This is a genomic window from Streptomyces sp. NPDC002057 (genome assembly GCF_040296665.1).
In the GTDB taxonomy this organism is placed as follows: Bacteria; Actinomycetota; Actinomycetes; order Streptomycetales; family Streptomycetaceae; genus Streptomyces.
This window is the reverse complement of record NZ_JBEOXR010000025.1, coordinates 55,911-105,650: the sequence shown is the minus strand read 5'-3', so window position 1 is coordinate 105,650 and position 49,740 is coordinate 55,911. Positions and strand designations below refer to the sequence as shown.

Here is a 49,740-nt window from a genome sequence, read left to right as displayed (position 1 = left end):
GTCGTTGCTCACGTCGCCGTGGTCGTCGTCATCCACGTCGCCGTCGTCGTGCCGTGCCCGCCCCGGCCGGGGGGGGGCGGCCCGGCGGCGGCGGCGGACGGGTCGACCCGGGGCGCCACCTGGGGCACCACCTGGGTCGGCGCGTGCGAGGGGGGCGCGGCGCCGGTGTCCTCCTCGCCGCCGGGAGTCCGGGGTGTCTCGGGTTTCCGGGGAGCCTCGCGCTCCTCGTCGTTCTCTTTGTGCTCCTGGGGTTCCTGGGGCTTCGGGGGTTCCTCGGAGGGCTCGGAGTCCTTGACCTCGTCGAGGTCCTCGACCTCCGCGAGGGCCGGCGCGGACCCGACAGCCGGTGAGGGGCCGCCCGGGGAAGGGGCGGCGGCGACCGACGGCGCCGAGGACGCCGCGTACGTACTCAGTCCCACGCCGTCGCAGTACACCCACCGCTCGTGCTCCGCGTCGTACAGCCAGACCGACTCGCCGTCGACGACCATGCCCACCCGCAGGCCGCGCGTCCGCAGCCGGAAGTTCTCACCGTCGACGCGGCCCGCCCCCAGTGCCTCCGCCGCCCGCCGGTAGCGGCCGAGCGCGTCCTCGGCGCGGGCGATCAGGGGCCGTGGATCGGCGGTCCTGGTGAGGGGCTGTCCCGCCGCCGGGGGATCGTCCGGGACGGTGACGAGGAGCCGTGCGTCGACCCACGCCGTCCAGCCGTTGGAGCACAGGATCCGCCCCCAGTCACCGGCCCGCTCCTCCAGGCGCACCGGCAGGAACGCGTCGAGCGACGTCGTCTCCAGCCCCGGATCCGGCGCCTCCCAGGCGGAGAGGCCGGCGCGGGGCACGACATGGGTGGGCCGGAAGTCCGGCACGTACTCGGGTACGGGGACGCTCACGGGCCTACCTCCGCATGACGACCGGTTCGTGCCGGCGCAGCAGCCGGGCCACGACCAGGCCGAGGACGAGACAGAGCACCACCATCATGCCCATGTCGAACAGCCAGGCCTCCGCCGTGTGCCGCATCAGCGGATCCGTCGTCTTGTCCGTGGGCGCGACCTTCCCGATGTCGATCGTCGCGCCCATCGCCGCGAACGCCCACCGCGAGGGCACCAGCCAGGCCAGCTGCTCCAGGACGAGCGTGCCCCGCACGGTCAGGAGCGCCCCGCAGAACACCACCTGCACGATGGCGAGGAGGACGAGCAGCGGCATCGTCACCTCCTCCTTGCGGACCAGCGCCGAGACGAGCAGGCCGAGCATCATCGCCGTGAAGGACAGGAGCGCGACGGCGAGGGTGATCTCCACGAGCGGAGGCATCAGGACGCCCTTCCCGCCGGGCACGTTCAGCGGCACGCCGATCAGGGCCACCAGGGTCAGGACGACCGCCTGCACGACCGTGATGAGGCCGAGGACCACCACCTTGGAGGCGAGGTACGCGGAGCGGGAGAGGCCCACGGCTCTCTCGCGCCGGTAGATCGTGCGCTCCTTGACCAGCTCGCGCACGGCGTTCGCCGCGCCGGTGAGGACACCGCCCACACACAGGATGAGCAGCACGTTCAGCGAGGACTCGGCGTTGAGACTGCCCTCGGACAGGGCCCGGGCCATCGCCCCCATCACGAACGGCAGGGCGATCATGATGGCGAGGAAGGTGCGGTCGGCGGAGAGCGCCGCCGCGTAACGCCGTACGAGCGTCCGCAGCTGGGAGCCCCAGCTCTGCGCCTTCGGCGGCGGCGCCGGCTCCGCGACGGCCGGGGCGGAGCCGTCCACGGGGACGGGGACGTTCGGGCGGGCCGAGGCGTCGGTGATGTACCGGCGCTGGAAGGTGGACGACCGGTACTGACCGGCCCAGTCGCGGTCCCGGTCGTTCTCGAAGGCCTCGAAGGCCTCCGGCCACTGCGTGTACCCGAAGAAGCCGAGGCTGTCCCCGGGCGGTCCGTAGTAGGCGACCCGGCCGCCCGGCGCGAGCACGAGCAGCCGGTCGCACACGTCGAGGCTGAGCACGCTGTGCGTGACCACGACCACCGTCCGCCCGTCGTCCGCGAGTCCGCGCAGCATGTGCATCACGGACCGGTCCATGCCCGGGTCGAGGCCGGAGGTCGGCTCGTCGAGGAAGAGGAGCGACGGCTTGGTGAGCAGTTCGAGAGCGACGCTCACCCGCTTGCGCTGGCCGCCGGAGAGGCTGTGGATCGGCTGCTCGGCGCGCTCGACGAGGCCCAGCTCGCGGATCACCTCGTCCACCCGGGCCCGCCGCTCGGCGGGCACGGTGTCCTCGGGGAACCGCAGCTCGGCCGCGTAGCCGAGGGCCCGGCGCACGGTGAGCTGGAGGTGCAGGATGTCGTCCTGCGGGACGAGCCCGATGCGCTGCCGCAGCTCGGCGTAGTCCCGGTACAGGTCACGGCCGTCGTAGAGCACCGTGCCCCGGTCGGCGGGCCGCTGCCCGGTGAGCGCGCCCAGGAGCGTCGACTTGCCCGCACCGGACGGCCCGACGACCCCGAGCAGACACTTCTGGCCCACCGGGAACGACACCTCGTCGAGCAGCGTCTTGCGCCCGTGGTCGACGGTGACCGCGAGCGACTGGACGTCGAGGGACACCTCGCCGGTGTCGGTGAACTCGACGAGCTGCCCGCCGATCAGACAGAACGCGCAGTGGCCGATGCCGATGATGTCGTCCGGTGTCACGCGGGCGTCGACGACGGGGCTGCCGTTGAGGAAGGTGCCGTTGTGACTGCCGAGGTCGTGGATCCGGTACGTGCCGTCGGGCTGGGCCAGCAGTTCGGCGTGGCGCCGGGAGACGACGAGATCGGACACGACCACGTCGTTGTCGGGAGCGCGGCCGATCCTGATGCTGTGGGTGGGCAGCGGCCGCACGGAGGTGGGCCGCCGGAAGGCACCGGTGGCGGCCGGGTACGAGACGGAGGGCGGCCGGGGCGGCCCGGACTCGCGGCTCGCCGGCGGTGGCGCCGGCGGCGACTCCCGTACGACGGAGGGCTCTGCGACGACGGGCGGCTCGGTGACGTGGGAGGGCTCGGCGACGACGGGCGGCTCGGCTGCGGCGGAGAAGGACGGCTCTGCCACGGCCTTGTTCGAGGGCTTCGCGACGCGCGGCGGCTCGGCTTCGATCGGTTGCCCGGCGACGTCCGACGGCCCGGCCGCACCGGCCGGCGGCTCGCCCTCGCCGGTCCGCGTCCCCGTCGAGAGCACCGCGCGCGGGCCCTCCTCCGGATGCCCGAACCGTACGACCGTCCCGGCGCCCACCTCCCGTACCCCGGCCACGCGCAGGCCGTCGGTGAAGGTGCCGTTCGTGCTGCCCTCGTCGGTCAGGATCCAGTGACCGTCGGCGGCGCTCAGTACCGCGTGGTGCCAGGAGGCCCGCGCGTCCGACAGCACGATCTCGCCGGCCGGGTCCCGCCCGACGCGGTAGACGCGGCCCGGCTTCAGGCGGGTCGCGTCCCCGTCGATCTCGAGGACCAGATCAGGCGCCGCGGGCGCGACGGGTCGCTCTCCCATGCGTGAATTTTATCCGCCGCCGCCCGTCCCTGCCCGAGTTGCGGGCGCCGGTATCGTGGGCGTCCGCCGCAGGGCGCGGCCCGTACGAAGGAGGGACCACCCGTGCCGAAAGGTGTCACCAGGCGGCGGCCCCGTACCCGCGCGGCGCTTCTCAAGGCCGCCCTGGAGACCTTCGCCGAGCACGGCTTCCACGCGACGACGATCGAGCAGATCTGCGAGCGCGCCGGTTACACACGGGGCGCGTACTACTCGAACTTCGCCAGCAAGGAAGAACTCTTCCTCGCCCTCTTCGACGAGCACAGCGACCGGACCGTGCGGCGGCTCGCCGAGGCGATCGACGCGCTGACCGCCGAGGAGTACACCCTGACCCGGCTCGCGGAGCTCGCCGCCCGCGTCGAACCGGACGAGCGGGACTGGTACCTGGTCACCACCGAGTTCACCCTGCACGCCATCCGCGACCCGCAGACCGCCTGGGTCCTGGCCCGCCACGACGAGCGGCTGCGGGCCGAGATCGCCCGCGGCCTCACCCTCGTCCTGCGCCGTGCGGGGCGCGAACTGACCGTCGACGCCGACCGCTTCGCGCGGCTCCTCATCGCCCTGCGCGAGGGCGGTCTCGCGCAGAGCTACGTCGAACCGGCGGAGCTGCCGCCGGGCAGTCTGGAGCGGGAGTTCCTGGCCCCGCTCCTGGAGGTGTCGACGAGGGAGCTGCCCGGGCGGCCTCAGTCGAAGAGGTCCGGGTCGGACGCGGTGATCTGATCCCACAGCGGGCGCGCCTGGAACCATCCGGCCAGGTGTCCGCCGACCTGCCCGCGGGTCAGCAGGGCCGTCTCGCGGTCGATGAGCTGCGGGGTGCCCGCGGCCATCGCGAGGAGCTGCGCCTGGCAGGAGCGCTCCATGGTGACGAACCACCAGACGGCCTCGGCGACGGAGTGGCCTACGGTGAGGAGTCCGTGGTTCTTGAGGATGACCGCCTTGTACGCGCCCAGGGCCTTGGCGACCCGCTCACCCTCCTCGGTCTCGTTCACCACGCCCCGGTAGTCGTCGTAGATCCCGTGGTCCTCGAAGAACGCGCAGGCGTCCTGGGTGATCGGGTCGAGCGGGATGCCGAGGCTGGAGAAGGCCTTGCCGTGCAGGGAGTGGGAGTGCGCGGCGGCGATCGCGTCGGGCCGGGCGGCGTGGACCCGCGAATGGATGACGAACGCGGCCCGGTTCACGGGCCTGCGCCCCTCCAGCACGGTCCCCTCGTGGTCCACCAGGATCAGGTCGGAGGCCTTGATCTGGCCGAAGCTCATGCCGAAGGGGTTGACCCAGAAGGCGTTCGGGTCGCCGGGATCGCGGACGGTGATGTGCCCGGCGACCCCCTCCGAGAAGCCGAACCGGCCGAAGATCCGGAACCCGGCGGCGAGTTGCTCCTTGCGGTAGCGGCGCTCCTCCTCGACGGAGTCGAAGGTGGGCGGCAGCGGCAGGACGACCCCGTCGGGCAGCGGCCCGACGGCGGCGGCGAGCGCGGGCGGCACGGTGCTCATGGCGGCTCCTCGTGAGCGGGTGAGCGGGTGAGAGGGAAAGTGAGTGAGCGGGTGGGTCCGGGGCGGTGGGCTCGCGCTCGGGCGGGCGCGGCGCGCCAAAAGATACAGAGATGTATCCGATACGACAACGGACCGGCGGGGGTTGCGGCCCCGGTTTCCCGTTGGCTACGGTCGACGCTGGTCAGTAAGCGCTTTCTCTCTCCCCTGGAGCCCCCCGCGTGCCCACCGCCGACGTCCTCATCTACACCCGCACGGCGGGCTACCGCCACGAGTCGATCCCCGACGGCGCCGCCGCTCTCACGGAGCTGGCCCGCGATCTCGGGCGGACGGCCGAGGTCACCGAGGACCCGGGCGCCCTCACCCCCGGACGCCTGGCCGGGTGCGCCGTCGTCGTACTGCTGTCCACGACCGGCACCGTCCTGACACCCGAGGGGCGCGCCGCCTTCGAGGCGTACCTGAGGGGCGGCGGCGCCCTCCTCGCCGTCCACGCGGCGGCCAACGCCGAACCTGACTGGCCCTTCTACGGAGAACTGCTCGGCACCCGCTTCGACGGCCACCCCGAGGTCCAGCCCGGCGCCGTCCTCGTCGACGCCCACGACCACCCGGCGACCGCCCCGCTCCCGGACCGCTGGGAGTGGACCGACGAGTGGTACAACTTCACGTCCGACCCGCGCGGGAACGGGGGCTCCGGCGTACGGGTCCTCGCGCGCGCCGACGAGACCACCTACCTCGGCGGCACCCACGGAGCCGACCACCCGCTGGTCTGGTGCCGCGAGGTGGACCGGGGGCGCGTCCTCTTCACCGCGCTCGGTCACGCCCCGGAGACGTACCGCGACCCGGTCTTCCGCGCGCACCTCTCCGGCGCGCTCACCTGGCTCACCGCCTGAGACGGTCGCGTCACCCCACCGCCCCGTCCCTGTTGCGCCGGACCGCGCTTGGCGGAAACGTCGGACGGGGGCCGATGGCAGGAGGAGACAGGTCATGGGCATCGCCACCGTGAACCCCGCGACCGGCGAGACGCTGCGCACCTACGAGGCCCACGGGCCCGAGGAGGTCGAGCGGCGGATCGCCGCAGCGCACGAGGCGTTCCGCCAGTACCGCACCACGTCCTTCTCCGAACGCGCCCGTCTCATGCGCGCCGCCGCGGCCCTCCTCGACGAGGACAACGAGGACATCGCCCGCACGATGACCGTCGAGATGGGCAAGCCGATCGCCGCCGCCCGCGCGGAGGCCGCCAAGTGCGCCAAGACCATGCGCTGGTACGCCCGTACGGCCGAGGCGCTGCTCGCCGACGAGCACCCGGCCGAGAGCGACGTCCAGGACTCCGGCGCGGACGTGGCCCGGGTCCACTACCGGCCCCTCGGCCCGATCCTCGCCGTGATGCCGTGGAACTTCCCGCTCTGGCAGGTGATCCGCTTCGCCGCGCCGGCGCTCATGGCGGGCAACACCGGCCTCCTCAAGCACGCCTCCAACGTGCCGAGGACCGCGCTCTACCTCGGGGACCTCTTCCGCCGCGCCGGATACCCCGAAGGCTGCTTCCAGGCTCTCCTCATCGGCTCCGGCGACGTCGAGCGCGTCCTCCGGGACCCCAGGGTCGTCGCCGCCACCCTCACCGGCAGCGAACCGGCCGGCCGGGCCGTCGCCGCCGTCGCGGGCGACGAGGTGAAGAAGACGGTCCTGGAGCTCGGCGGCAGCGACCCGTTCATCGTGATGCCCTCCGCCGACATCGTCGCGGCCGTGAAGACGGCCGTCACCGCGCGGGTCCAGAACAACGGACAGTCCTGCATCGCCGCCAAGCGGTTCATCGTCCACCGGGACGTGTACGACGACTTCTCCGAGCGGTTCACGGCCGCGATGAACGCCCTCACGGTCGGCGACCCCCTCGACGGGTCCACCGATGTCGGCCCCCTCGCCACGGAGCAGGGCAGGACCGACCTGGAGGAACTCGTCGACGACGCGGTACGGCGGGGCGCCACCGCCCTGTGCGGCGGTCGGCGGCCGGACGAGCCCGAGCTCAGGAACGGCTGGTACTACCGGCCCACCGTCCTCACCGGCATCACCCCGCAGATGCGGATCCACCACGAGGAGGCCTTCGGGCCGGTCGCCACGGTCTACCCGGTCAGCGACATCGAGGAGGCCGTGGCCGTCGCCAACGACTCCCCGTTCGGCCTCAGCTCCAACGTCTGGACGCGCTCCCCGCAGGACGTCGACTTCTTCGTCCGTGACCTGGAGGCCGGCGGCGTCTTCGTCAACGGCATGACGGCCTCGCACCCCGCCCTCCCCTTCGGCGGGATCAAGCGCTCGGGGTACGGCCGGGAGCTCTCCGGCCACGGCATCCGCGAGTTCTGCAACGCGACCACGGTCTGGCAGCGAGCCTGACACTGGCCCGGCTGCCCGGCTGCCCGGCTGCCCGGCTGCCCGGATGGCCCGGCGGCCCTGGCCGGCTCCGCGAGGGCCGGTCGGGGCCGGGCCCGGAAGCCAGCCGCGTGTTCCGGCCCCGAGGCCCACTCCCGCTGCCCTGCTCCGGCGGCCCACTCCCGTGGCCCGGCACCCGTGGCCCCTACTCCCGTGTCCACTCCAGCAGGCGCTCCGCCGACCAGGTGTTGATCACCCGCTCCTCAGGCACTCCGCACTCCTCCGCCCGCGCGCAGCCGAGGATCTGCCACTCCAGCTGGCCCGGCGCGTGCGCGTCCGTGTCCACGGCGAAGTACGTCCCCGCCGCCACCGCGAGCCGCAGCAGCCGCCGCGGCGGATCGAGCCGTTCCGGGCGGCTGTTGATCTCGACGGCCGTCCCGGACTCGGCGCACGCGGCGAACACCCGTTCCGCGTCGAACTCGGACTCCGGCCGCAGCCGCCCACCCGCCACCAGCCGGCCCGTGCAGTGCCCGAGGACGTCCATCAGCGGGTCGCGGACCGCCCGTTCGAGGCGGCGGGTCATCGCCCCGGCCTCCATCCGGAGCTTCGAGTGCACCGAACCGACCACCAGGTCGAGACGGTCGAGCAGTTCGGGCTCCTGGTCGAGCGAGCCGTCCTCCAGGATGTCGCACTCGATCCCGGTGAGCAGGCGGAACGGCGCCCACTCCTCGTTCAGCCGCGCCACCACGTCCAGTTGCTCCCGCAGCCGCTCCGGCGACAGGCCGCGCGCCACCGTGAGCCGGGGCGAATGGTCGGTGAGGACCGCCCACTCGTGGCCGAGAGCCGCCGCCGCACGGCCCATGTCCTCGATCGTGGCACCGCCGTCGGACCAGTCCGAGTGGAGGTGACAGTCACCGCGCAGGGCGGCCCGCAGCGCCTCGCCGCCGCTCCCCGGCTCCGCCGTCCGCAGGGACTCCTCCAGTTCCGCCTCCAGCCGCGCCAAGTACTCCGGCACCTGCCCCGCCAGCGCCTCGCGCACCACCGCCGCCGTCTTGGGCCCGAGCCCCTTCACGGACTCCAGGGAGTCCGCCGTCGCGCGCCGCTCCGCCTCGCCCTCCGGGAGCGCGGCGACGGCGGTGGCCGCCGTGCGGAAGGCCTGCGCCCGGTACCTCGGCGCCTGCGCCCGTTCCAGCAGGAACGCGATCCGGTTCAGAGCGGCCACGGGGTCCATGACGTCCGCCTCAGGCGCCGTGCGCCGTGGAGTCCGCCGGCACCGTGATCGGGCCGATCTCGCACCAGACCGCCTTCCCCTCGCCGCGCGGCTCGACCCCCCACCGGGAGGCCAGCGCGTCGAGCAGCAGCAGTCCCCGTCCCGAGGTGGCGGCCTCGCCGGGGGTGCGCCGCCGGGGCCAGGCGCTCGACCGGTCCTGCACCGTGAGCCGTACCCGTCGCACCGGTTCGGGCAGCACCTCCAGGGTCAGCACCGCACCGCCCTCGGTGTGCAGCAGCACGTTGACGAGCAGCTCGCCGGTCAACAGCTCGGCGTCGTCGGCCAGTTCCGGCATGCCCCAGTCGCGCAGCGCCTGCCCCACAGCGGCCCGCGCGTCCGAGAGGCCCTGCGGGTCGGCCTGGTGGATGTACTGGTGGATGCGGGGCGCCCTCGGCGTGCCGGGGTCGGGGCTGCGCCGCAGCACCAGGAGCGCCACGTCGTCGCCCGAGCCCCAGCGCTCCCAGAGCCGTTCGGAGAGGTGGTCGGCGAGCGCCTCCGCCTGCGGCGGGCCGCTGCTGATGGCCTCCGAGAGCGCGGCGAGACCGCTCTCGATGTCGCTGCCCGGCTGCTCGACGAGACCGTCCGTGCAGAGGACGAGCGTCTCGCCGGGCACGAGGTCGAGCCGGGTCTCCGGGAACTCCTCGTCCCCGAACACCGTCGCGAGACCCAGCGGCAGCCCGCCCCGCAGGTTGGGCTGTCCGACCCGGCCGTCGGTGTGCCGGATCAGCGGCCCGAGGTGCCCGGCCCGGACGGCGCGCAGGGTGCCGCTCCCCAGGTCCACCTGGGCGTAGGTGCAGGTGGCGAAGCGGTTGGTGTCCAGTTCGGCGAGGAAGCGGGAGGCGCGGGCCAGGACCGTCGACGGCGCGTGTCCCTCGCCGGCGTAGGCCCGCAGGGCGATCCGCAGCTGCCCCATGATGGCGGCGGCGTGGGTGTCGTGGCCCTGGACGTCGCCCACGACGATCCCCACCCGGCCCCGGGGCAGCGCGATCACGTCGTACCAGTCGCCGCCGACCTGCCGGCCGCTCCAGGCCGCGTGGTACCGCACGGCGATCTCGCCGCCGGTGATCCGGGGGATCCGGCGCGGCAGCATCGTCGCCTGGAGCCCGGTCGCCAGCTCCCGCTCCTCGTCGAAGAGGATCGCCCGCTGGAGCGACTGGGCGACGATCGCCGCGAGCCCGAGCGCGAGGTTGCGCTCGTCGGCGTTGAACGACGTGCGGCCCCGGTAGAACAGGGCCATGCCGCCGAGGGAGCGCGCCTGCGCGACCAGCGGCAGGTAACAGGCGGCCCGGAAGTCCAGCCGCGCCAGGTACGGGGCGAGTTCGGGGAAGTCCCGCCCCAGCGACTGGAACGAGGAGACGAACCGGGGCCGCCCGCTGAGGACCGCCTCGGCCAGCGGCAGCCCCCGGTCGAGGCGCCGGACGCGGAAGTCGTTGAGGACGTCAAGGGTCTCGCCGCTGAGGGCGATGATGTTGAGCGAACCGTTCTCGACGAGTCCGAGCGCCAGCCCGTCGGCGCCGAGCCGGGCGAGCCCGCCGGGGCCGGTCAGGGCCGCCGTCACGTCGTCCACCGTCACCGCGCGCGACAGCGCGTTCGTCGTCCGCTCGACGATGCTCGTCTGGACCTCGCGCCGCTTCTCCAGCTCCTGGACGAAGGCGAACCGCGTCACCTCGGCGGTCGTGTCCCGTACGACGCCGACGATCCGCCGGGCCCGCCCGTCCGGCGAGCGCAGGATCCGCGCCTGGACGTGCGTCCAGTGGGGTGGTCCGTCGTCCTGCGGGATGGGGAAGTGCGCGGTGTACGACACCTCCCCGCTCTTGACCGCCTGCCGTACGACGCCCTCCAGTCGGCCCCGCTCCTGGGGGGCGAGACGGGCGAGGAGCGACACCGGGCGGCCGTCGTAGCCGTCCGGGGCCAGCCCGAAGACCCGCAGCCCCGGCTCGTCGACATCGATGGTGCCCGTGTCGAGATCCCAGTCGAAGCTGCCGGTCCGGTTCATGGCGAGCCACTCGGCGGGCCCGATCTCGCCGTTGCGCGTACGCCGGTCTTCATCGGTCATCCCCCCCATTGTCGAACCCGCGCCCTTCGGACGCCATGGCGATGACACGGCGTGGCGCGAGTTCGCCTCGGCCGGGGGACACGCGGGCGGGTGCCCGGGGGCGCTCCACGCCCGGAAACGCGCGGGGAAGCGCGGTCCCCGACGGGCCGGAACAGCCTGGTGCGGCCCCCCGGCTCCCGCCCCCTCGGGCCGCCGTCGCCCTCGTCCGCCGTCGCCCTCGTCCGCCGTCGCCCGCGTCCGCCCGCACGAGGGCACCCCGGAGGCCTGACCTGCGTCCGCGTCCCGCCCGGATGCGCTCCCGGTGGCCGGACACGAGAATGGCCAGTGCCGGAAGAACACGTAGGAGGCGGCATGAACGCTGAGCCCGACAAGACGTCCGTGGGGGACTTCCCGACGCCCGACCGGCTGCTGCACGCCGGGTCGGAGGGCGAGTTCACGGCGGAGGACCTGGTCCTCGCCTCCGGCCGTGACGTGAATCCGAAGAGCCTGGCCTGGGCGGAACGCCGCATGGCGGAGAAGGGCCGCGCGTCCATGGACGAGCTTCTGCCGTAGGACCGGCCGAGCCCGGTCCCCGGAGATCCCTCCCCTCAGTACCCCGAAGGCCCCGGTCCGGCACCCCCGGCCCGGGGCCCCGGGCCGTCCGGGGCCGCCCCGAGGCTTCCGCATTTGTGGAACACGTTCTACCGTGGCCGCCGTCACGCGTCGCACCGCACCGAGGACGCCGCAGGACCGCCGCCACGGGAGGGCCCCATGCACCTCGAATACACGCCCGAGCAGAACAGCCTGCGCGCCGAGCTGCGTGCGTACTTCGCCGAGCTGGTCCCGGAGGACGTCCACACCCGTTACGCGGACCCGGCCGCGCAGAAGCGCTTCTACCGCGAGACCGTGCGCCGGCTCGGCGCCGACGGCTGGCTCGGGGTCGGCTGGCCGACCGAGTACGGGGGACGCGGGCTGACCCCGATGGAGCAGTTCATCTTCTTCGACGAGGCGGCGCAGGCGGGCGTGCCGCTGCCCCTCATGGCGCTGAACACGGTCGGACCGACGATCATGCGGTTCGGCACCGAGGAACAGAAGGCCTTCTTCCTGCCCGGGATCCTCTCCGGAGAGATCGACTTCGCCATCGGCTACAGCGAGCCGGACGCGGGCACCGACCTCGCGGCCCTGAAGACCCGGGCGGTGCGGGAGGGGGACGAGAGCACCGGCACGTACACCGTCGACGGCCAGAAGATCTGGACCACCAACGGCGACACCGCCGACTGGGTCTGGCTGGCGGTCCGCACCGACCCGGACGCCCCTCCGCACAAGGGCATCACGATGCTGCTGGTCCCCACGAGCGACCCCGGCTACTCCTGCACGATCATCAACACCCTCGCCTCGCACGACACCACCGCCAGCTACTACGACAACGTCCGGGTGCCCGCGGCGCGCCGGGTGGGCGAGGAGAACAAGGGCTGGCGGCTCATCACCAACCAGCTCAACCACGAACGCGTCACCCTCGCCGCACACGGCACGATGGCGATCCGCGCGCTCCACGACGTACAGCGCTGGGCCGCCGACACCCCGCTCGCCGACGGCCGCCGCGTCATCGACCTGCCGTGGGTCCGCCGCACCCTCGCCCGCACGCACGTGCGGCTCGACGCGATGAAGCTCCTCAACTGGCAGATGGTGAACGCCGTCCAGCACGGCACGCTCACCCCCCAGGACGCCTCCGCCGTGAAGGTGTACGGCTCCGAGGCCCGCCGCGACGCCTACGCGGCCCTGATGGAGGTCGTCGCGGCGGCGGGCGCCCTCAAGGAGGGCTCGGCGGGCACGGTCCTCCACGGCGAACTCGAACGCGGCTACCGCTCGGCGGTCATCTTCACCTTCGGCGGCGGCAACAACGAGATCCAGCGCGAGATCATCTCCTGGATCGGCCTGGGCATGCCCCGCGTCCGCCGCTAGGGCCTGGCGACACCCCCGGCCTCGCGCGCTCGCGCGGCGCCGGGATCAGCGGTATTCGCAGAGGTAGGCGGTCTCCACCGCGACCTCGATCCGGAACCGGCTGTCGCCGGGGACCTCGAAGCGGTCACCGGCGGCGAAGGTCTCCCACGTGGTGGCGCCGGGCAGGCTGACCGTCAGGGCGCCGCTGACCACGTGCATGATCTCCGGGGCGGCGGTGCCGAACTCGTATGCCCCGGGGGCCATGACGCCGATGGTCGCCGGGCCCTGCTCCTGCGTGAACCCGATCGACTTGACCGAGCCGTCGAAGTACTCGTTGACCGTAAACATGTGCATCCTCATGGGCGTGGTGCGGAAGGGGTGGCCGGGTCATCGCGTACCGGCCACGGGTAGGGGAACCCTAGTGGCGCCCGGGAGCCGACGGGTCGGCGGCTCACCTGCTGGACGGAGCGGGCCGGCGCCGCGTCCGGGGCCACGGCGGGGCCGTCGCGCAACGCCGGGGGCAGCGCGCCCCGTACAGGGCTCGGGTTGAGGCTCGGTGCCATCGGCGTAGCGTGGAACTGATTCGAACGAGGAGCGGTGGCCATGGGCAAGCTCTCGAACGACCAGCTGCGCGAACGGGTACGCGGGACGGTCGTCACGGCCGACGACGACGGCTTCGACGAGGCGCGCGCCGTGCACAACGCGATGATCGACAGGAGGCCCGCCGTCGTCGTGCGCTGCGTCAACGCGGGCGACGTCATCGCCGCGGTCGACTTCGCCCGAGAGAACGGGCTCGATCTCGCGGTCCGGGGCGGTGGGCACAGCGTGCCCGGCTTCGGGACCTGCGACGACGGGGTCGTGGCCGATCTCTCCGGGATGCGCGGCGTCCGCGTCGACCCCCGGCGGCGGACCGCCCGCGCGGAGGGCGGGGCGACCTGGGGCGACTTCAACGCGGCGACCCACCCCTTCGGGCTCGCCACCACCGGCGGGATCATCTCCACCACGGGCGTCGGCGGACTCACCCTCGGCGGCGGCATCGGCTACCTCGCCCGCGGAGCGGGCCTGAGCTGCGACAACCTGATCTCGGCCGATGTGGTGACCGCGGACGGCCGGTTCCTCGTCGCGAGCGAGGAGGAGAACGCCGACCTCTTCTGGGCCCTGCGCGGAGGAGGGGGCAACTTCGGCGCCGTGACCTCGTTCGAGTACCGGCTCAGCCCCGTCAGGGACGTCTACGGCGGACCGATGCTCTTCGAGCTGGAGGACGCCGCCACCGTCGTGCGCTCCTTCGCCGAGTACATCGCCGACGCGCCGGAGGAACTGGGCGGGTTCCCCGCCTTCCAGATCGCCCCACCGCTCCCGTTCATCCCGGAGGACCGGCACGGTGACACGTTCGCCCTGGTCGTGGCGTGCTGGACCGGACCGCTCGACGAGGGAGAGCGCGCCCTCCAGCCCCTCCACGACTTCGCGCCGGTGGTCGCCGAGCACGTCGGACCCATGCCGTACCCGGCGCTCAACAGCGCGTTCGACGCGCTCGTACCCCCCGGCCTCCAGCACTACTGGAAGGCCAACTTCGTCACCGAGCTCACCGATGCCGCGATCGGTGCCCACGTGGAGCACGCCGCGGGGCTGCCCGCCGTGAACTCGACGGTCCACATCTACCCGATCGACGGAGCCTGCCACCGCGTCGCGCCGGAGGCCACGGCCTTCGCCTACCGGGACGCCTCGTTCGCCACCGTCATCGCCGGGATGTGGCCCGACCCCTCCGCCAACGAGGCCAACATCGCCTGGGTCCGCGACTACTACGCGGCGACCGCCCCGCACTCGGAGGAGGGCGGCTACGTCAACTTCATGTCGGACGACGACCAGAGCCGGACCAGGGCCAACTACGGCCCGAACTACGACCGCCTGGTCGAGGTCAAGCGGGCGTACGACCCGGGGAACCTGTTCCACCTGAACCAGAACATCGAGCCCTGAGGCCCGCCCCGCCCCCCGGGTCCCTCCCCGGCCGTCCCTCGCCGTCAGCCGGCGTCGGGCGGCCCGGGCCTGCTGAACTCCTCGATCAGCACCGGGTACTGCTCCCCGCCGTGCCCGGCCGCTATCGCGCGGTCGGCCAGCACCTTGAACAGCCGCGGGAGTTCGGCGTTGACGCCCACCGCCTCGCTCTCCTCGATGAGGTGGGTCATCGCGCGCGCGTCGGTCTCCAGGGTCGCCACCTCGGCGGGGAAGGCACCCGCGTCGACCTGCTCGGCGTAGCCGGGCAGCCAGTCGGCCACCCCGGCCGCCATCTGCCGTGCGAACGAAGCGAACGTCGTGGCGTCCACCCCGGCCGTCCTGAGCAGGGCCGTGCCCTGCAGCCAGGCGTTGAGGACGCTCCACATCATGGCGAGGCCGGCCACGTCGTACAGGGACCCGAGTCCGGGGTCGGAGCCGAGGTGGGTGACGGTGCCGAGCGCCTCCAGGGTGGTCCTGTGCGCCTCGAAGTGCTCCGGCGGGCCGCTCTGCAGGACGAGCGCCTCCGCCGTCCCGATCACCGGCGGTACGGCCATGAGGGCGCCGTCCAGGTAGCGGGCGCCGTGCTGTTCGGCCCAGCGGGCGGTCTCGCGGGCCTGGGCCGAGGAGCCCGAGGTGAGGTTGACCAGCGTCGCGCCGGCGAGTCCGGCGCCGTCCGCGTCGAGCAGTTCGCGCACGGCCCGGTAGTCCGTGACACAGAGGATCGTCAGGGGGCTCGCCCCGATCGCGGCGGCGACGGAGGGCGCCAGGCGCGCGCCCTGGGCCACGAGTGCGTCGGCCTTGGCGGCCGAACGGTTCCATACGGTGGTGGGATGCCCGGCCTTCAGGAACGCGGCGGCGAGCGCCCGGCCCATCAGCCCGAGTCCGACGACGGTCACGGGTGCGGTGGTTGGGTTGGTCATGGCAGCATCGTCGACGTTCATACCGGTGTGAAGGTCAAGCGAGGTTGTCGATGCGGATCGGGGAACTGAGTCGCCTGACGGGTGTCCACACCCATCAGCTGCGCTACTACGAGGCCCAGGGCCTCCTGGAGGCGGAGCGCCGCGCGAACGGATACCGCTCGTACGACGAGGGCGCCGTGCTGAGGGTCAAGCAGATCCGGCACCTGCTCGGCGCGGGATTGTCCTCCGAGGACATCGCCTACCTGCTGCCCTGTGCGGTCGGCGAGGGGCCGGAACTGGTCGGGTGCCCCGAACTGCTCGCCGCGATGCGGTCGCGGATGGGCCGGCTCGACGACCAGATGGCCGCACTGGCCCGCTCCCGCGACGCCCTCGCCGTCTACATCGACGCGGCCGAACGCACGGGCGCCGAGAGGTATCCGCCCTTCGACGACGCCGGGCTCGCGCCCGTCCCCGCCTGAGCCGCCGGGTGCGCGACCGGTTCCGAGGGGCCCGTTCCGGCGTAGCCTGAACGGCATGAGGGAGGACGCTTCATGAGTGCCGACCCCGGGCTGTTCGGCCCCCGCTCGGTCACCTGGCAGCTGCACAGCGACCCGGTCATGTGGATCGCCGGCGTCCGGGCGCTGTGGCTCCAGGCGCTGCACCCCGTCGCGGTGCGCGGCGTCATGATCAACAGCTCCTTCCAGGAGGACCCCTGGGGCCGGCTCATGCGGACCGCGAACTTCGTCGGGACCCTGAGCTACGGGACCACCGAGGCGGCGGAGGCGGCCGGCGCGCGGGTGCGCCGGATCCACCGGCTCATCGGCGTGGACGACCCCGAGCTGCTCCTCTGGGTGCACTGCGCCGAGACCGACTCCTACCTCTCCGTCGCACGCCGCTCCGGCATCCCGCTCGACGACGCCCGGGCCGACCGGTACGTCGACGAGCACCGCACCTCGGCCCGGCTCGTCGGACTCGACCCGGCCACCGTCCCCGGATCCACCGCCGAACTGGCCGCCTACTTCGACGCCGTACGCCCCCGGCTCGCCGCCGGACCCGACGCCCGCACCGTCGAGGACTTCCTCCGCAGACCGCCCGTGAAACCCGTCCTCGTACCGGCGCGCGAGGTGATCTGGCGGCGCGTCACGGCGCTCGCGTACGACACCCTGCCCCCGTACGCCCACGCGCTCTACGGCCGCCCCGCCCCGCCGCCCGAGAGCGTCACCCACCGGCTCGTCGCCACGGCCAACCTCCTGCGCTGCGTGCCCGCCCGCCTGCGCTGGCGGCTGCCGCCCCGGCACATCCTCCGCGCCGTGGACCGGCTCGGGCCGGAGACGCGACCCGACCCATACGCGTACCCCGCCCCGTACCCACTGTCCGAACCGGCGTCCATACTGGAGCAGCCGGAGAAGGCGGAGGAGATCGACGGGGGCGGCAGCACACGATGGGGGAATCGAGACTGATCCAGGGCCGGTACCGCCTGCACGAGGTGATCGGTCGCGGGGGCATGGGCGAGGTCTGGCGCGCCACCGACGAGGCGCTCGGCCGCGGGGTGGCCGTGAAGTGCCTCAAACCGCTCGGACCGCAGCAGGACCCCCAGGTCCTCACCGTGGTGCGCGAGCGCTTCCGGCGCGAGGCCCGGGTGGCCGCCGCGCTCCAGCACCGGGGCATCACCGTCGTGCACGACTTCGGCGAGTACGACGGCGTGCTCTTCCTCGTCATGGAACTCCTGGAAGGGCGCAACCTCAGCCAGCTCCTCGCCGCCAACGCCCAGCACCCGCTGCCCGTCCAGGACCTCGTCGAGATCGCCGACCAGGTCGCCGACGCCCTCGCGTACACCCACCGCCAGGGCATCGTGCACCGCGACCTGAAGCCCGCGAACATCATGCGGCTCCGGGACGGGACGGTGAAGATCTGCGACTTCGGGATAGCGCGCCTCGGCGCCGACATGGGGTTCACCTCCCGCCTCACCGGGACCGGCATCGCCATGGGCACGCCCCACTACATGTCGCCCGAGCAGATCGGCGGCGGCGAGATCGACCACCGCAGCGACCTCTACTCGCTGGGCTGCGTGCTGTACGAACTGGCCACCGGCGTGCCGCCCTTCGACCTCGGCGACTCCTGGGCGATTCTCATCGGACACCGGGACACCGTGCCGAGTCCGCCGCGCTCCCACCGCGCCGAACTCCCCGACTACTTCGACCGGATCGTGGTCGACCTGCTCGCGAAGGTGCCGGAGGAGCGACCGGCCGACGCGGGCGACCTGCGCCGCCGGATCGTCTCGGGGCGGATCTCGCTGTCCCTGCCCGGTGGAGTGCTGCCCGGCGGTCCGCTTCCCGGGGCGGCGGTCTCCGGGGGCACGGTCGTCCCGGGCCCCGGGCCCGCCGCACCCCCCGTGCCCGTGCCCGCCCCCGCGTGGCTCCGTGGGATCACCGGCGGGCACCGGCCCGCCGACGCCACCACCGCGCCGCGCCCCGCCGCGCACGACCCCGCCGCGGCCGTGCTCACCACCGAGTGGACCACCGCCGCCCCACCGGAGGCGCCCGCGCCGCCGCGCGTCGCCCCCTCCGCCGAACTGGTCGCGGTGCTCGCCGGCCGGTACCGCGCGGGCATGGGTCTCGGCCGTCTCGGCCGCTGGGACGAGGCCGAGTCCGTCCACCGGTCCGTCGCCGAGCACCGCTCGGCGGCCCTCGGCGACGACCACCCCGACACCCTCGCCAGCCAGTACGAGGTCGGCTTCGCCCTCGCCCGGCTCGACCGCCCCGCCGACGCCCTGCGCGTCTTCGACCGGGTCGCCGCGGACCGCGCGCGCGTCCTCGGCGAGGACCACCCCGACACCCTGGCCGCCCGGCAGGAGCGGGCGTACGCGCTCGGCCGCCTCGGACGGCACCCCGAGGCGTACGAGGTGTACGTCACCGTGCTCGCCGCACGCGAGCGCACCGTCGGCCCCGACCACCCCGACACCCTGCGCTGCCGCCACAACCTGGCGTTCACACTGGGGCGCCTCGGCCGCCTGGAGGAGTCGTACCGCACGGCCCACGAGGTCGCCGAGGCACGCGCCCGGCTGCTCGGCGAGGACCATCCGGACACCCTCGTGACCCGGCACGAGGTGGCGTACACCCTCGGACGCCTGGGACGCGGCGAGGAGGCGCTCGCCCAGTACCGGGCGGTCGCCGCCGCACGCGCCTCGGCCCTCGGCCCCGACCACCCGGAGACCCTCGCCGCCCGCTACGAGACCGGGGTCTTCCTCGGCCGGCTCGGCCAGGCCGCCGACGCGCTGGACGTCTGCCGCGACCTCGTCACCGCCCGCACCCGCGCGCAGGGCGCCGACGGGCCCGAGACCCTCCGCGCCCGGCACGCCCTCGCCGTCAACCTCGGCCGGCTCGGGCGCTGGCCGGAGGCGCTCGCCGAGTCGGAGAGCGTCCACGCCGACCGAGACCGGGTCCTGGGAGCGGACCACCCCGACACCCTGCAGAGCCGTCGGGAGGCCGCTGTGGCCCTCGGCCGGCTCGGCCGCTGGGAGGAGGCCCTGGCGGCGCACCGCGCGATCGCCGCCGTCCGCACCCGCCTCCTCGGACCCGCCCACCCCGACACCGTCGCCGCGCTGGAGGACGAGGCCCACTGTCTGGAGCGCCTGGGCCGCCACGCCGAGGCGGCGGCCCTCCTGCTGAGGGCGGCGACCCCACCGCGGCCTTGATCCACCGCCCCCTTTCCCCGGCTCGCCCGCCCGTGTGAGCATGAGCCATGACCGTCCCCGCACCGTCTCCCGGCGGCCCGGCCGCCGCCCGTTCCTACGACGCCGTCGTCGTCGGAGGCGGCCACAACGGCCTGGTCGCCGCCGCCTACCTGGCCCGCGCCGGGCGTTCCGTGCTCGTCCTCGAACGGCTCGGCTCGACCGGTGGGGCCGCCGTGTCCACCCGCCCCTTCGCCGGGGTCGACGCGCGCCTCTCCCGGTACTCGTACCTCGTCTCGCTCCTCCCGGAGAAGATCGTCCGCGAGCTGGGGCTGCGGTTCGCCGTACGGAAACGGTCCGTCTCCTCGTACACCCCGAAGGGCGACGGCGGCCTGCTCGTCGGCGGCGGCCCCGACCGCACCCGCGCCTCCTTCGCCGCGCTGACCGGCTCCGACCGCGAGTACGAGGCCTGGCAGGCCTTCTACGAGCGCACCGGCCGGGCCGCCCGCCGCCTCTTCCCCACCCTCACCGAGCCGCTCCCCACCCGCGCCGCGCTCCGTGCCCGTGTCGACGACCCCGAGACCTGGCGGATGCTCTTCGAGGAGCCCCTCGGCGTCACCGTCGAGCGGGAGTTCGCCGACGACCTCGTCCGCGGTGTGGTCCTCACCGACGCCGTCATCGGCACCTTCGCCGACGCCCACGACCCGACGCTCCTGCAGAACCGCTGCTTCCTCTACCACGTCATCGGCGGCGGCACCGGCGACTGGGACGTGCCCGTCGGCGGCATGGGCGCGCTCACCGACGCCCTCGCCGACGCGGCCCGCGCCGCCGGGGCGCACCTCCTCACCGGTCACGAGGTCACCCGGATCGAGACCGACGGGCGGCGGGCCTCGATCGGCTACCGCACCGCCGACGGCGAGGGCGTCGTCGAGGCCGACCGGGTCCTCGTCAACGCCTCGCCCCGCGACCTGGCCACCCTCCTCGGCGAGACGCCCCCGCCCGCCCCGGAGGGCGCCCAGCTCAAGGTCAACATGCTGCTCACCCGGCTGCCGAGGCTCCGCGACCGCTCCGTCGACCCGCGCGAGGCCTTCGCCGGCACCTTCCACATCGCCGAGGGGTACGGGCAGCTCGCCACCGCCCACGCCGAGGCCGCCGCCGGCCGGCTGCCCTCCGCTCCGCCCTCCGAGATCTACTGCCACTCCCTCACCGACCCGACGATCCTGGGACCCGAGCTCGCCGCCACCGGCCACCAGACCCTCACCCTGTTCGGGCTGCACACCCCCGCCCGGCTGTTCACCGCCGACAACGAGGGCGCCAGGGCCGCGCTCCTCGGGGCGACCCTCGCCCAGCTCGACGCCCATCTGGACGAGCCGATCGCCGACTGCCTCGCCCTCGACGCGGACGGCCGCCCCTGCGTCGAGGCGAAGACCCCCCTCGACCTCGAACGTGAACTGCGGCTTCCCGGCGGCCACATCTTCCACCGCGACCTCTCCTTCCCGTACGCGGAGGAGGGCACGGGCCGCTGGGGCGTGGAGACCCGGCACGCCAACGTGCTGCTCTGCGGAGCGGGCGCGGTCCGGGGCGGGGGAGTGAGCGGCATCCCCGGCCACAACGCGGCGATGGCGGCCCTGGGGCGGTGACGGGGGTACGGCCCCGCCGCCCGGGTCCCCGTTCCCGGCCCCGGGCCCCCCGCCCCGGCCTCCGGACCTCCGCCACCGCCACAGCGACCGCCCCGACGGTGCCCTCTCCGTTCGGGCGCGTTGACGTCGCCCCGCCCTCGCCTGTGGTGTGAAGCTGATCTGCGAGCGCGCTTAAGAAATCCTCGATGGACCGCGGGCGCTCCGTACGGAAGATTCTCTTCCGGGGATCTTGGGCGCGCAGCCGCGCCCGGACCCCGCACATCACAGGACACGCACGTCGGGAGCCGTTGCATTGAAGGCGCTGGTCAAGCTGAAGGCGGAGCCGGGACTCTGGCTCACGGACGTGCCCGAGCCGGAGACCGGCCCCGGAGACGTACTCATCAAGGTCAAGCGGACCGGGATCTGCGGGACCGACCTGCACATCCGGTCCTGGGACGGCTGGGCGCAGAAGACGATCGCGACGCCGCTGACCATCGGCCACGAGTTCGTCGGCGAGGTCGTCTCCGTCGGCCGTGACGTGTCCGACATCGCCGTCGGCGACCTCGTCAGCGGCGAGGGCCACCTCGTCTGCGGCAAGTGCCGCAACTGTCTGGCCGGCCGCCGCCACCTCTGCCGCGCCACGATCGGCCTCGGCGTCGGCCGGGACGGGGCCTTCGCCGAGTACGTGGCCCTGCCCGCGTCCAACGTGTGGGTGCACCGCGTCCCCGTCGACCTCGACGTCGCCGCGATCTTCGACCCCTTCGGCAACGCCGTGCACACGGCGCTCTCCTTCCCGCTCGTCGGCGAGGACGTCCTCGTCACCGGCGCGGGCCCGATCGGCATCATGGCCGCCGCCGTCGCCAAGCACGCCGGCGCCCGCAGCGTGATGATCACCGACGTCAGCGAGGAGCGCCTGGCCCTGGCGCGCAAGACGGGCGTCACCCTCGCCCTCAACGTCGCCGAGCAGACCATCGCCGACGGCCAGCGCACCCTCGGGCTGAAGGAGGGCTTCGACGTCGGCCTGGAGATGTCCGGCAACCCGCGCGCGATGCGCGACATGGTCGCCAACATGACGAACGGCGGCAGGATCGCCATGCTGGGCCTGCCCAGCGAGGACTTCGCCGTCGACTGGGCGAAGATCGTCACCTCCATGATCACGGTCAAGGGCATCTACGGCCGCGAGATGTTCGAGACCTGGTACGCGATGTCGGTGCTCCTGGAGGGCGGTCTCGACCTCGCCCCCGTGATCACCGGGCGTTACGCGTACACCGACTTCGAGGCCGCCTTCGACGACGCGGCCTCCGGCAAGAGCGGCAAGATCATCCTCGACTGGACTGCGGGAGCCTGACCCATGTTCGATTCCGTACGCGACGACATCCGTGCCACCCTCGACGAGATCCGGCAGGCCGGACTGCACAAGCCCGAGCGCGTCATCGGCACCCCGCAGTCGGCCACCGTCGCCGTCACCTCGGGCGGCCGTTCCGGCGAGGTGCTCAACTTCTGTGCCAACAACTACCTGGGCCTCGCCGACCACCCCGACGTCATCGCCTCCGCCCACGAGGCGCTCGACCGCTGGGGCTACGGCATGGCGTCCGTCCGCTTCATCTGCGGCACGCAGGAGGTGCACAAGGAGCTGGAGGCGCGCCTGTCCTCCTTCCTCGGCCAGGAGGACACGATCCTCTACTCCTCCTGCTTCGACGCCAACGGCGGTGTCTTCGAGACGATCCTCGGCCCCGAGGACGCCGTCATCTCCGACGCCCTCAACCACGCCTCGATCATCGACGGCATCCGCCTCTCCAAGGCCCGCCGCTTCCGCTACGCCAACCGTGACATGGCCGACCTGGAGCAGCGGCTGAAGGAGGCCGCCGACGGCGGCGCCCGGCGCAAGCTCATCGTCACCGACGGCGTCTTCTCCATGGACGGCTACGTCGCCCCGCTCGACGAGATCTGCGACCTGGCCGAGCGCTACGACGCCATGGTCATGGTCGACGACTCGCACGCCGTCGGCTTCGTCGGCCCCGGCGGCCGCGGCACCCCCGAGCTGCACGGCGTCATGGACCGCGTCGACATCATCACCGGCACCCTCGGCAAGGCCCTCGGCGGTGCCTCCGGCGGCTACGTCGCCGCCCGCGCCGAGATCGTCGCCCTGCTGCGCCAGCGCTCCCGCCCGTACCTCTTCTCGAACACCCTCGCCCCGGTGATCGCCGCCGCCTCCCTCAAGGTCCTCGACCTCCTGGAGACCGCCGGTGACCTGCGCGACCGGCTGCGAGCCAACACGGAGCTGTTCCGCACCCGTATGACGGCCGAGGGCTTCGACATCCTCCCCGGCGACCACGCCATCGCCCCCGTCATGATCGGCGACGCGTCCGAGGCCGGCCGCATGGCCGAGCTCCTCCTGGAGCGCGGCGTGTACGTGATCGGCTTCTCGTACCCGGTCGTGCCGCAGGGCCAGGCCCGGATCCGCGTCCAGCTCTCCGCCGCCCACTCCACCCAGGACGTGAACCGGGCCGTGGACGCCTTCGTCGACGCCCGCGCCGCCCTGCGGGGCTGAGGCGGGCGCGGGCCCCGCGGCCTGCGAGACTGGGGGAATGATCGAAGCGCGGCGGTTGCACATCCTCCGTGCGGTGGCCGACCACCGCACGGTCACGGCAGCGGCCGCCGCGCTCTATCTCACCCCCTCCGCCGTCTCCCAGCAGCTCGCCGCCCTGGAGCAGGAGACCGGCCACCGGCTGGTGGACCGCAGCGCCCGAGGGGCCCGGCTCACCCCGGCCGGCGAGATCCTGCTCAGCCACGCCAACGCGGTCCTGGCCCAGTTGGAGCGCGCCGAGTCCGAACTCGCCGCCTACAGCTCCGGCGAGGCCGGTACGGTCACGGTCGCCGCCTTCGCCACCGGCATCGGCCTGGTGGTGGCCCCGGCCCTCACGGCCCTGGCCCGCACCGCGCCCGGCATCCGGGTCCGGGTGCGCGACGCCGAGGGCGACGAGAGCCTGCTCATGGTCCTCGACCGGCAGGTGGACGTGGCCGTCGCCGTCGAGTACCGGGGCGCTCCGGGCGAGGACGACGCCCGTCTCACCCGCGTCCCGCTCTACGCGGAGCCCTTCGACGCGGTCCTGCCGCCCGGCCACCGGCTGGCGCACCAGGAGCGCGTCGCGCTCGCCGACCTCGCCAAGGACGCCTGGATCGGGCAGTCCACCGGCAACCCCTGCCACGACGTCACCGTCCTGGCCTGCGAGTACGCGGGCTTCGCGCTGCGCCCGGAGCACTCGTCCGACGACTTCCGCGCGGTCGTGGCCCTCGCGGCGGCGGGCGCGGGCGTGGCGCTCGTGCCGCGTTCGGCCCTGCGCGGGACGGAGCTCACGGGCGTGGAGGTCCGCCCGATCGACGGCGTCGCCCCGACGCGCCGGGTCTTCGCCGCCGTCCGGCGCGGCGCCGAGGAGCACCCGCTGATCAGCCCCGTACTGACCGCCCTGCGCGCGGCAGCGGAGCCCGGCGCCTGAGACGCGCGCGACGGCCGGCCGGTGGCTCGGTCACCGGGAGTCCACGCCCACGGTCGGCGAGGGGCGTCCCCCGCCGACCGTGGGCCGCCGCGGCTACCAGATGGTGGAGAAACCGAGACGCAGACGTTCGTCCTCGGTGGCCACGGTGAGCGAGCCGTCCCGCACCAGGGCGGCCTCCGCCGGGGTCAGCGCCTTCCCGAAGAGGCGCACGTCGTCCAGGGTCCCGCGGAAGAGCTGCGCGACCCCGGCCGGCTGGTTGGGGAAGTCGGGCCGGGCACCGATGTGGATGTTGAACTCGCCGGAGGGGGTGAGGCTCGTGTTCGTCTCCATCATCGCCACCTTCATGGCGGCGGTGGCCGGAGCGCCCTCGTCCACGGCGAGGCTGATGCCGCCGCCGCCACGGCTGAACACGACGTGGTGCCACGCGCCGTCGTTGTAGGAGGAGGGCAGCGTCACCTCGGTGACGCGGGCGTCCGTGCCGACGGTGGCGCGCAGGACGTTGCCCGCACCGGGTTCGGCGCGGACCGAGAAGTGCCGGCCCTGCATCCCGTACGCCCACACGATCGGCAGCGTGCCGGTGGTGGCCGAGTGCCGGAACCAGGCCGTGACGGTGAAGTCCTTGTCGTCGACCCGCAGGGACGGCGAGCAGACGAGGCGCAGGTAGTCGTCCGTGCCGTCGAACTCCATGGCCTTGCCGCTGCCGCGCGCTCCGAGGACGGCTCCGCCGTGGATGACGGCGTGGTTGCCGGGCGTGCCGGGGGCCCGCTCGCGGGTGTCGGCGGTGCGCGGGCGCCGCAGCTCGGTGGCCGCGCCGTTCATCGCCGTCTCGGTGAAGGAGGCGAAGACGACGTTGCCGTGCGGGATGTTGCCGGCCGTCTCGTACAGGATGCCGATGGAGCGGTCCGGCAGCAGCGTCAGATCGGAGTAGCCGGTGCGGGCCGCCGAGACCAGGGTGCCGACGGTCTTCCAGGTCCGGCCCTCGTCGTACGAGGAACGGACGGCCAGCTCTCGCCGGTCCTCCAGCGCGCTCGGGCCGAGCCGCGAGGGACCCGAGTAGAGGAGCTGGTCGGGCTTGCCGTCGCGATCCATCGCGTGCAGCCGCAGCAGCGAGCCGAACGTCGGGGAGGTGTCCAGGTTGGCCACCGGGGTGAAGGGCGCGGCGAAGGAGGCGCCGCCGTCGACGCTCGTGGTCTCCAGCCGGTGCTCGTTGGTGAGGCAGCGGGTGGGTTCGGAGTTGCGCGCGTTGACGTACACGGCGCCGTCGGTGGTCTGGGCGACGGTCAACTCACCGGGGAACGCGCCGGTCTTCGGTACCGGGGTGGTGGTCGCGCCCAGGCTCCAGTTCAGGCCGCCGTCGTCGCTGAAGTACAGCTGGGCCCCGGCGGTCGTGTCGCCCCCCGCCGTGTGGTCGCCCGGCACGATCAGCCGACCCTGGTGCGGGCCGCGGTCGAGCTGGATGCCGTGGCCGGGGCCGGTGGACACCCAGCCCCATCCCGCGGCCTTGAGCTGCGGCAGCGCGACGCTCGCGGACCAGGTCGCCCCGCCGTCCGTGCTGTGCACGGCGTGGACGGTGCGGGAGAAGCCCTTCCGCGAGGGGGCGGCCGCGTTGCGGTTCCAGTCGCTGCTGGAGTACAGGAGCGTGATCCGGCCGGTGGCCGCGTCCACGACGGGGGCGGGGTTGCCGTGCGCCAGCACGTCACCCGCGCCGACGACCACCCTGAGGTCCTTCTCCCAGGTCTTGCCGCCGTCGAGCGACCTCTTGAGCACCAGGTCGTTGTCGCCGACGTCGTTGCAGCCGGTCGTGTCCAGCCGCGTGCGGCCCTCGGCGAAGGCGAGGACGACGCCCGTCCCCGTGGTGACGACGGCCGGGATCCGGGTGCAGAAGTAGGTCTCGCGCGCCTTGAACAGGGTGGTGAGCACCTGCGTCGGGACCGACGCGGCGGCGGCCGTGGCCGTGTTCGTGGACGCGGCCGCGCGCGTCGGCGGTGTGACCGCGAGGACGAGCGCCGCCAGGACGGCGAGGGAGAGCGCGCACAGCCATGCGGACAGTGCGAAGCGGCGCGCGCCCGGTGGGCGGCGCTCGGACAGGGACGACACGAAGGAACACCTCGATACGAAGGCGAAGGGCGTGGGAGCGGCTGGGCCTGGAAGCGGTCGTGCCGCTCGTCGGCGGGCCGGTTGCGGCGACCCCCGCGGTCCGGAAGAGCACCGCGTACGGGCGACACGACAGACGCTCGCCTCCGCGTTCGTCTCATCCCCCCGGTGAGATCTCCCGTCGGGACGGTACCTCATGTGATCACGTGTGCGCAGTCCGCACCGCTGTCCGACCGGGTGAGCTCAATCGGCCGATCTGGCCCAGCCGTTCGCCTCGATCCGGGCCCCGTCGGCCGGCCGCGTCTCGTCGAACACCCGGTGCCCCGCCCCGTCGAGCAGCCGCAGCCCGTCCACGTACACACCCCGCCCCACGTACCGCTGGTCGGTGGTGTACCGCCAGCGCAGGAGCGCGTCCGCCCCGGGCAGTGCTGCGGTGACGGTGTGCCAGATCCGGCCTGACCAGCCGCCGACCGTGCCCGTCGGGTGTGCGGTGCGCCCGTCGGTGGTGAAGGGCACCGGCCGCCAGGTCGCGCCGCCGTCCCCGGAGGTCTCCAGGACGACCGGGTCCGCGCCCGGCTCGGTGTCCCACCACAGCGCGCACTCCAGGCGGACGGCGCCCGTCACCCGGGGGAGCGTCAGCGTGGCGGTCGTGGCGCTCGCCATCCCGGCGAACCACGGGGGTTTCCGCCGCCGGAGCGAGGCCGGGAGCGCGGGGGCCGTACGGTCCCGGGCCGGTCGTACGGGTACGGCCCTGGCCAGTTCGTTCGCGGTGGCCACGCGGGGGGCCGAGCCCGAGCGCCAGGAGCGCACGGGGTGGACGGAGTTGCCGAGGACGATCAGGAACGCGTCGGTCGTCGGGTCCAGGACGAGGCTGGTGCCGGTGAAGCCGGTGTGGCCGGCCGTCCGGGGCGTGGCCATCGCGCCCATGTACCAGTGCTGGTAGAGCTCGAAGCCGAGGCCGTGCTCGTCGCCGGGGAAGGCGGTGTTGAAGTCGGTGAACATCAGCTCCACGGAGGCGGGGGAGAGGACGCGGGCCCGTCCGTACGCCCCGCCGTTGAGCAGGGTGCGGGCGAGGATCGCGAGGTCCCAGGCGCGGGAGAAGATCCCGGCGTGGCCCGCGACGCCGCCCATGCTGTGGGCGTTCTCGTCGTGGACCTCGCCGCGCACCATGCCCCGGTCGAGGCCGGACCAGGGCGGCCGGGCGTCCTCGGTGGCCGCGATCTCCGGCCGCCAGGAGAGCGGGGGATTGAACCGCGTGCGGTGCATCCCGAGCGGAGCGGTGATCTCGTCGTGGAGCAGGACATCCAGACCGAGACCGGTGATCTCCTCCAGGATCAGCTGAAGGGAGATCAGATTCAGATCGGAGTAGAGGTACGTCGAGCCCGGCGGGTTCGCCGGGACCTCGCTCCAGAGCAGCCGCAGCTTCCCCTCCCGCGTCGGCTCCCGGTACAGCGGGATCCAGGACCGGAACCCGGAGGTGTGGGTGAGCAGCTGACGGACCGTGACGTCCTGCTTCCCGCCGCCGCCGAACTCCGGCAGGTACGAGGTGACCCTCGCCTCCAGGTCCAGGGTGCCGCGCTCGATCTGCTGCACCGCCAGGATCGAGGTGAACAGCTTGGAGACCGACGCCAGGTCGAAGACGGTCCGCTCGGTCATGGGGACCCGCAGCTCGGGCGGCAGCTCGATCCCGGTGTCCGTCTTCTCGTCGTAGGCCGCGTACCGCACGGCCGAGCCGATCGCCCGGTGCAGGGCGACGGTCCCGCCGCGCCCGGCGAGCAGCACCGCGCCCGCGTACCAGGGGTGGGTGGGGGAGGGGGCGAGGAAGCTCTCGGCCTCCGTCACGAGCCGGTCCAGGTGCGGGGCGAGCAGCCCGGCCCGCCGGGCCGAGCCGCGCCGCAGCGTGGTCCGCCGCGCGGCCGACGGGGCGGAGGAGGCGGACCCGGCCGAGAAGGCGGACCCTGCTCCCTCGCCCGGAAGCCCCGATCCCGATCCCGAGCCGGGCCCCGGGGCGGCCGCGGCCCCCGGCACCGCACCGATCATCACCGCACCTCCGAGGGCCAGTACCCCGCCGCCGAACGCGCGGCGGCTCAGCCGTCCGTCTCGTGTCGCATCCTCCGTCATGCCCACCCTCTCCCACCGCGGGCCGCGGCGAAACGTCGACCTGCCGCCGCAAAGAATCTGACGATGCATCAGAAAAGCTCTTCCCTCCGGCACGCCGCTGCGGCATCCTGCCGCCCATGAAGACGGAGCTGAGTCGCACCCTGGGGATCGAGCACGCCATCTTCGGCTTCACGCCCTTCCCCGCGGTGGCCGCCGCACTCACCAGAGCCGGCGGGTTCGGCGTCCTCGGGGCGGTCCGCTACACCGCCCCCGACGACCTCGCCCGCGACCTCGACTGGATGCAGGAGCACACCGACGGCCTGCCCTACGGGCTCGACGTCGTGATGCCCGCCAAGAAGGTCGAGGCCACGGGAGGCCGGACACTGACCGAGGCCGACGTCGAGGCCATGATCCCGGAGGAGCACCGGGCGTTCGTCCGCGCCACCCTCGCCAAACACGGCGTGCCCGAACTCGCCGAGGGCGAGGCCTCCGGCTGGCGCATCACCGGCTGGATGGAGCAGGTCGCCCGCAACCAGCTCGACGTGGCCTTCGACTACCCGATCAAACTGCTCGCCAACGCCCTCGGCTCCCCACCGGCCGACGTCGTCGCCCGCGCCCACGACCACGGCGTGCTCGTCGCCGCCCTCGCCGGCAGTGCCCGCCACGCCCGCCACCACGCCGAGGCCGGCATCGACGTCGTCGTCGCCCAGGGGTACGAGGCGGGCGGCCACACCGGCGAGATCGCCTCCATGGTCCTCACCCCCGAGGTCGTCGACGCCGTCTCCCCGCTGCCCGTGCTCGCCGCCGGCGGCATCGGCAGCGGCGAGCAGATCGCCGCCGGACTCGCGCTCGGCGCGCAGGGCGTCTGGCTCGGCTCGATCTGGCTCACGACCACCGAGGCCGAGCTGCACTCCCGCGCCCTCACGGCCAAGCTCCTCGCCGCCGGTTCCGGCGACACCGTCCGCTCCCGCGCCCTGACCGGCAAGCCCGCCCGGCAGCTCCGCACCGAGTGGACCGACGCGTGGGACGACCCGGCGGGCCCCGGCACGCTCCCCATGCCGCTGCAGGGACTCCTCGTCGCCGAGGCCGTCTCCCGCATCCAGCGGTACGAGGTCGATCCGCTCCTCGGCACCCCCGTCGGGCAGATCGTCGGCCGGATGAACTCCGAGCGCAGCGTCCAGCAGGTCGTCGACGAGCTCACCCGCGGCTTCGAGAAGGCCGTCGACCGTGTCAACCGCATCGCCGGAAGGAGCGAGGGATGAGCAGTGGGACGGCCCCCGGATTCTGGGCGCAGGCCGCCGCCGACCCGGGCCGTACGGTCCTGGTCGCGCCCGACGGCGAGGAGTGGACCGCCGGCCGGCTGCACACCGAGGCGAACCGGCTGGTCCACGGATTGCGGGCGGCCGGTCTCGAGCGGGGCGACGCCTTCGCCGTGGTCCTCCCCAACGGCCCCGAGTTCTTCGCCGCCCATCTCGCCGCCACCCAGGCCGGCTTCTACCTCGTCCCCGTCAACCACCACTTCGTCGGCCCCGAGATCGCCTGGATCGTCGCCGACTCGGGGGCGAAGGTCCTCCTCGCCCACGAGCGGTTCGCGCAGGCCGTGACCGTCGCCGCCGACGAGGCCGGTCTCGCCGCCACCCACCGGTACGCCGTGGGGGCGATCCCCGGTTTCCGCCCCTACGCCGAGCTGCTCGAAGGGCGGGACGGGGTCGCGCCCGCCGACCGCACCCTCGGCTGGGTCATGAACTACACCTCCGGCACCACCGGGCGGCCCCGCGGCATCCGGCGGCCGCTCCCCGGTCGGCTCCCCGAGGAGACCCATCTCGGCGGCTTCCTCGGCATCTTCGGCATCCGGCCGGGCGGCGGGAACGTCCACCTCGTCTGCTCGCCGCTCTACCACACCGCCGTGCTGCAGTTCGCGGCCGCCGCGCTGCACATCGGGCACCCCCTCGTCCTGATGGACCGGTGGGCGCCGGAGGAGATGCTCCGGCTGATCGACCGGTACGCCTGCACCCACACCCACATGGTCCCCACCCAGTTCCACCGGCTGCTCTCCCTCCCGGGGGAGGTGCGGGAGCGGTACGACGTCTCCTCCATGCGGCACGCCATCCACGGTGCCGCGCCCTGCCCCGAACACGTCAAGCGGGCGATGATCGACTGGTGGGGCGGGTGCGTCGAGGAGTACTACGCCGCGAGCGAGGGCGGCGGTGCCTTCGCGACCGCCGACGAGTGGCTGAAGAAGCCCGGCACCGTCGGCAGGGCGTGGCCCATCAGCGAACTCGCCGTCTTCGACGACGACGGGGTCCGGCTGCCGCCGGGCGAACTCGGCACCGTCTACCTCAAGATGAACACCGGCGGTTTCCAGTACCACAAGGACGAGGCGAAGACGGCGAAGAACCGCATCGGCGACTTCTTCACCGTCGGGGACCTCGGCGTCCTCGACGAGGACGGCTATCTCTTCCTCCGCGACCGCAAGATCGACATGATCATCTCCGGCGGGGTCAACATCTACCCGGCCGAGATCGAGGCCGCGCTCCTCGCCCATCCGGCCGTCGCCGACGCCGCCGCGTTCGGCATCCCGCACGCCGACTGGGGCGAGGAGGTCAAGGCCGTCGTCGAGGTGGCGGAGGGGTACGCGCCGGGAGCGGCGCTCGCCACCGAGATCCTGGCCCACTGCGCGGACCGGCTCGCCGGTTTCAAGCGCCCGAAGTCGGTCGACTTCGTCACGGCCATGCCCCGCGACCCCAACGGCAAGCTGTACAAGCGCCGTTTGCGGGACCCGTACTGGGAGGGCCACGAGCGCCCCCTCTAGTTCCGGCCCCCATCCAGGACATGTCCGGTCCCAGCAGGTCTGGAACCGGGCATGCCGCTGTCATCCGGTAGGATCTCTTCCGTAGATACCTTTGCTTTGAAAGCAAAATCAATGGGAGGGAGTGCGCGGTGCCGACAGCACGCGAGGAAGACGAGCCCCCCGAACGGCCGGATCTTGACGAGGCCGTCCGTACGCTGCTGCTCCTCATGCCCCGCATGGTCGGGCGGGCCAAGCGGATCCGGATCCCCGACGAGCTCCAGTCGCTCACCCTCGCGCCCCGCCACCTCTCCCTGCTCGCCTACCTCCTCTTCGACGGACCGCTCGGCGTCAACGAGCTCGCCGCCCGGCTGGAGGTCGCCCCCACGACCGTGAGCCTCATGGTCGGGGACCTGGCGAAGAAGGGCGTACTGGAACGGGTCGAGGACCCCGCCGACCGCAGGCGCAAGATCGTCTCGATCGCGCCGGCGCACAGCGCCGCGATCGACGGCTGGCTCGGCCGCAGCGCCGCCGCCTGGCGCGCGGCGCTCGCGCCGCTCGACGCGGAGCAGCGACGGATGTTCCTGGAGACGCTCACCGCGTACGAGCACGGCCTCGGTGACCCCCTGGATTGACCGAACCGGGGCGAAAGCCCCCTTTGTGGCAGGATGCGGATCATGAGTTCGAGCACGGTGTCATTGACACGGCAGTGGACCACCTGGGGGCCGGTGGTGGCGGCGCTTGTGCTCGTCGCGGCCTGGGGGCGCGACCTGCCGGGCTTCGCCGTCGGGCTCATCGCCCTCTGCCTCATCGCCGCCGTCCTCGCGGCGGTCCACCACGCGGAGGTCATCGCCCACCGCGTGGGCGAACCCTACGGCTCCCTCGTCCTCGCCGTGGCGGTCACCGTCATCGAGGTCGGACTCATCGTCACCCTGATGGTGGGAGGCGGCGAGAAGACCTCGACGTACGCCCGTGACACCGTCTTTGCGGCGATCATGATCACTTGCAACGGCATCGTCGGCCTGTCCCTCCTCGTCGGCGCGCTCCGCAACCGGGTCGCCGTCTTCAACGCCGAGGGATCCGGCGGCGCGCTCGCCACCGTCTGCACCCTGGCGACGATGACGCTCGTCCTGCCCTCCTTCACCACCAGCCACCCGGGCCCCGAGTTCTCCGGCGTCCAGCTCGCCTTCGCCGCCGTCGCCTCCATCTGCCTGTACGGCGTGTTCGTCGGCGTCCAGACCGTCCGTCACCGGGACTACTTCCTCCCCGTGCCGCGCCCCGGCCAGGAGTCGGAGGACGAGCACGCCGACCCGCCGACCCGGCGCGACGCCTGGACCAGCCTCGGCCTCCTCGTCGTCGCCCTCGTCGCCGTCGTCGGCAACGCCAAGCTGATCTCGCCGACGATCGAGGACGGCGTCCAGTCGGCGGGCCTGCCCAAGGCGGTCGTCGGTGTCGTCATCGCCCTGATGGTGCTGCTGCCCGAGACCCTCGCCGCCGTCCGCGCGGCCCGCCGTGACCGGATGCAGACCAGCCTCAACCTCGCCTACGGCTCCGCGATCGCCAGCATCGGCCTGACGATCCCGGCGATCGCGCTCGCCTCGATCTGGCTGTCCGGACCCCTGGTCCTCGGTCTCGACCCCCTCCACATGGTCCTGCTCGTGCTCACCGGCGTGGTGAGCGCCCTGACCGTGGTCCCCGGCCGGGCCACCCTCCTCCAGGGCGGCGTCCACCTCGCGATCTTCGCCGCCTTCGTCTTCCTGTCGTTCAGCCCCTGACGACAGCCCCGCACCAACCGGGCAGCGGTGAGGCCGAGCGGGCCCGCCGTTCCTGACGCCCGCGCCCGACGCCCGCTCCCGACGGTCGGCTCCGCACCGCGCGCCGTCCGGGCGGGCGACGGCGCGCGGCGAAGTGCTTGACCTTCCCGTTCGGGCGCGTCGAGGATCACCCCATGGACCGACTCCTCAGCCGCGCCGTCGACGGCGTCCTGCGCGTGAGCGCCCAGCGCGTCCCCGACCGGGTCGCCGTCCGCTACGCCGACCGGACCTGGACGTACGCCGAGCTCGACGCGGCCGTCTCCACCGCCGCGGCCGTCCTGCGGGAGCCGCACCACCTCGGCCTGCCCGAGTACGCCCGGGTCGCGACCTACGGTCACAACTCGGACGCCTACCTGATCGCGTTCCTCGCCTGCTCCCGGGCGGGTCTGATCCACGTGCCGGTCAACCACCACCTGACCGGTGAGGACCTCACGTACCTCCTGGAGCAGTCGGAGACCTCCCTCGTCCTCGCCGACCCCGGTCTCGCGGACCGCGTCCCCGACGGCTACGCGGTCAGGACGCTGCGCGACGCGCCCGGTTCGCTCCTCGACGCGCTCGCCGTTCCGGAGGCGTACGACACCGACCGCGACGCCCGCGACCTCGTCCAGCTGCTCTACACCTCCGGCACCACCGCCCTGCCCAAGGGCGCGATGATGACCCACCGGGCCCTCGTCCACGAGTACGCGAGCGCGATCGAGGCCCTCGACCTGCACGAGGACGACCGGCCGGTGCACGCGCTGCCGCTCTACCACTCGGCGCAGACGCACGTCTTCCTGCTGCCCTACCTCGCCGTCGGCGCCGAGAACACCATCGTCGACGGGCCCGATCCGGCCGTCCTCTTCGACCTCGTCGAGACGGGCCGAGCCGACACCCTCTTCGCCCCGCCGACCGTCTGGATCGGCCTCGCCAACCACCCGGACTTCGCCGGCCGGGACCTGTCCGCCCTGCGCAAGGCCTACTACGGGGCCTCGATCATGCCCGTACCCGTCCTGGAACGGCTCCGCGCCCGGCTGCCGGAGCTGCGCTTCTACAACTGCTTCGGCCAGTCCGAGATCGGCCCGCTCGCCACCGTCCTCGGCCCCGACGAGCACGAGGGCCGGATGGACTCCTGCGGCCGTCCCGTCCGTCACGTGGAGGCCCGGGTCGTCGACGAGGACGGCAGGGACGTGCCCGACGGCACGCCCGGCGAGATCGTCTACCGCTCACCGCAGCTCTGCGAGGGGTACTGGCGCAAGCGCGAGGAGACCGAGGCGGCCTTCCGGGGCGGCTGGTTCCACTCGGGCGACCTCGCGGTCCGCGACGCCGAGGGCTACCTCACCATCGTCGACCGGGTGAAGGACGTCATCAACTCCGGGGGAGTGCTCGTCGCCTCGCGGCAGGTGGAGGACGCGCTGTACACCCACCCCGGTGTCGCCGAGGTGGCCGTGATCGGCCTCCCCGACGAGCGCTGGATCGAGGCGGTCACGGCCGTGGTCGTCCCGCGCGGCGAGGTCACCGAGGCCGAACTCCTGGCCCACGCGCGGGAGAGCCTCGCCCACTTCAAGGCCCCGAAGCGCGTCCACTTCACCCCCGAGCTGCCCCGCAACGCGAGCGGCAAGATCCTCAAGCGCGAACTGCGCGACCGGTTCGGCGGCGCGGGGAAGAGCGGCGGCGGCGAGCCGGTGTGACGCTCGGGGCATGGCGGGGCTTCGCCCCCCGGGGGGTCTCGGCCCGCAGGACCGCGACCCCCTCAGACCTCCGCCCCCTCAGACCTCCGCCCCCCCATGACCTCGACCCCTCGGACTTCCGCCCCCTCAGACCTCCGCCCCCCATGACCTCGACCCCTCGGACCTCCGCCCCTCAGGACCCCGTTCCCCGCAGGTCCACGATCCGCTTGATCTTGCCCACCGAGCGTTCCAGCGTCTCCGGGTCGACCACCTCGACCCCGACCGACACCCCGATCCCGTCCTTGACCGCCGCCGCGATGGCCCGGGCCGCCTCCGCCCGCTGCTCCTCCGTCGCGCCCGCCCGGGCCTCGGCCCGAACCGTGAGGGCGTCCAGGCGGCCCTCCCTGGTGAGCCGCAGCTGGAAGTGCGGGGCGACGGCCGGCGTACGGAGGACGATCTCCTCGATCTGGGTGGGGAAGAGGTTCACCCCGCGCAGGATGATCATGTCGTCGCTGCGTCCGGTGACCTTCTCCATCCGCCGGAACACCCGTGCGGTGCCCGGCAGCAGCCGGGTCAGGTCCCGGGTCCGGTAGCGGATGACCGGCATGGCCTCCTTGGTGAGCGAGGTGAAGACGAGTTCGCCCTCCTCCCCGTCGGGCAGCACCTCGCCCGTGAACGGGTCCACGACCTCCGGGTAGAAGTGGTCCTCCCAGATGTGCAGACCGTCCTTGGTCTCCACGCACTCCTGTGCCACCCCGGGGCCGATCACCTCCGACAGGCCGTATATGTCGACCGCGTCGATCGCGAAGGCCTCCTCGATCTCCTTCCGCATCGCCTCCGTCCACGGCTCGGCGCCGAACACGCCCACCTTGAGGGAGGTCGACCGCGGGTCCACGCCCTGCCGCTCGAACTCGTCGAGCAGCGTGAGCATGTACGAGGGGGTCACCATGATGATCTCGGGCCGGAAGTCCTGGATGAGCTGGACCTGTCGGGCCGTCATGCCGCCGGAGGCGGGGATCACCGTGCACCCGAGGCGCTCCGCGCCGTAGTGGGCGCCGAGTCCACCGGTGAACAGGCCGTATCCGTAAGCCACATGGACCTTGTGTCCGGGGCGGGCCCCGGCCGCCCGCAGGGAGCGCGCCACCACGTCGGCCCACAGGTCGAGGTCTCCCTCGGTGTAGCCGACGACGGTCGGCCGGCCGGTGGTGCCGCTGGAGGCGTGGACCCGCCGGACGCGGGACTGGTCGACGGCGAACATGCCGAAGGGGTAGTGGTCGCGGAGGTCCGCCTTGGTGGTGAAGGGGAAGCGGGCCAGGTCCGCGAGCGTGCGGCAGTCGTCGGGGGTGACGCCGGCCGCGTCGAAGGAGCGTCGGTGGAAGTCCACGTTCTCGTAGGCGTGGCGCAGGGTCGCGCGCAGCCGCTCCAGCTGGAGTGCCGCCAGCTCCTCGCGTCCGAGCCGTTCGCCGCTGTCCAGCAGTTCCGTCATCGCGCCACTCCTCCACCACGGTCGTAAAACGGACTACCGATCATTCGGTCGACCCGTTCCGGGCCAGTAAATCCGGAGGTACCCGGGGCTTGGCAAGGGGTCGGAGGAACATTTCCCCGATCGCGCGAGCGCCCGGGCGGCGGCGGCCCGGCAAATCCCGTTGCCGGTTCCTGAGCAGGGGTGTTGGAGTGACCGGCATGGATACGCACCCGACCCACCGGACCGAGCAGACCCACCGGACCGAGCCCGGCCCGCAGACCCCGGCGAGCCCGCAGACCGAGCCGAACCCGCAGATCCGGCACCTCCGTGACCTCTACGACCGTCAGCTGCGCCGGGAGGCCCGGCCCGACGGACCCGGCTGCCGGGTCGAGCGCGTCGGCGACGTCGTCCGGCAGACCGGACCCGCCCACGCCTGGAACGGCGTCCTCTGGTCCGGCCTCGACGCCCCCGGCTGCGACGGCGCCATCGCCGAGCAGATCGCGTACTACCGCGCCGCCGACCTGTCCTTCGAATGGAAGCTGTTCGCGCACGACACCCCCGCCGACCTCGGCGAGAGGCTCCTCGCCGCGGGCTTCACGCCCGAGGACCCCGAGACCCTGATGGTCGCGGAGGCCGCCGCGCTGCCCCACGACGTACCGCTGCCCGAGGGGGTCGAACTCCGCGCGGTCACCGACGAGGCGGGGATCCGCCAGGTCGTCGAGGTCCACGAACGCGCCTTCGGCTCCGACAGCGGCGACATCGGGCGCCAGCTGCTCGACCGGCTCGCGGCCGACCCGGAGACCGTCACCGCCGTCGTCGCCCTCGCCGCGGGCGAACCCGTCAGCGCGGCCCGACTCGAACTCTGCTCCGGCACCGACTTCGCCGGCCTCTGGGGCGGCGGCACCGTCGAGGGGTGGCGGGGCCGCGGCCTCTACCGCGCCCTCGTCTCCCACCGCGCGCGCATCGCCGCGGAGCGGGGCCACCGGTACGTCCACGTCGACGCGGCCGAGACCAGCCGGCCGATCCTGCGGCGCCTCGGGTTCCTGACCCTCTCCACCACGACCCCGTACACGTACGGCGGTTAGAGGCCCGGGAGGCTCGGGCGCCGCACGGACGCCAAGCCGTCCCGGGGCCGCCGGCTCCACGTCACCACCGGCACGGACCGCCGGGGTCCCGTCACCGTCGGGGGCGTCCGCCCGCAGGACTCGCCCAGCACGGGCCCGGCGCTCCACGTGACGGTCCGGCGCGACGCGGCGGGCTCCTCGTGACTCCGGTGCCTCAGGCGGTCGTCCAGTGCGCGGGGCGCTCGAAACCCTCCGGGAGGCGGGTCTCGGCGTTCCCGCGCGCCGCGTTCAGCTGGGGCTGCGTCAGGAAGAGCGCGTCCGTCAGGTCGGCGCCCGACAGATCGGTGTCCCGCAGGTCCGCGCCGATCAGGTCCGTGAGGCTCAGGTCGGCGCCCGTCAGGTCGGCGGCGATCAGGAGCGCCCCGCGCAGGTCGGTGCCCCGCAGCCGCGCCCCGCGCAGCCGCTTCCCGATCAGGTCCGCCCCGCGCCGGCTCTTCGGCCTCCCGCCGGCCGCCGCGCGGACCAGCTCGCTCGTCCGCAGCAGCAGCCCGTTCACGTCGGCGCGCACCTCGGGCACCCTCAGCTGCTCCAGCGCGTCCACGGAGCCTCCGGTGAGCTCCTCGATCCGGGCGAGAGCGGTCCGCAGCTCCCCGTGGACGGGCCGGGCCGCCGGGCGGGCCAGCGCCTCGGTGAGGTAGCGCAGCAGCTCGTGGAGCTGGCGCATCACGTAGAACACGTCGTACATCCGGCTCGCCGTCTCCGGCGCCTCGCGCCACGACACCCCGCCGAACGTCACCTGGGAGACCTGCTGGCCGGCGCCGAAGCAGTCGTACACCGTGCAGCCCTGGAAGCCGCTCGTCCGCAGCCGGGTGTGGATGCCGCAGCGGAAGTCGTCCTGGAGGTTGCTGCAGGGCTCGCCGGGCGCCTTGTCCACGGCGAAGTCGGCCGACTTCGCGAAGGGCAGCGCCACACAGCACAGACCGAAGCAGTTGGCGCAGTCGCCGCGCAGGGCGTCGGCGGCGGGGGTCTCGGTCACGGTGGACACGGTTCCTCAGCTGGTCGGGGACGGTCCGTCCACCGTATCGCGCGGGCCGCGAAACCGTTTGCGAAGATCATCCGGGGTCGGTGAGGATCGGCGCATGCCGACCTTCACGACGTACGACGGAACCGTGCTCAGCTACCGGATCGAGGGGGAGGGCGAGCCGCTGGTCTGCCTGGCGGGCGGGCCGATGCGCGACGCCTCCTACCTCGGTGACCTCGGCGGACTCGCCGCCCACCGGTCCCTGGTCCTGCTCGACGCCCGCGGCACCGGGGCGAGCGCCGAGCCCGCCGACCCCGGCACCTACCGCTGCGACCGGCAGGTCGGCGACGTCGAGGCGCTCCGCGCCCACCTGGGCCTGGAGCGGATCGACCTCCTCGGCCATTCGGCGGCCGGGAACCTCGCCACCCTGTACGCCGCCGCGCATCCCGGGCGGATCCGCTCCCTCGTGCTCGTCACCTCGGCGGCCCGCGCGCTCGGCGTCGTCACCACCGACGAGGAGTGGGACGAGGCCGCCGAGGTCTTCGCCGACCGCTCCTGGTACCCGCAGGCACGGGCCGCGCTCGACGCGATCGGACCGGACACGCCGCTGCCGCGCGTCTGGGAGGCCGTAGCGCCCTTCGCGTACGGCCGCTGGGACGAGGCCGCCCGGGAACACGCGGCGGGCACGGTGGGACAGACGCGCTGGGAGGCCGTCTCCGCCTACCACGGCGAGGGGGCGTACGACCCGGAGGCGACCCGGCGCGCGCTCACCGCGCTCACGGCCCCGGTGCTGGTCCTGGCGGGGGAGTACGACGCGGGCCCCACCCCGGCGAAGGCGGCCGAGGCCGCATCCCGCTTCCCGCGGGCCGAGCTGGTCGTCCTGCCGGGCGCCGGTCACTTCCCCTGGGTGGACGACCCGGACGCCTTCGTCCGCCCGGTCGTCGCGTTCCTCGATCCGGAGGTCCGTACGGTCACCGTCGACGGCGTACGTCTCGCCTACCGGGTACGGGGATCCGAGGACGCCCCGCCGGTCGTCCTGGTCCACGGGCGCGGCGAGTCCGGCACCACCTGGACGCGGATCGCGGCGGAGCTCGCCGCCGACCACCGGGTCTACGCGGTCGACCTGCGCGGTCACGGACTGAGCGACCGGCCAGGCCGCTACGGCTTCGACGTCTTCCGCGACGAGCTCGGCGGCTTCCTCAGGGCCCTCGGCCTCACCGGTGCCACCGTCGTCGCCCACTCGATGGGCGCCGCCGCCGCGTACCTGCTCGCCCGGAGCGAACCGGAACTCGTCGGCCGGCTCGTCCTGGAGGAGCCCCCGGTCTTCTTCCCGCTCGACCCGCCGCGTCCCCCGGCGGTGCGCCCCGAGGGCCCCCTCGCCTTCGACTGGGAGATCGTCCCCTCCACCGACGCCCAGCTGAACGCGCCCGACCCCGCCTGGCGCGAGGACGTTCCGGAGATCAAGGCCCCCACCCTCGTCCTGGCGGGCGGCCCGACGAGCCATGTCTCCCAGGACCGCCTGAGCTGGCTGGCGGACCGCCTCCCCGACGCCCGCCTCGTCCCGATCGAGGCGGGACACCTCCTCCACACGAACCGGCCGGACGAGTTCCTCGCCGCGATCAGGGAGTTCGGCCTCCGGGCCCCCTAGCGCGCCTGTCCTCCGGCGTGGGCCGGGCGTGAGCCGAGGGACCGGCCCTACCCGTCCGACCCCGGTCCGCCGTCCGCGCCCCGGCCGGCCTCCGCCGCCGGATCCGCCGTGTCCGCGTCGACCGCCACCGAGCGGGCCCAGCGGTAGTCCGCCTTGCCGCTGGGGGAGCGCTGGATGCGGTCGGCGAGGACCAGCTGACGGGGCACCTTGTATCCGGCGAGACGGGGCCGGCAGTGGGCCTGGACCGACTCCAGGTCCAGCGGCGGGGCGTCCGCGCGGAGCTGCACGACCGCCGCGACGTGGTTGCCCCAGCGGGCGTCGGGCACTCCGGCGACCAGCGCGTCGTACACGTCGGGGTGGGACTTGAGGGCCTGCTCCACCTCCTCCGGGTAGACCTTCTCGCCGCCCGTGTTGATGCACTGGGAGCCGCGCCCGAGGACGGTGACCACCCCGCTCTCGTCCACGGTCGCCATGTCGCCGAGGAGCACCCAGCGCACCCCGTCCCGCTCGAAGAAGGTCTCGGCGGTCTTCGCCGGGTCGTTGTAGTAGCCGAGCGGCACGTGGCCGCGCTGGGCGAGCCGTCCGATGTCGCCGGGGGCGACGGGGACGCGGGTCGCGGGGTCCACGACCTGGGTGCGTTCGTTGACGTGCAGCCGGAAGCCCTTGGCGGGGCCGGAGTCGTCGGTGGCGCGGCCGTTGGAACCGGACTCGGTGGAGCCGAAGTTGTTGAGGAGCAGGACGTTCGGCATCAGCTCCTGGAGCTGGGCCCGTACGGTGTCGGACATGATCGCCCCGGACGAGGACAGGCTGAACAGGGCAGAGAGGTCCGTGCCCTTCAGCGGCCCGCGCAGGGCGTCGACGAGCGGCCGCAGCATCGCGTCCCCGACCAGGGAGATGCTGGACACCTTCTCCTTCTCCAGGGTGCGCAGGACCTCCTCCGGCACGTACTTGCGGTGCAGGACGACCCGCTGCCCGTAGTTGAAGGCGATGAACGCGGTCAGCGTGGAGGTGCCGTGCATGAGCGGCGGCGCGGGGAAGAAGGTGATGCCGGCGCCGCCGGCCGCGACCCGCTCGGCCAGCTCCTCGGGGCGCTTCACCGCCTCGCCCGAGGGGTCCCCGCCGAACAGCCCGGCGAAGAACAGGTCCTCCTGGCGCCACAGGACCCCCTTGGGCATCCCGGTCGTCCCACCGGTGTAGATGATGAAGAGGTCGTCGGCCGAGCGGGGGCCGAAGCCCCGTTCCGGCGATCCGGCCGCCTCCGCCTCGGTGAACGGCACGGAGTCGAGCCCGGCTGCTTCCTCGGGCGGGGTCCCCACCCGCACGAGGTGCCGCAGCTTCTCCGTCTGCGGCAGCGCCGCCGCGACCCGGTCGGTGAACTCGGCGTCGAAGACGAGTGCGGCCAGGTCGGCGTCCCGGTAGAGGTAGACGAGCTCCTCCTCCACGTACCGGTAGTTCACGTTGACCGGCACGATCCGCGCCTTGAGGCAGGCGAGGACGGTCTGCAGGTACTCGACGCCGTTGTAGAGGTGGAGTCCGAGGTGCTCACCGGCCCGGATGCCCGCGTCGGTGAGGTGGTGGGCGATCCGGTTGGCGGCGGAGTCGAGTTCGGCGTAGGTGAGCCGGCGCTCCTCGCCCGTCCCCGGATGGTCGACGTACACCAGCGCCTCGCGGTCGGGGACCGCGTCGACGACCGATTCGAACAGGTCGGCAAGGTTGTACTCCACCGTTCCTCCTGACCCCGGCTCGCTCTGACTCGTACGCGTGCGCACTGACTCGGCGGTCATTAGAGCGCCGACCGGCGACGGGGGGAAGGGGGTGCGCAGAAGAATCTGACTGGGTGTCAGAAAACTATTGAACTGGACCCCCGGCTCCTGCAACCTGTTCCAGAACTGGAGACGGGAGACCCCCATGGGTGGCACCGAACACCTCGGCGTACGGCGCGAAGGCGCCACGCTCGTACTCACCTTGAACCGGCCCGAGGCCAAGAACGCCCTCTCGCTGCCGATGCTCGTCGGCCTCTACGACGGCTGGCTGGAGGCCGACGCCGACGACGGCATCCGCTCCGTCGTCCTCACCGGCGCGGGCGGCACCTTCTGCGCCGGCATGGACCTCAAGGCCCTCGCCGGGAAGGGAATGGAGGGCGAGCGGTACCGGGACCGGCTCAAGGCCGACCCCGACCTGCACTGGAAGGCGATGCTGCGCCACCACCGGCCCCGCAAACCCGTCATCGCCGCCGTCGAGGGGTACTGCGTCGCGGGCGGCACCGAGATCCTCCAGGGCACCGACATCCGGGTCGCGGCCGCCTCCGCCACCTTCGGTCTCTTCGAGGTCAGGCGCGGCCTCTTCCCCATCGGCGGCTCCACCGTCCGGCTGCCCCGCCAGATCGCCCGCACCCACGCCCTCGAAATGCTCCTCACGGGCCGCCCGTACACGGCGGAGGAGGCCGCCCGCATCGGCCTCGTCGGACGGGTCGTCCCCGACGGCACGGCGCTGGACGCCGCCCTCGACCTCGCCGAACGGGTCAACGCCTGCGGTCCGCTCGCCGTCGAGGCCGTCAAGGCCTCCGTCTACGAGACCGCCGAGATGACCGAGACCGAGGGACTGGCCGCCGAACTCAAGCGCGGATGGCCGATCTTCGACACGGCGGACGCGAAGGAGGGGGCGCGGGCGTTCGCGGAGAAGCGGGCGGCGGTCTACCGCCGGGAGTGAGGCCGTCCCGACGCCGGGGCCACGCCCCCGGACCCCCGCGCCCCGAACGCCGGCGGGGCCGCACCGCGGCGCCGCCGTACAAGGCCCCGCACGGCGGCCCCACCGTACGCCCACCCCACCGCCACCAAGGAGCCCGCACATGACCGTCACCCCACCGCCGGAGACCCTCCGCGCCCCCCTCGTCGTGGAGTTCCCCTTCACCCGCTCCCTCGGCCCCGTCCAGTCCGCCTTCCTCACCGGACTGCGCGAAAGGACCGTCCTCGGGGTGCGCACCGAGGCCGGCCAGGTGCTCGTCCCGCCCGTCGAGTACGACCCCGCCACCGCCGCCGAACTCCGCGACCTCGTCGAGGTCGCCGCCACCGGCACCGTCACCACCTGGGCCTGGAACCCCGAGCCCCGCCGGGACCAGCCCCTCGCCACCCCCTTCGCGTGGGTCCTCGTCCGCCTCGACGGAGCCGACACCGCCCTCCTGCACGCCCTCGACGCACCCGGCCCCGAAGCCGTCCGCACCGGCCTCCGGGTCCGCGTCCGCTGGGCCGCCGAACGCTCCGGCGCGATCACTGACATCGCCTGCTTCGAGCCGTACGACAGCGACCCCGGAGCCGGACCGCGGCCCCACGACGGCCTGTTCGCCGACCCCGTCACCGGCATCGTCGCGCCCGCGCGCCTCGACTACACGTACAGCCCCGGCCGCGCCCAGACCCGCTATCTGCACGCGCTCGCCGAGCGCCGGACCGTCGGCGAGCGCTGCCCCTCCTGCGCCAAGGTGTACGTGCCACCCCGGGGCGCCTGCCCCACCTGCGGCGTCGCCACCACCGACCAGGTCGAGGTCGGCCCGGCGGGCACCGTCACCACCTTCTGCATCGTCAACATCAAGGCGAAGAACGCCGACATCGAGGTGCCGTACGTCTACGCCCACATCGCCCTCGACGGCGCCGGGCTCGCCCTCCACGGCCGCATCGCCGGCATCCCCTACGACCAGGTCCGGATGGGCCTGCGCGTCGAACCCGTGTGGAGCGAGGACGGCCGCTACCCCGACCACTACCGGCCCACCGGCGAGCCCGACGCCGACTACGACACCTACAAGGAGCTGCTGTGAGGCCGGACCGAGAGGTGGCGATCGTCGCCTTCGCCCAGACCGACCACCGCCGACGCACCGACGACCTCTCCGAGGTGGAGATGGTCATGCCCGTCCTGCACGACGTCCTCCGCCGGACCGGCCTGAAGACCTCCGACATCGACTTCACCTGCTCCGGCTCCTCCGACTACCTCGCCGGACGCGCCTTCTCCTTCACCATGGCCCTCGACGGCGTCGGCGCCTGGCCCCCCATCTCCGAGTCGCACGTCGAGATGGACGGCGCCTGGGCGCTCTACGAGGCCTGGGTGAAGCTCCTCACCGGCGAGGCCGACACCGCCCTCGTCTACTCCTACGGCAAGGCCTCGCCCGGCTCCGTCCGCGACGTCCTCACCCGCCAGCTCGACCCGTACTACCTCGCCCCGCTCTGGCCCGACTCCGTCGCCCTCGCCGCCCTCCAGGCGCAGGCGCTCGTCGACGCCGGAGACACCGACGAACCCGCCCTCGCCGCGATCGCCGCCCGCAGCCGGCGGGACGCCACGGACAACCCCCACGCCCAACTGCCCGGCGCCCGCCCCCAGGGCGACTACGTCGTCCGGCCGCTGCGCACCGGCGACTGCCCGCCCATCGGCGACGGGGCCGCCGCCGTCATCCTCGCCGCCGGGGACCGGGCCCGCGAACTCTGCGCCCGACCCGCCTGGATCCGGGGCATGGACCACCGCGTCGAGGCCCACTCCCTCGGGGTCCGCGACCTCACCGACTCGCCCTCCACCCGCCTCGCCGCCGAACGCGCCGGAGCCTTCGAGCGGCCCGTCGACACCGCCGAGCTCCACGCCCCCTTCACCTCCCAGGAGGTCGTGCTCGCCAAGGCCCTCGACCTCGACGACAGGGTGAGGGTCAACCCGTCCGGCGGAGCCCTCGCCGCCAACCCCGTCATGGCCGCCGGCCTGATCCGGCTCGGCGAGGCCGCCGCCCGCATCCACCGGGGCGACTCCGACCGCGCCCTCGCCCACGCCACCTCGGGCCCCTGCCTGCAGCAGAACCTGGTCGCCGTCCTGGAAGGGGACTCCCGTGCCTAAAGAGCCAGTAGCCGTCGTCGGCATAGGGCAGACCAAGCACGTCGCCGCCCGCGGCGACGTCTCCCTCGCCGGACTCGTCCGCGAGGCCGCCGTCCGCGCCCTCGCGGACGCGGAGCTGACCTGGGCGGACATCGACGCCGTGGTCATCGGCAAGGCCCCCGACTTCTTCGAGGGGGTGATGATGCCGGAGCTGTACCTCGCCGACGCGCTCGGCGCCGTCGGCAAGCCCATGCTCCGGGTGCACACGGCCGGTTCGGTCGGCGGCTCCACCGCCCTCGTCGCCGCCAACCTGGTCGCCGCCCGCGTCCACCGGACCGTCCTCACCCTCGCCTTCGAGAAGCAGTCCGAGTCCAACGCCATGTGGGGCCTCTCGCTGCCCGTGCCCTTCCAGCAGCCCCTGCTCGCCGGCGCCGGAGGCTTCTTCGCCCCGCACGTGCGGGCCTACATGCGCCGCACCGGCGCCCCCGACACGACCGGCTCCCTCGTCGCGTACAAGGACCGGCGCAACGCCCTGAAGAACCCCTACGCCCATCTCCACGAGCACGACCTCACCCTGGAGAAGGTGCAGTCCTCGCCGATGCTCTGGGACCCCATCCGCTACTCCGAGACGTGCCCCTCCTCGGACGGCGCCTGCGCGATGGTCCTCACCGACCGCACCGGCGCGGCCCGTTCGCCCCGGCCCCCGGCCTGGGTGCACGGCGGGGCGATGCGCAGCGAACCCACCCTCTTCGCCGGCAAGGACTTCGTCTCGCCCCAGGCCGGCCGGGACTGCGCCGCCGACGTCTACCGGCAGGCCGGCATCACCGACCCCCGCCGGGAGATCGACGCCGTCGAGATGTACGTGCCGTTCTCCTGGTACGAGCCGATGTGGCTGGAGAACCTGGGCTTCGCCGAGGAGGGCGAGGGCTGGAAGCTCACCGAGGCGGGGGTGACCGAGCTCGACGGGGACCTGCCCGTGAACCCCTCCGGCGGAGTGCTCTCCACCAACCCCATCGGAGCCTCCGGGATGATCCGCTTCGCCGAGGCCGCCCTCCAGGTCCGCGGGGAGGCCGGCGAGCACCAGGTCGACGGCGCGCACCGGGCCCTCGGCCACGCCTACGGGGGCGGCGCCCAGTTCTTCGCCATGTGGCTCGTCGGAGACACCCCGCCCACCGGCTGACCGGCCACCGCGTGCGGCGCATACCCTGGCGCCCATGAACGCGGAACGTGATCTGACCAGGCTCCTCACCGGCATGCGGCCGGAGCTCGACCCCGGCCGCTACGTCTTCACCACGGTGGACGGCCCCGCCCCGGACGGGGTCGCCCCGGTGGTCACCGTCGCCGAATCCGAGGGGCTCACCCTCGTCGTGCGCCAGGAGGAGGCGGACGCCGCAGCCCTCCCGTACGACTACGTGGCGGGCCGGATCACGCTGCGGGTGCACTCCGCGCTCGACGCGGTCGGGCTGACGGCCGCCGTGGCAGGGGCGCTCGCCGACGCGGGTCTGAGCTGCAATGTGGTGGCCGGATTCCACCACGACCACCTCTTCGTGGAGCACGCGCGCGCGGAGGAGGCGCTGGCCGTCCTGGAGCGGCTCGCGGAGAGCTGACGGCGCCCCGCGCCGCGCCGCGCGGAGTGGCGGGGCCGCCCTCCGCGACCGGTCGGGCGCTCCGGGTGACCGCCGAGGTCTGCCGCCCGCGGGCCGCGCGAAGCTCCCGCCGACCGGCGCGTGCGGCCCCTCGTCGGCCCGGACGCGCTCACCGCGCGTGAGCGTGCCGCCGCCGGGCTCACCGTCCGAGACCAGAAGGCCTCCGCCGCCCTCGACGTCGACACGGCCGCCGTCGGCCGGCTCCCGGCGGCCCTCCACGAACGGCTCACGATCGATCGCGGGGGCCTCGCCCAGGGTCTCGGGAACGCCGGACGGGAGCCCCGGGAGCCCGTCGGGCGAGGCCGGCCTCCCGGAGCCGCCCGGCGCGTCGCATCGCGCGCCGGGGCACGTACCATGGCCGTATGTCCTTCCTCCGCCGCCGTAGCGCCGCCACTCCCGCGGGCCCGGACTTCGACGTCCTGGCCATGGATCCGGGGGACTGGCCCGGCAACCTCGGCGCCGGTCTGCTGCCCGCCCCCGACGGTTCCTGCCAGGGCGTCTTCCTCCGGTACGACCTGTTCGGCGGCCGCGGCCCCGCGATGATCATCGGCAACCTGCCGGAGGGCTCGCCGGCGCGCGAGCTCGCCGACACCCAGATCCCCTTCGAGGTGGCGCAGCTCCTGGCCGCCCTGGAGAACGACGAGCCGGTCGAGGTCCTCGACACCGAGGACGTCCCGGTGATGCAGGGCGACAACCTCCTCATCGTCCGCCGCCTCAAGCTCTCCGAGAGCCGCATCTCCTGCGTCCAGTTCGACCGCAGCGACAACGTCCTCGTGACGATCGCCAGTTGGGACCGGCCGATCACCGACGACCTCTACGCGCTGCTCAAGCCGCTGCCCGCCGAGCTGTTCCAGCAGGGCTGACGGGGGAGCGGGGGCCGATGAGCGCGCGCGTCGACAGCTGGATCTGGGCGGTCCGCCTGACCAAGACCCGTGCCCAGGCCGCCGCGGCCTGCCGGGCCGGACACGTCAAGGTCAACGGCGAACGGGCCAAGCCCGCCCAGCCCGTGAAGCCCGGTGACGAGGTCCGGCTCTTCCACGGCGGACGGGAGCGGATCGTCGAGGTCAAGGTGCTCCACGCCAAGCGGATCGGCCCGCCGGTCGCCGCCGAGGCGTTCGTGGACAACAGCCCGCCCCCGCCGCCGCGCGAACAGGTCGCCGTGGCCGCGGTCCGCGACCGGGGCGCCGGGCGACCGACCAAGCGGGACCGCCGCGAGCTCGACGGGCTGCGCGGCCGCCGCGCCTGACACGAACCGGTACGAGGCCGCCCCCGGAGAATCCCGGAGGCGGCCTCCCTCGTGTCTCGGCGCACGGTCCGCGTCTCAGCGCGCGGTGGAGCCGATCAGCGCGGCCACCCGCGCGGCCGAGGTGCCGATGCCGGTGGGACCGCTCCGCAGCAGGGTGGTGCCGGCTCCCGAGTGCACGTCCTCGGCCCGGTAACGTCGCACGCTCCGGTGCCAGTTGAGGATCCCGGCGAGCCAGTCCTCCAGCTCCCGCAGATACGCCTCGAAGGCCGCCCTGCCCTCCGCGTCGAGCCCGAAGTCCGCGTAGAGCAGAGGCACTTCGTGCTTCTTGACGTGCTCGAACTGGCGCAGCCGGCCCCGCATCAGGTCGTCGACCATCGCGACCGCCGTCGGGTAGTCGCAGTCGAAGAACTTCTGCAGCACCAGGACGCCGTTGTGCACCTCGCCCTCGACCTCGATCTCCTTCTGGTAGGAGAAGAGGTCGTTGAGGAGCGTCGCGTAGTCCATGACCGAGCGCTCCAGGGAGCGCACCGTGCCCGTGAGGTAGAGCGCGGCCGGCAGCGCCTCGGAGTGCCGCAGCCGGCAGAGCAGGGTGGTCATCTCCGAACCGAAGGTGGAGCGGCGCATCTCGATGTAGTCGACCGGGTCGGGCACCCGGTGCTGGGCCTGGTTGTGCAGCTCCCAGAGCCAGCTGTCCAGCATGAGGTCGAGCGCGGTCCGCAGCTGCGCGCGGGCGTCCGGCGCCATCGGGCCCGCCGTCCGTGCCCAGAGGTCGGCGAGCGAGCGCTCCATCGGATTGACGGCGAGCCCCGCCCCGAGGGCCGGATCCTCCAGCGGCATGCAGGACTTGAACCGCTCGGTCTGCCGCTTAGCACCCCCGAGGTCGCGCGGCCGGCCGAAGACCGCCGGGTAGTAGTCGTCCCCGTACGTCCCCCAGGTGAGCCACTCGGAGCTGAGCTCCAGCTCCTCCAGGGTGGCGTCGGGGTCGAGCCCCGCCGCGCAGAGCGCGAGGTCGAAGCCGTCCATCAGCGGCCGGTCCCAGATGTCGTCCAGGAGGCCCATCCGCTCGGCCCAGTCCTCGGAGAGCCGCTTCGCCTCCTGGTGGTGGGGGCTGAGGGTGAGCGGGTACGGCAGGTCGAACTCCGGCAGCAGCGAGGGGCCGACGTGCTGGTGCGGCACGTGGGTGAGCGTCCGCAGCCGGGAGGTGGCCGACCGCCCGAACAGGTTCCGGATGTCGAGGGCGGAGGTGCCGATGATCCCGTCCAGGTGCGTGGGGCCGCCGACCATGCCCTCGTTCATGTACCGGCTGGAGCGCATGTGCCACTCGTGACCGCCGGACTGCCAGTCCTGGAGCCCCTTGGCGTACGCCGCCACGGCCGCGCACTCCTCGGGCGTGAGACCCTTCTCGGCGGCGAGCAGCGGCACTTCGGTGAGGGCCGTGTTCTCGAACTGGTGGAGTCGTGAGGTCAGCAGGTCGTTGACGGCGTTCGCCGCCTCCTGCGTCGTGCAGCCGAGGAACCGCTCCAGGACGAGCACGCCGTTGCTGTTCTCGCCCTCGTCCTCCACCTCGCGCTGGTACGAGAAGAGGTCGTTGCGCAGGTGGACGGCGTCGGAGAAGGCGTCCCTGAGCACCCGCAGGGGCCGGGAGTGGGCCACCCGGTCCGGGACCTCGGCCCCCGCCGCGTACTCGACGAGCCCCGCCGACCAGGGCGCCCCGCCCACCTTGCGGCGCATCTCGATGTACTCGACGGGGTTGGCGACGCGCCCCTCGTTGATGTTGTCGAGCTCCCAGAGCGACTCGTTGAGCAGGTGCTCCGTCGCCTCCGCGAACCGCACCCGCCAGCCCTCGGACATCGAGGGAACGGTTCGTCGCCAGAGGTCGGCGAGACCCGCCTCGACGGGGTTGGTCGGCTCGGGCATCCCCGTCGCGGGGTCCGCCGGCATGAACAGCGGCAGCCGGTCCAGGTACACCTTGCCGCCCGCCCGGTCCTGGGTCCGCTTGAAGATCTCCAGGAAGTGGTCGTCGAAGAAGAAGACCCAGGTGTACCAGTCCGTGACGAGGTTCAGGGACTC

At 73.4% G+C, this 49,740-nt stretch carries 40 protein-coding genes (1 of these 40 cut by a window edge); 27 read left to right on the top strand and 13 right to left on the bottom strand.

Features of this window, described 5'->3' with window-relative positions; genetic code table 11:
* Nucleotides 1-8: 8 nt before the first annotated feature.
* Entirely contained in the window at nt 9-884 is an 876-nt protein-coding gene (locus tag ABT129_RS38060; protein ID WP_502981830.1) for an SH3 domain-containing protein, read from the bottom strand.
* Between the two features lie 4 nt (nt 885-888).
* Nucleotides 889-3,492 carry an FHA domain-containing protein gene (locus tag ABT129_RS20590; protein ID WP_351903251.1) on the bottom strand — a complete coding sequence of 868 codons (2,604 nt, stop codon included), beginning with the start codon at nt 3,490-3,492 and terminating at the stop codon, nt 889-891.
* A 102-nt stretch (nt 3,493-3,594) separates the two neighbouring features.
* On the opposite strand from ABT129_RS20590, the gene ABT129_RS20585 reads away from it, so the two are divergent.
* Nucleotides 3,595-4,248, top strand: a complete 654-nt coding sequence (locus tag ABT129_RS20585) for a TetR/AcrR family transcriptional regulator (protein WP_351903247.1) — start codon at nt 3,595-3,597, stop codon at nt 4,246-4,248.
* Here ABT129_RS20585 and ABT129_RS20580 read toward each other — a convergent pair.
* A complete protein-coding gene (locus tag ABT129_RS20580) occupies nt 4,212-5,018 on the bottom strand; it encodes a class II aldolase/adducin family protein (protein ID WP_351903244.1) in 807 nt (268 codons plus the stop codon). The genes ABT129_RS20585 and ABT129_RS20580 overlap by 37 nt on opposite strands.
* A 218-nt stretch (nt 5,019-5,236) precedes the next feature.
* On the opposite strand from ABT129_RS20580, the gene ABT129_RS20575 reads away from it, so the two are divergent.
* On the top strand, nt 5,237-5,905 hold the full coding sequence (locus tag ABT129_RS20575; RefSeq protein WP_351903241.1) for a ThuA domain-containing protein: 669 nt from the start codon (nt 5,237-5,239) through the stop codon (nt 5,903-5,905).
* A 94-nt stretch (nt 5,906-5,999) separates the two neighbouring features.
* On the top strand, nt 6,000-7,397 hold the full coding sequence (locus ABT129_RS20570; RefSeq protein WP_351903238.1) for an NADP-dependent succinic semialdehyde dehydrogenase: 1,398 nt from the start codon (nt 6,000-6,002) through the stop codon (nt 7,395-7,397).
* 181 nt (nt 7,398-7,578) lie between these two features.
* Here ABT129_RS20570 and ABT129_RS20565 read toward each other — a convergent pair whose 3' ends face one another.
* Together ABT129_RS20565 and ABT129_RS20560 are read right to left on the bottom strand one after the other, a co-directional pair.
* Nucleotides 7,579-8,604 (bottom strand): PHP domain-containing protein, encoded by a 1,026-nt coding sequence (locus ABT129_RS20565; RefSeq protein ID WP_351903235.1) that lies wholly within the window; start codon nt 8,602-8,604, stop codon nt 7,579-7,581.
* A gap of 10 nt (nt 8,605-8,614) precedes the next feature.
* The gene (locus ABT129_RS20560; protein ID WP_351903232.1) at nt 8,615-10,699 is read right to left on the bottom strand and encodes a SpoIIE family protein phosphatase; all 2,085 of its coding nucleotides are present in this window, start codon (nt 10,697-10,699) and stop codon (nt 8,615-8,617) included.
* Nucleotides 10,700-11,050: 351 nt separating this feature from the next.
* Here ABT129_RS20560 and ABT129_RS20555 point away from each other — a divergent pair, with 351 nt between their 5' ends.
* Together ABT129_RS20555 and ABT129_RS20550 are read left to right on the top strand one after the other, a co-directional pair.
* Nucleotides 11,051-11,251: a hypothetical protein gene (locus ABT129_RS20555; protein ID WP_351903230.1), complete on the top strand. Its 201-nt coding sequence runs from the start codon at nt 11,051-11,053 to the stop codon at nt 11,249-11,251.
* 198 nt (nt 11,252-11,449) lie between these two features.
* A complete protein-coding gene (locus tag ABT129_RS20550; RefSeq protein ID WP_351903227.1) occupies nt 11,450-12,640 on the top strand; it encodes an acyl-CoA dehydrogenase family protein in 1,191 nt (396 codons plus the stop codon).
* 45 nt (nt 12,641-12,685) lie between these two features.
* Here the strand turns inward: ABT129_RS20550 and ppnP are convergent, their stop codons facing one another.
* A complete protein-coding gene (gene ppnP, locus ABT129_RS20545; protein WP_351903224.1) occupies nt 12,686-12,967 on the bottom strand; it encodes a pyrimidine/purine nucleoside phosphorylase in 282 nt (93 codons plus the stop codon).
* A 255-nt stretch (nt 12,968-13,222) separates the two neighbouring features.
* On the opposite strand from ppnP, the gene ABT129_RS20540 reads away from it, so the two are divergent.
* Nucleotides 13,223-14,593, top strand: a complete 1,371-nt coding sequence (locus ABT129_RS20540) for an FAD-binding oxidoreductase (RefSeq protein ID WP_351903221.1) — start codon at nt 13,223-13,225, stop codon at nt 14,591-14,593.
* Nucleotides 14,594-14,637: 44 nt separating this feature from the next.
* Here ABT129_RS20540 and ABT129_RS20535 read toward each other — a convergent pair whose 3' ends face one another.
* Entirely contained in the window at nt 14,638-15,531 is an 894-nt protein-coding gene (locus ABT129_RS20535; RefSeq protein WP_351903218.1) for an NAD(P)-dependent oxidoreductase, read from the bottom strand.
* A 50-nt stretch (nt 15,532-15,581) separates the two neighbouring features.
* Between ABT129_RS20535 and ABT129_RS20530 the strand changes: the two genes are divergently transcribed.
* From ABT129_RS20530 to ABT129_RS20500, 7 genes are all read left to right on the top strand, one after another.
* Entirely contained in the window at nt 15,582-15,989 is a 408-nt protein-coding gene (locus tag ABT129_RS20530) for a MerR family transcriptional regulator (RefSeq protein ID WP_351903215.1), read from the top strand.
* A 72-nt stretch (nt 15,990-16,061) separates the two neighbouring features.
* Complete coding sequence (locus ABT129_RS20525) at nt 16,062-16,970, top strand: oxygenase MpaB family protein (RefSeq protein ID WP_351903212.1); 909 nt, start codon at nt 16,062-16,064, stop codon at nt 16,968-16,970.
* Nucleotides 16,952-19,204: a serine/threonine-protein kinase gene (locus ABT129_RS20520; protein ID WP_351903209.1), complete on the top strand. Its 2,253-nt coding sequence runs from the start codon at nt 16,952-16,954 to the stop codon at nt 19,202-19,204. Before ABT129_RS20525 ends, ABT129_RS20520 begins: the two co-directional genes overlap by 19 nt.
* Before the next feature lie 47 nt (nt 19,205-19,251).
* Nucleotides 19,252-20,820 (top strand): phytoene desaturase family protein, encoded by a 1,569-nt coding sequence (locus ABT129_RS20515; RefSeq protein ID WP_351903206.1) that lies wholly within the window; start codon nt 19,252-19,254, stop codon nt 20,818-20,820.
* Between the two features lie 292 nt (nt 20,821-21,112).
* Nucleotides 21,113-22,147: an L-threonine 3-dehydrogenase gene (gene tdh, locus ABT129_RS20510; RefSeq protein ID WP_351903203.1), complete on the top strand. Its 1,035-nt coding sequence runs from the start codon at nt 21,113-21,115 to the stop codon at nt 22,145-22,147.
* Nucleotides 22,148-22,150: 3 nt separating this feature from the next.
* The gene (locus ABT129_RS20505) at nt 22,151-23,350 is read left to right on the top strand and encodes a glycine C-acetyltransferase (protein WP_351903200.1); all 1,200 of its coding nucleotides are present in this window, start codon (nt 22,151-22,153) and stop codon (nt 23,348-23,350) included.
* A 37-nt stretch (nt 23,351-23,387) separates the two neighbouring features.
* Entirely contained in the window at nt 23,388-24,296 is a 909-nt protein-coding gene (locus ABT129_RS20500; RefSeq protein WP_351903197.1) for a LysR family transcriptional regulator, read from the top strand.
* Nucleotides 24,297-24,389: 93 nt separating this feature from the next.
* Here the strand turns inward: ABT129_RS20500 and ABT129_RS20495 are convergent, their stop codons facing one another.
* Both ABT129_RS20495 and ABT129_RS20490 read right to left on the bottom strand, forming a co-directional pair.
* Nucleotides 24,390-26,393 (bottom strand): exo-alpha-sialidase, encoded by a 2,004-nt coding sequence (locus ABT129_RS20495; RefSeq protein WP_351903194.1) that lies wholly within the window; start codon nt 26,391-26,393, stop codon nt 24,390-24,392.
* A gap of 240 nt (nt 26,394-26,633) precedes the next feature.
* The gene (locus ABT129_RS20490) at nt 26,634-28,511 is read right to left on the bottom strand and encodes a serine hydrolase domain-containing protein (RefSeq protein ID WP_351903191.1); all 1,878 of its coding nucleotides are present in this window, start codon (nt 28,509-28,511) and stop codon (nt 26,634-26,636) included.
* 116 nt (nt 28,512-28,627) lie between these two features.
* Here ABT129_RS20490 and ABT129_RS20485 point away from each other — a divergent pair, with 116 nt between their 5' ends.
* The 5 genes from ABT129_RS20485 (at nt 28,628) to ABT129_RS20465 (ending at nt 34,759) form a co-directional block, all read left to right on the top strand.
* A complete protein-coding gene (locus ABT129_RS20485; RefSeq protein ID WP_351903188.1) occupies nt 28,628-29,752 on the top strand; it encodes an NAD(P)H-dependent flavin oxidoreductase in 1,125 nt (374 codons plus the stop codon).
* Nucleotides 29,749-31,302 (top strand): acyl-CoA synthetase, encoded by a 1,554-nt coding sequence (locus ABT129_RS20480; RefSeq protein ID WP_351903185.1) that lies wholly within the window; start codon nt 29,749-29,751, stop codon nt 31,300-31,302. The genes ABT129_RS20485 and ABT129_RS20480 overlap by 4 nt, the downstream gene beginning before the upstream one ends.
* Nucleotides 31,303-31,508: 206 nt before the next feature.
* Nucleotides 31,509-31,913 (top strand): MarR family winged helix-turn-helix transcriptional regulator, encoded by a 405-nt coding sequence (locus tag ABT129_RS20475; protein ID WP_351903261.1) that lies wholly within the window; start codon nt 31,509-31,511, stop codon nt 31,911-31,913.
* 42 nt (nt 31,914-31,955) lie between these two features.
* Nucleotides 31,956-33,053 (top strand): calcium:cation antiporter, encoded by a 1,098-nt coding sequence (locus tag ABT129_RS20470; RefSeq protein ID WP_351903182.1) that lies wholly within the window; start codon nt 31,956-31,958, stop codon nt 33,051-33,053.
* A gap of 173 nt (nt 33,054-33,226) precedes the next feature.
* Nucleotides 33,227-34,759, top strand: coding sequence for a fatty acyl-CoA synthetase (locus tag ABT129_RS20465; protein WP_351903180.1), 1,533 nt, complete (start codon nt 33,227-33,229; stop codon nt 34,757-34,759).
* Nucleotides 34,760-34,931: 172 nt separating this feature from the next.
* On the opposite strand, the gene paaK is transcribed toward ABT129_RS20465, so the two are convergent.
* Nucleotides 34,932-36,224: a phenylacetate--CoA ligase PaaK gene (paaK, locus tag ABT129_RS20460; RefSeq protein ID WP_351903177.1), complete on the bottom strand. Its 1,293-nt coding sequence runs from the start codon at nt 36,222-36,224 to the stop codon at nt 34,932-34,934.
* A 197-nt stretch (nt 36,225-36,421) separates the two neighbouring features.
* On the opposite strand from paaK, the gene ABT129_RS20455 reads away from it, so the two are divergent.
* Nucleotides 36,422-37,288, top strand: coding sequence for a GNAT family N-acetyltransferase (locus ABT129_RS20455; RefSeq protein WP_351903174.1), 867 nt, complete (start codon nt 36,422-36,424; stop codon nt 37,286-37,288).
* Nucleotides 37,289-37,481: 193 nt separating this feature from the next.
* Here ABT129_RS20455 and ABT129_RS20450 read toward each other — a convergent pair whose 3' ends face one another.
* A complete protein-coding gene (locus ABT129_RS20450; protein WP_351903171.1) occupies nt 37,482-38,303 on the bottom strand; it encodes a pentapeptide repeat-containing protein in 822 nt (273 codons plus the stop codon).
* Between the two features lie 103 nt (nt 38,304-38,406).
* Between ABT129_RS20450 and ABT129_RS20445 the strand changes: the two genes are divergently transcribed.
* On the top strand, nt 38,407-39,936 hold the full coding sequence (locus ABT129_RS20445; protein ID WP_351903168.1) for an alpha/beta fold hydrolase: 1,530 nt from the start codon (nt 38,407-38,409) through the stop codon (nt 39,934-39,936).
* 47 nt (nt 39,937-39,983) lie between these two features.
* Here ABT129_RS20445 and ABT129_RS20440 read toward each other — a convergent pair whose 3' ends face one another.
* On the bottom strand, nt 39,984-41,660 hold the full coding sequence (locus ABT129_RS20440) for an acyl-CoA synthetase (RefSeq protein WP_351903165.1): 1,677 nt from the start codon (nt 41,658-41,660) through the stop codon (nt 39,984-39,986).
* Nucleotides 41,661-41,844: 184 nt separating this feature from the next.
* Between ABT129_RS20440 and ABT129_RS20435 the strand changes: the two genes are divergently transcribed.
* From ABT129_RS20435 to ABT129_RS20405, 7 genes are all read left to right on the top strand, one after another.
* Nucleotides 41,845-42,645 (top strand): crotonase/enoyl-CoA hydratase family protein, encoded by an 801-nt coding sequence (locus ABT129_RS20435; RefSeq protein ID WP_351903162.1) that lies wholly within the window; start codon nt 41,845-41,847, stop codon nt 42,643-42,645.
* A gap of 139 nt (nt 42,646-42,784) precedes the next feature.
* Nucleotides 42,785-43,744 carry a Zn-ribbon domain-containing OB-fold protein gene (locus tag ABT129_RS20430; protein WP_351903159.1) on the top strand — a complete coding sequence of 320 codons (960 nt, stop codon included), beginning with the start codon at nt 42,785-42,787 and terminating at the stop codon, nt 43,742-43,744.
* Complete coding sequence (locus ABT129_RS20425; protein ID WP_351903156.1) at nt 43,741-44,799, top strand: thiolase family protein; 1,059 nt, start codon at nt 43,741-43,743, stop codon at nt 44,797-44,799. The genes ABT129_RS20430 and ABT129_RS20425 overlap by 4 nt, the downstream gene beginning before the upstream one ends.
* Nucleotides 44,792-45,958, top strand: coding sequence for a thiolase family protein (locus ABT129_RS20420; RefSeq protein ID WP_351903153.1), 1,167 nt, complete (start codon nt 44,792-44,794; stop codon nt 45,956-45,958). The genes ABT129_RS20425 and ABT129_RS20420 overlap by 8 nt, the downstream gene beginning before the upstream one ends.
* Nucleotides 45,959-45,992: 34 nt before the next feature.
* Nucleotides 45,993-46,385, top strand: a complete 393-nt coding sequence (locus ABT129_RS20415) for an ACT domain-containing protein (protein WP_351903151.1) — start codon at nt 45,993-45,995, stop codon at nt 46,383-46,385.
* Between the two features lie 401 nt (nt 46,386-46,786).
* Nucleotides 46,787-47,287 carry a hypothetical protein gene (locus tag ABT129_RS20410; protein WP_351903148.1) on the top strand — a complete coding sequence of 167 codons (501 nt, stop codon included), beginning with the start codon at nt 46,787-46,789 and terminating at the stop codon, nt 47,285-47,287.
* 17 nt (nt 47,288-47,304) lie between these two features.
* The gene (locus tag ABT129_RS20405) at nt 47,305-47,670 is read left to right on the top strand and encodes an RNA-binding S4 domain-containing protein (RefSeq protein WP_351903146.1); all 366 of its coding nucleotides are present in this window, start codon (nt 47,305-47,307) and stop codon (nt 47,668-47,670) included.
* Nucleotides 47,671-47,745: 75 nt separating this feature from the next.
* On the opposite strand, the gene ABT129_RS20400 is transcribed toward ABT129_RS20405, so the two are convergent.
* Nucleotides 47,746-49,740, bottom strand: the 3' portion of a protein-coding gene (locus tag ABT129_RS20400) for a terpene synthase family protein (RefSeq protein ID WP_351903143.1). 204 nt of this gene lie beyond the right edge of the window; only the last 1,995 of its 2,199 coding nucleotides appear in the window; the start codon falls outside the window, past its right edge; its stop codon occupies nt 47,746-47,748.

Bases quoted from the DNA above. Each gene is read 5' to 3' on its own strand.
- ABT129_RS20550 (WP_351903227.1), top strand. From the start codon at position 11,450: ATGCACCTCGAATACACGCCCGAGCAGAACAGCCTGCGCGCCGAGCTG.
- ABT129_RS20485 (WP_351903188.1), top strand. From the start codon at position 28,628: ATGAAGACGGAGCTGAGTCGCACCCTGGGGATCGAGCACGCCATCTTC.
- ABT129_RS20590 (WP_351903251.1), bottom strand. From the start codon at position 3,492: ATGGGAGAGCGACCCGTCGCGCCCGCGGCGCCTGATCTGGTCCTCGAG.
- ABT129_RS20490 (WP_351903191.1), bottom strand. From the start codon at position 28,511: ATGACGGAGGATGCGACACGAGACGGACGGCTGAGCCGCCGCGCGTTC.
- ppnP (WP_351903224.1), bottom strand. From the start codon at position 12,967: ATGTTTACGGTCAACGAGTACTTCGACGGCTCGGTCAAGTCGATCGGG.
- ABT129_RS20470 (WP_351903182.1), top strand. From the start codon at position 31,956: ATGAGTTCGAGCACGGTGTCATTGACACGGCAGTGGACCACCTGGGGG.
- ABT129_RS20535 (WP_351903218.1), bottom strand. From the start codon at position 15,531: ATGACCAACCCAACCACCGCACCCGTGACCGTCGTCGGACTCGGGCTG.
- ABT129_RS20430 (WP_351903159.1), top strand. From the start codon at position 42,785: ATGACCGTCACCCCACCGCCGGAGACCCTCCGCGCCCCCCTCGTCGTG.
- ABT129_RS20530 (WP_351903215.1), top strand. From the start codon at position 15,582: ATGCGGATCGGGGAACTGAGTCGCCTGACGGGTGTCCACACCCATCAG.
- ABT129_RS20570 (WP_351903238.1), top strand. From the start codon at position 6,000: ATGGGCATCGCCACCGTGAACCCCGCGACCGGCGAGACGCTGCGCACC.
- ABT129_RS20560 (WP_351903232.1), bottom strand. From the start codon at position 10,699: ATGACCGATGAAGACCGGCGTACGCGCAACGGCGAGATCGGGCCCGCC.
- ABT129_RS20540 (WP_351903221.1), top strand. From the start codon at position 13,223: ATGGGCAAGCTCTCGAACGACCAGCTGCGCGAACGGGTACGCGGGACG.
- ABT129_RS20520 (WP_351903209.1), top strand. From the start codon at position 16,952: ATGGGGGAATCGAGACTGATCCAGGGCCGGTACCGCCTGCACGAGGTG.
- ABT129_RS20515 (WP_351903206.1), top strand. From the start codon at position 19,252: ATGACCGTCCCCGCACCGTCTCCCGGCGGCCCGGCCGCCGCCCGTTCC.
- ABT129_RS20410 (WP_351903148.1), top strand. From the start codon at position 46,787: ATGTCCTTCCTCCGCCGCCGTAGCGCCGCCACTCCCGCGGGCCCGGAC.
- ABT129_RS20500 (WP_351903197.1), top strand. From the start codon at position 23,388: ATGATCGAAGCGCGGCGGTTGCACATCCTCCGTGCGGTGGCCGACCAC.
- ABT129_RS20435 (WP_351903162.1), top strand. From the start codon at position 41,845: ATGGGTGGCACCGAACACCTCGGCGTACGGCGCGAAGGCGCCACGCTC.
- ABT129_RS20580 (WP_351903244.1), bottom strand. From the start codon at position 5,018: ATGAGCACCGTGCCGCCCGCGCTCGCCGCCGCCGTCGGGCCGCTGCCC.
- ABT129_RS20475 (WP_351903261.1), top strand. From the start codon at position 31,509: ATGCCCCGCATGGTCGGGCGGGCCAAGCGGATCCGGATCCCCGACGAG.
- ABT129_RS20445 (WP_351903168.1), top strand. From the start codon at position 38,407: ATGCCGACCTTCACGACGTACGACGGAACCGTGCTCAGCTACCGGATC.
- ABT129_RS20455 (WP_351903174.1), top strand. From the start codon at position 36,422: ATGGATACGCACCCGACCCACCGGACCGAGCAGACCCACCGGACCGAG.
- ABT129_RS20415 (WP_351903151.1), top strand. From the start codon at position 45,993: ATGAACGCGGAACGTGATCTGACCAGGCTCCTCACCGGCATGCGGCCG.
- ABT129_RS20405 (WP_351903146.1), top strand. From the start codon at position 47,305: ATGAGCGCGCGCGTCGACAGCTGGATCTGGGCGGTCCGCCTGACCAAG.
- ABT129_RS20480 (WP_351903185.1), top strand. From the start codon at position 29,749: ATGAGCAGTGGGACGGCCCCCGGATTCTGGGCGCAGGCCGCCGCCGAC.
- ABT129_RS20465 (WP_351903180.1), top strand. From the start codon at position 33,227: ATGGACCGACTCCTCAGCCGCGCCGTCGACGGCGTCCTGCGCGTGAGC.
- ABT129_RS20555 (WP_351903230.1), top strand. From the start codon at position 11,051: ATGAACGCTGAGCCCGACAAGACGTCCGTGGGGGACTTCCCGACGCCC.
- ABT129_RS20505 (WP_351903200.1), top strand. From the start codon at position 22,151: ATGTTCGATTCCGTACGCGACGACATCCGTGCCACCCTCGACGAGATC.
- ABT129_RS20525 (WP_351903212.1), top strand. From the start codon at position 16,062: ATGAGTGCCGACCCCGGGCTGTTCGGCCCCCGCTCGGTCACCTGGCAG.
- ABT129_RS20565 (WP_351903235.1), bottom strand. From the start codon at position 8,604: ATGGACCCCGTGGCCGCTCTGAACCGGATCGCGTTCCTGCTGGAACGG.
- paaK (WP_351903177.1), bottom strand. From the start codon at position 36,224: ATGACGGAACTGCTGGACAGCGGCGAACGGCTCGGACGCGAGGAGCTG.